Below are 54,936 nucleotides of genomic sequence, written 5' to 3' on the forward strand. Positions count from 1 at the left end.
CAGCCACTCGGCGATGTCCGTGGCGAGCGAGAACCCGGCAGGGGCCAGCTCCTCCATGCGCTCGCGGTGCACGGTGAGCGTCGCCATCATGCCGGTGAACGCGGGGAGCAGGACCTCCAGCTGGTCGCAGGCGTCGAAGACCGGCTCCTTGTCCTCCTGGAGGTCGCGGTTGTACGCGAGCGGGAGCGCCTTCAGCGTCGACATCAGGCCCGTCAGGTTGCCGATGAGGCGCCCCGACTTGCCGCGCGCCAGCTCGGCGATGTCCGGGTTCTTCTTCTGCGGCATGATCGACGAGCCGGTCGAGAAGGCGTCGTGGAGGGTGACGAAGGAGAACTCCTTCGTGTTCCAGATGATGATCTCCTCGGCGATCCGGGAGAGGTTCACGCCGATCATCGCGGTGATGAAGGCGAACTCCGCCGCGAAGTCCCGCGACGCCGTCCCGTCGATGGAGTTGGCCACCGAGCCGTGCTCGAAGCCGAGGTCGGCGGCGACGGCCTCCGGGTCGAGACCCAGGCTGCTGCCGGCGAGTGCGCCCGAGCCGTACGGCGAGACGGCCGTCCGCTCGTCCCACTGCCGCAGGCGCTCCGCGTCCCGGGCGAGGGGCTGGACGTGCGCGAGGACGTGGTGCGCGAACAGCACGGGCTGGGCGTGCTGGAGGTGCGTGCGCCCCGGCATCGCGACGTCCGGGTGCGCCTCGGCGAGGCCGACGAGCGCGCCCTGGAGGTCGGCGATCAGGCCGCCGATGATCCGGGCGTGGTCCCGCAGGTACATCCGGAAGAGCGTCGCCACCTGGTCGTTGCGCGAGCGGCCGGCGCGCAGCTTGCCACCGAGATCGGGGCCGACCCGCTCGAGGAGGCCGCGCTCCAGGGCGGTGTGCACGTCCTCGTCGGCGATGGTGCCGACGATCGCGCCCGACGCCACATCGGCTTCGAGCGTGTCGAGCCCGGCCAGCATGCGGGTCAGCTCGTCCTCGGTGAGCAGGCCCGCCTTGTGGAGCACGCGCGCGTGGGCGCGGGAACCGGCGATGTCGTACGGCGCGAGGCGCCAGTCGAAGTGGACCGATGCCGACAGCTTGGCCAGGGCCTCCGCCGGGCCGTCCGCGAACCGACCGCCCCAGAGCCGGACGTCACCGCCGTTGTTGCTGCTCACTTCACGTGCTCCTTAACCCTGCACCCTGCATTCGCCGTCATGCATGAGTATGCAGTGCTCCGTATGTTTCGTCAATCTAGCCGCAGTGCGAGATGCCACGTCAAGTCGTTAGACAGGCGAAGGATTTCTGACGATAATCCTTAGACATGGGAAAGACTTACGAACGCATCGACGGCAGACTCCGCTCGTTCATCGAGGCCCAGCCTCTCTTCTTCACCGCGACCGCGCCCCTCTCCGGCGACGGCACGGTCAATCTCTCCCCCAAAGGCCTCACCGGTTCGTTCGCCGTCGTCGACGAACACACGGTGGCCTATCTGGACTTCGCGGGCAGCACGTCGGAGACGGTCGCGCACCTGCGCGAGAACGGTCGCATCACTCTGATGTGGTGCGCCTTCCAGGGCCCGCCGAACATCGTCCGGGTGCACGGCCGCGGCGAACCCGTCTTCCGTGACGACCCACGCTGGGCCGAGCTGCTCGGGCACTTCCCCGGCATCGACCCGACCCCGCACGGCCTGCGCGCGATCATCGTCGTGACGGCCGAACTCGTCCGTGACAGCTGCGGATACGCGGTCCCCTTCATGTCGTACGACGAGGACCGCGACCTGCACGGCAGGCGCTTCGCGCGCGAGGACGACGCGTCGCTGAGCGAGTACTTCACCAAGAAGGAGTACATCGCGCAGAGCATCGACGGCCTGCCCGGGCTGCCGTTGCCCTTGCCTCCCAGTACGGTCTGAGCCATGCGCCCCCGTGCCGCCGCCCTCGCGTCCGCCGCCGCCCTCCTCCTCGCCGTCACCGGCACCCTCGGCGCGGCGCCCGCAGCGGACACCCCGCTGCCGGAGCGCATGGCCGACACGGGTGGCGGCACCCAGCTCATCACCGCGCGGGCCGCGCGCACCGGATCCACGACCGGCACGGTCACCTGGTGGGACCGGCGCGGGGCGCGGTGGGTGAAGTCCGGGTCCGTGGCGGCGCGGTTCGGCGCGAAGGGGCTGACAGAGGGCGGCTCCCGCAAGCAGGGGACGAACACGACGCCCACCGGGCTCTTCCGCCTCCCGTACGCCTTCGGCATCGCCGCCAAGCCGTCCGGTACGGACTACTCCTACCGCCGCGTCACGAAGGACTCCTGGTGGTGCCAGGACAACAAGTCCCGCACCTACAACCGCTGGACCCAGCCCCGCCCCGGCGACTGCCGCGCCGCGGAGTCCGAGCACCTCATCACGTACGACCCCCAGTACGCGCACGCCCTGGTGATCGGCTTCAACTACGACCGCCCGGTGCGGGGGCGCGGCGCCGGGATCTTCCTGCACGTCAACGGGAGCGGGGCGACGGCGGGCTGCGTTTCCGTGCCGCGCGAGGCGATGGGGGCGATCCTGCGGTGGGCCGAGCAGGGGCGGCGGCCGCACATGGCGATCGGGACGGAGTCGGGGGCCACGGCGATCACGCGGTACTGAGCCGCCCCGTCCGGAGAGACTCCGTCCGGAGAGGCTCCGTGTAGCGACCACATATCGAGACGGGGTTGCGTCCGCGCCGCACGGCGGCGTTGCATCGCCGGGTGCAAACCGAACAGACGACCCCCAGTTCAACCGAGAGCGGCGACAAGGCGGCCCGCCTCGCCGTCACGGTCTTCCCCGTCCTCGTGCTCGCCGCCGGTGCGCTCGGCCTGCTCGCGCCGGACGCCTTCAAGGACTGGGGCACGAACGTCCCGTACCTCCTGGGTCTCGTGATGTTCTGCATGGGGCTCACCATGACCCCGCTCGACTTCCAGGGTGTCGTCAAGCGGCCCTGGGCCGTCGCGCTCGGGCTTGTCGCGCACTACGTGATCATGCCGGGGCTCGGCTGGCTGATCGCCCACGCGCTCGGGCTCTCGCCCCAGCTCGCGGCCGGTGTGATCCTCGTCGGCTGCGCGCCGAGCGGGACCGCGTCCAACGTCGTGACCTATCTGGCGCGCGGCGACGTGGCCCTGTCCGTCTCGGTGGCCACCGTCTCCACCGTGCTCGCGCCGCTCATCACCCCGCCGCTCACGCTGCTCCTCGCGGGCGAGTACCTGCCCGTGGACGCGGGCTCGATGGTCACGGACATCCTCAAGACCGTGCTGCTCCCGGTCCTCGCGGGTCTCGTCGTACGCCTGCTGTTCGGGCGCTACATCAAGCGGATCCTCAGCGCCCTGCCGTGGCTGTCCGCCCTGACCATCGCCGTCATCGTGGCCGTCGTGGTCGCGGGCAGCGCGGCGGCCATCAAGTCGGCCGCCCTCCTGGTGTTCGTCGCCGTCGTGCTGCACAACGGCCTCGGCCTCGCGCTCGGCTACGGCGCGGGCAAGCTGGCCCGGCTCGGGCCTCCGGCCTCGCGCGCCATGGCCTTCGAGGTCGGCATGCAGAACTCGGGGCTCGCGGCGTCGCTCGCCACGGCCCACTTCAGCCCGCTCGCCGCGCTGCCCGCCGCCGTGTTCTCCGTGTGGCACAACGTCTCAGGGGCGCTGGTCGCCGCCTGGATGTCCCACCGGGCGCGGCGCGCCGAGAAGCAGGCCGTACAGGCCTGATTCCAGGGCTTGGGGGCACTCGCCGCAGCATCCACAACGCCCGCAAACGTTCACTGAGCAAATAATCTGCCGGAAACCGTAGACGGGACGGATCAGCTCCGCTTACCTTCTAGACATGCCTGGACAGGTTCATAAACATCATCGCGTCGCGCACGTACTGGCCGACGAGATCCGCGCCGGGGTCCACGCCGACGGCAGCCGCCTCCCCGGCGAGCACGCCCTGCGGGAGCGGTTCGGGGTCAGTCGCACCACCGTGCGTCAGGCGCTGAGTGTGCTCGGCGAGCAAGGCCTCATCGAGACGCACGCGGGCATCGGTTCGCTCGTCACCTTCGACGGCACCCCGCTCGACCAGAAGCTCGGCTGGACGCGGGCGCTCGCCGACCAGGGCACCGAGCTCTCCACGGACACCCTCCGCTTCGAGCGGATCGCCGACCCGGAGCTCGCCGCCGAACTCGGCCTGGCGGAACCGCACTTCATCGCCCTCGACCGCGTCAGGCGACTGCCCGACGGCGGCGGCGTCTCCCTGGAGCGCAGCCGCGTCCCCGCCGTGCCCGCCCTCGCAGACCTGCCCGAGCGCGGCCTCGAAGGCGGCTCCCTGAACCGGACCCTGCTCGCCGCGGGACACGTCGCCGCGTCGAGCGACGCCCACATCACGGTCTCCGGCCTCGGCGAGACGGACGCGGGACTGCTCCACCGTTCCTCGGGCGAGCCGTTCATCCGGCTCGCCCAGGTCTTCCGCGATGCCGATGGGGACGTCGTGGAGCAGGTCACCAGCCTGCTCGACCCGTCCCGGTTCCAACTGCACGTACGTACCGGCCGAGGAGGCCACTGATGACCACCGCACCCCCCGCCCTTCTCGACCGCGCGCTCGGCGCCTTCTACGGACTCGCGCTCGGCGACGCCCTGGGCATGCCGACCCAGATCATGTCCCGCGAGGACGTCGTACGGGTCTACGGCACCGTCACCGGATTCGAGGCCTCCAAGTCCGACAACCCCGTGAGCGCGGGCATGCCCGCCGGTGCCGTCACGGACGACACCGACCAGGCGGTCATCGTGGCGCGGCTGCTCGTCGAGGGCGGCGGGCACATCGCCCCGAAGCGGTTCGCCGACGCGCTCCTGTCCTGGGAGCGGGAGATGAAGGCCAAGGGCTCCTTCGACCTGCTCGGCCCCTCCACCAAGGCCGCCCTGGACTCCGTCGCGGGCGGCACCGACCCCAAGGAGGCGGGCAGGTACGGCACCACCAACGGCGCCGCGATGCGCGTCACCCCGGTCGGCATCGCCTTCGCCGCCGATCCCCTGCCGGACTTCCTCGACCGGGTCGTGGAGTCCTGCCAGGTCACCCATGACACGAACGTCGGCATCGCGGGCGCGGCGGCCGTCGCGGCGGCGGTGAGCACGGGCGTCGCGGGCGGCACGCTCGACGAGGTCTTCCGGGCCGCGATCACGGCGGCCGAGGCCGGAGCCCGGCGCGGCAACTGGATCGCCGGAGCCGACATCTCCGCCCGGATCGCCTGGGCCCGCGAGCTGGTGGACGGCCTGGACGAGGCCACGGCCCTCGACCGCATCGTCGCCCTCATCGGCACCAGCGTCGCCAGCCAGGAGTCGGTGCCCGCCGCGTTCGCCGTGCTCGCCCTGACCGGCGGGGACCCCTGGCGCAGCACCCTGCTCGCCGCGAACCTCGGCGGCGACAGCGACACGATCGGCACGATCGCGGGCGCGGTCGCAGGGTCGGTGCACGGCCTCTCGGGCCTGCCCGCCGACGCCGTACGCACTCTTCGTACGGTCAACAACCTCGAACTGGAGCCCCTTACGGCCCAGTTGCTCACCCACCGCTAGATCCCTCTCCCCCTCTCCCCCTGTCCCCGTTCCACGTATCGCGCAAGGAGGTCCCGTCATGGCCGCTTCGACGAAGAACGATCAGGTCGGCACCGTAGAGACCCGAGGGATCGAACCGGTCCCCGACAGTGAGCGTCATGGCCACGCGGGCCAGATGTTCTGGACCTGGTTCGCCGCCAACATCTCGATCCTGGGGCTGCCGCTCGGCGCGTCGCTCGTCGCCTTTCGCGGACTGAACATCTGGCAGGCCGCGCTGGTCGCGATCGTCGGTGCGTTCGGTTCGTTCGCGCTGGTGGGAGCGTTGAGCCTGGCGGGCAAGAGGGGCGGCGCGCCCGCCCTCACGCTCTCCCGCGCGGTGTTCGGCCAGCGCGGCAACGCGGGTCCGACGCTGGTCTCCTGGCTGAGCCGGGTCGGCTGGGAGACGATCACGACGACCACGGCGGCGTACGCGCTGCTCGCCCTCCTCGAGGTGGCCTTCGGCGTCGACCAGAACTCCTTCCTGACCGTCCTGTGTCTGCTGGTGTTCATCGCCTGCACCCTGCTGATCAGCGGCCTCGGGCACGCCACGATCATGTGGATCAACAAGTGGGCGACGGTCCTGTTCGGTGTCCTGAACCTGATCGTGATGGGCTTCCTGGTCGCGACCGTCGACTGGTCGAAGGTCCTCGAAACCCCGGCGGGCCCGAGCAGCGGTGTCATCGCGGGCATCGGCTTCATCGCCGCGGGCACGGGCATCGGCTGGGCCAACGCCGGTGCGGACTACGCCCGTTACCTCCCCCGCGCGATCCCGGGGCGCCGTCTGGTCACCGCGTCCGCCTTCGGCGCGGGCATCCCGCTCGTCCTGCTCATCTCGCTGGGTTCGCTGCTCACCGCGGGCGACCCCTCGCTCGCCACCTCCTCCGACCCGGTCTCCGCGATCAACGCGATGCTGCCGTCCTGGATGGCGATCCCGTATCTGATCGCGGCCTTCGGCGGCCTGCTGATGTCGAACCACCTGTCGACGTACTCCGCGGGCCTCACCATGATCACGCTGGGTCTGCGCGTTTCGCGGGCCTGGGCCGTGGTCATCGACATCGTGCTGATGTTCCTCGGCGGCATCTACTTCATGCTGATCGCCGACGACTTCTACGGCCCGTTCTCCACCTTCCTGACGCTGCTCGCCGTGCCGATCTCCGCCTGGATCGGCGTGATCGCGGTCGACATGATGCGGGGCCGCGACTACGACTCGGACGCCCTGATGAACACCTCACGGACCAGCGGCTACTGGTACAGCGGCGGCTTCCGGCTGCCCGCCGTGCTCGCCTGGGTGGCCGCGATCGTGTCGGGCCTCCTCTTCACGACCGCCGGGACCGGCGCGGACGACGTGTGGTTCTCCGGGCCGCTCGCCGACACCTGGCCGGGCGTCAACGGCCTGGGCTGGGCGGTCTCGATAGGGGTGGGCGCGGCGGTGTACGCCGTCTTCGGCCGACGCGGTCCGACGACAACCTCTGCTTCCTCTCCCGCACTTGAGGAGTCCGTCCGATGAGCACGACTGACTCCGGCCCCCGCCTCGTCCTCGCGGGGAACGTCATCGCCGACCTCGTCATCGAGGTACCCGCGCTGCCCGAGCGGGGCGGCGACGTGATCGGCTCCCGTACGGAGCTGTACGCGGGCGGCGGCTTCAACGCGCTGACGGCGGCGCGGCGCCTCGGGGCCGACGCGGTGTACGCCGGCCTTCACGGAACCGGGCCCTACGGGGATCTCGTCCGCCGTTCCCTCGCCGACGAGGGCATCGAGACCCTGCATCCGGTGCGTACGGACGGGGACACGGGGTTCTGTGTGGCCCTCGTCGATGCCGGGGGCGAGCGGACGTTCGTGACCAGCTTCGGCGTGGACGCGCGGATGACGGCGGCGGAGACCTCGGCGCTCGCGGGGGCGTTGCGGCCCGGCGACACGGTTCAGCTGTCCGGGTACGGCCTCGTCATGGAGGTCAACGGCCCGCTGCTCTCCGCCTTCGCGGCGGCGCTGCCCGCTGACATCCGCCTCTGCTTCGACCCGGGACCGCTGGTCGCCGACATCCCCGCGCCCGTCCTGGACCCGGTCCTCGCCCGGACGGACTGGCTCAGCTGCAATGCCCGCGAGGCCCGCCTGATGAGCGGTCACTCCGAGCCGCGGGATGCTGCTGCCGCCCTGCTCGGGCGCCTTGCGCCTGGGGCGGGGGTGCTTGTGCGGGCCGACAAGGACGGCTGCTGGCTGGCTGCGCCTGGCTCGGGCGGGGTGGTTCATGTGCCCGGCTTCGCTGTCGACGCGGTGGACAGCAATGGCGCGGGCGATGCCCATGTGGGGGCGTTCCTCGCCCTGTTGGGGCGAGGGCTTGATCCCCTGACTGCCGCGCGCGGCGCGAACGCGGCGGCGGCTTACGCGGTGACGCGACGGGGGCCGGCTACGGCGCCGGGGCTTGCGGAGTTGGTGGCGTTTCTTGGGGATGATCCGCTGGGTGGGGTGCTGGGGTAAGGGCGCGCCCTTACCCCGGGACCCCCGACAAGATGTCCTCAATCGCCGGACGGGCTGGATACTCCAGCCCGTCCGGCGATTGAGGACGAACTCGGCGAAGCCGGTGACGACGGCGAGCACAAGGCACATGGCCCCCGCGCCGAGCGGGTCTTCGGGAAGGGGCGGGGTCGGGGATAAATCAGTGCTCGTTCGACGCCAAGCGCAGCAAATGATCCGCCAACGCCTGACCCCCCATAGCCTCCCGGCTGATCAGCATCAGCGTGTCGTCCCCCGCGATCGTCCCCAGGATGTCCTGAAGCTCCGCCTGGTCGATCGCCGAGGCGAGGAACTGCGCGGCACCAGGCGGCGTCCGCAGGACGACCAGGTTGGCCGAGGCCTCCGCGGAGATGAGGAGCTCCGCGGAGAGGCGGCGCATCCGCTCCTCCTTGGCCGACTCCCCGAGCGGCGCCCGCGGAGTGCGGAAACCGCCCTCGCTGGGTACCGCGTAGATGAGATCGCCCTCGGCGTTGCGGATCTTCACGGCGTTCAGCTCGTCGAGGTCCCGCGAGAGCGTCGCCTGCGTGACCGTGAGGCCGTCGTCGGCGAGCAGCTTCGCCAGCTGGCTCTGGGAGCGCACGGGCTGCCGGTTGAGGATGTCCACGATCCGGCGGTGGCGTGCGGTGCGGGTCTGCGGCACGGCGGGCCCGGCGTGATCCGGGTGTTCCACGTGCTCGTTGCCTTGCGCCTGACTCATCGTCGTCTCATTCTCCGGATCGTCCGTCCCCGCCCGCCGCGGTGGCCCGGTCAAGCACGCCGGGCAGGGCCCGGAGGAACGCGTCCACCTCGTCGTCGCGCACGTTCAGCGGCGGCATCAGCCGTACGACATCGGGGGCGGGCGTGTTGACCAGGAAGCCGGCGTCCTGAGCCGCCTGCTGCGCCTGCGGCGCGAGCGGCTCCGTGAGCACGATACCCAGCAGCAGGCCCGCACCCCGGACATGGCCCACGAGGGGGTGTCCGAGTGACTCGATTCCGTCGCGCAGTTTCTCGCTCGCCCGCTTCACGTTCTCCAGGAGCCCGTCGGCCTCGATCGTGTCGAGCACCGCGAGTCCCGCGGCGCAGGCCACGGGGTTCCCGCCGAACGTCGTTCCGTGGTGACCGGGCTTGAGGAGCTCGGCCGCCGCGCCGAACGCGACCGTGGCGCCGAGCGGAAGGCCGCCGCCCAGGCCCTTCGCGAGCGTGACGACGTCGGGCTGCACTCCCTCGTGCGCGAGGTACTCGAACCAATGTCCGGTGCGGCCGACTCCGGTCTGCACCTCGTCGAGGACGAGGAGGGTTCCGGTGGCCGCCGTGATCTCCCGGGCCGCCTTCAGATAGCCCGCGGGCGGTACGACGACGCCGTTCTCGCCCTGGATGGGCTCGATGACGACGATGGCCGTCTCTTCGGTGACCGCCGCACGCAGGGACTCGACGTCGCCGTACGGAACGTGGGTGACGTCGCCCGGCAGCGGCAGGAACGGCTCCTGCTTTCCGGGCTGGCCGGTGAGCGCGAGCGCCCCCATGGTCCTGCCGTGGAAGCCGCCGTCCGTGGCGACCATGTGCGACCGCCCCGTCAGGCGGCCGATCTTGAAGGCGCCTTCGTTGGCCTCGGCGCCGGAGTTGCAGAAGTACACCCGGCCCGCGCGCCCGAAGAGCTGGAGCAGCCGTTCGGCGAGCGCGACCGGCGGCTCGGCGATGAAGAGGTTGGAGACATGGCCGAGAGACGCGATCTGGGTGCTGACCGCCTCGACGATCGCCGGGTGCGCGTGACCGAGCGCGTTGACCGCGATGCCGCCGACGAAGTCGACGTACTCCTTGCCGTCGGCGTCCCAGAGCTTGCTGCCCGCGCCGCGGACGAGGGGCAGCCTGGGGGTGCCGTAGTTGTCCATCAGCGCGTCCTGCCAGCGCTGGGTCAGCTCCTCGTTGCCGGTCATGCCGCCGCCCCCTCTGTCCGGATGTCGGGCGCGTCCGGCACGACCATCGTGCCGATGCCCTCGTCGGTGAAGATCTCCAGCAGGATCGAGTGCTGGACCCGTCCGTCGATCACGCGAGCCGTCTCCACTCCGTTGCGCACGGCGTGCAGACAGCCCTCCATCTTGGGGACCATGCCGCTGGCCAGCTCGGGAAGGAGCTTCTCCAGCTCCTTCGCGGTCAGCCGGCTGATCACCTCGTCGCTGTTCGGCCAGTCCTCATAGAGGCCCTCGACATCCGTGAGGACCATGAGGGTCTCGGCGTCCAGCGCAGCCGCAAGTGCCGCAGCCGCCGTATCAGCATTGACGTTGTAGACATGTCCGTCGTCCTGGGAGCGGGCGATCGAGGAGACGACCGGGATACGGCCGTCCGCGAGCAGGGCCTCGATGGCGCCGGTGTCGATCTCGGTGATCTCACCGACCCGGCCGATGTCGACCAACTCGCCCTCGATACGGGGCTGGTGCTTGGTGGCGGTGATGGTGTGCGCGTCCTCGCCGGTGAGGCCGACGGCGAGCGGGCCGTGCTGGTTGAGCAGGCCGACGAGCTCGCGCTGGACCTGACCGGCGAGCACCATGCGTACGACGTCCATGGCGTCCTCGGTCGTGACCCGCAGGCCCGCCTTGAACTCGCTGACGATGCCGTGCCGGTCGAGGGCCGCGCTGATCTGCGGGCCGCCGCCGTGCACGACGACGGGCTTGAGGCCCGCGTGGTGCAGGAAGACGACGTCCTGCGCGAAGGCGGCCTTCAGTTCCTCGTCGACCATGGCGTTGCCGCCGAACTTGATGACGACGGTCTTGCCGCGGTGCCGGGTCAGCCAGGGCAGCGCCTCGATGAGGATCTGCGCCTTGGGGAGCGCGGTGTGCTTGCGCGCTGTCGGATTGCCGCTCGCGTTGTCGCTCGCGTTGCCGCTCATGACGCGTACGCGCTGTTCTCGTGGACGTAGTCGGCGGTGAGGTCGTTCGCCCAGATCACGACGGGCTCCGCGGTACCGGCCGCCAGATCCGCGGTGATCTTGATTTCCCGGTACCGCATGTCGACGAGGTCGCGGTCCTCGCCCACGCTGCCGTTCTTGCAGACCCAGACGCCGTTGATGGCGACGTTCAGCTGGTCGGGCTCGAAGGCGGCCTTCGTCGTGCCGATGGCGGAGAGCACCCGGCCCCAGTTGGGGTCCTCGCCGTGGAGGGCGCACTTGAGGAGGTTGTTACGGGCGATGGAGCGGCCCACCTCCACGGCGTCGTCCTCGGAAGCAGCGCCCACGACCTCGATCCGGATGTCCTTGCTCGCGCCCTCGGCGTCACCGATGAGCTGGCGGGCGAGGTCGTCGCAGACGGTGCGGACGGCTTCGGCGAACTCGGCGTACTCCGGAGTGACTTGAGACGCGCCGGAGGCGAGGAGCAGCACCGTGTCGTTCGTCGACATGCAGCCGTCGGAGTCGACCCGGTCGAAGGTGACCTTCGTGGCGGCCCGCAGCGCCTTGTCCAGGACACCGGCTTCGAGGTCGGCGTCCGTGGTGAGGACGACGAGCATCGTGGCGAGCCCGGGGGCGAGCATGCCCGCGCCCTTCGCCATGCCGCCGACCGTCCAGCCGTCCTTGGTGACCACGGCCGTCTTGTGCACGCTGTCGGTGGTCTTGATGGCGATGGCGGCCTTCTCGCCGCCGTGCGCGGAGAGTTCACCGGCCGCGCTCTCGACACCCGGCAGGAGCTTGTCCATGGGGAGCGTGACGCCGATGAGCCCCGTCGACGCGACGGCGACCTCACCCGCGTTCAGGTCGAGGGTGTCGGCGACCTTCTCGGCGGTGGCGTGCGTGTCCTGGAAGCCCTGCGGTCCCGTACAGGCGTTGGCGCCACCGGAGTTGAGGACGACCGCCGAGACGAGACCGCCCTTGACCACCTGCTCCGACCAGAGGACGGGGGCGGCCTTGACGCGGTTGGAGGTGAAGACGCCCGCGGCGGCCAGGCGGGGCCCGGTGTTGACCACGAGGGCCAGGTCCGGGTTGCCGTTCTCCTTGATCCCGGCGGCGATGCCCGCCGCCGTGAATCCCTGCGCTGCCGTGACGCTCACGGTGCCACTCCGATCGTGGTGAGACCGAGCTCCTCAGGGAGCCCGAGTGCGATGTTCATGCTCTGCACCGCGCCGCCCGCGGTGCCCTTGGCGAGGTTGTCGATGGCGCTGATCACGATGACGCGCCCCGCCGCCTCGTCGTACGCGACCTGGATCTGCACGGCGTTCGAGCCGTACACCGCGGCGGTCGCGGGCCACTGCCCCTCGGGGAGCAGGTGCACGAACGGTTCGTCGGCGAAGGCCTTCTCGTAGACGGCCCGCACGGACTCCGCGGTGACGCCCGCCGTCGCCTTCGCGGTGCACGTGGCGAGGATGCCGCGCGGCATCGGGGCGAGGGTGGGTGTGAAGGAGACGGTGACGGGGGTGCCCGCGACGGCGGAGAGGTTCTGGATCATCTCCGGGGTGTGCCGGTGCACACCGCCGACGCCGTACGGCGACATGGAGCCCATGACCTCGGAGCCGAGCAGGTGCGGCTTGGCCGCCTTGCCCGCGCCCGAGGTCCCGGAAGCGGCGACGATGACCGCTTCGGCCTCGGCGAGCCCGGCGGCGTACGCGGGAAAGAGCGCGAGCGAGACGGCCGTCGGATAGCAGCCGGGCACCGCGATGCGCTTGGACCCTTCGAGGGCCGCGCGGGCGCCGGGCAGTTCGGGCAGGCCGTAGGGCCAGGTCCCGGCATGCTCGCTGCCGTAGAACTTCTGCCAGTCGGCCGCGTCCTTCAGCCGGAAGTCGGCGCCCATGTCGACGACGAGGACGTCCGGGCCGAGCTGCTCGGCGACGGCGGCGGACTGCCCGTGGGGCAGAGCGAGGAAGACGACATCGTGACCGGCGAGGACCTCGGCGGTGGTCGGCTCCAGGACCCGGTCGGCGAGCGGCATCAGGTGCGGCTGCAGCGCGCCCAGGCGCTGGCCCGCGTTCGAGTTGCCGGTCAGGGCGCCGATCTCCACCTCGGGGTGGACGAGCAGCAGACGCAACAATTCACCGCCCGCGTACCCACTCGCTCCTGCCACTGCTGCACGTACCGCCATGGAACCCTCCTCTTGGAGAGCATGACTATACGCATAGCCGCAGTTTTATGCAATGGCAGCCAGGGGCAGCAACGTGAGTCCGTGAGCCCGCCCCGAGCGACGCTCGCCTCTCCCGCTTGACCTGAGTAGACCTGTCTGTCTAATCTGATACGCGATTAGACAGACAGGTCTACTCATACTTCGGACGGGAATGGTCATGACGAATCTCTCGGTCGTCCCGGCGTCCAAACCGGCGCGCACCTCGAATGCGGCGCTCGCCGGATCCGCCTCCCGATCCGACTCCGCTGCCGTATCCGCGCGGGGCAGGCGGCTGCCGCCGAACGTGGCGCTGTACGTACTCGCCTCGATCACCGTCTCGTTCCTGGCGGCCTCCAGCGCGCCGACCCCGCTCTACGCGGTCTACCAAGCCGAATGGGGCTTCGACCCGATCACCACCACCGTGGTCTTCGGCGTGTACGCGGTGGCCGTGCTGCTCGGGCTGCTCACCATGGGCAAGCTCTCCGACCACGTCGGCAGGCGGCCGGTGCTGCTGGCCGCGCTGGCGGCGCAGGTCGCCTCGATGGTCGTGTTCGCCACCGCCGACGGCGTGCCGGGGCTGCTGGTCGCCCGGATAGTCCAGGGACTGTCGACCGGCGCCGCGCTCGGCGCGATCGGGGCGGGGATGATGGACATCGACCGGCCGCGCGGCACGCTCACCAACGCGGTCGTCCCGGGCATCGGCACGGCGACCGGCGCGCTGGTCTCCGGCCTCGTGGTCCAGTTCCTGCCCGCCCCCACGCATCTGGTCTACCTCGGGCTGCTGGCGGTCTTCGTCCTCCAGGCCGTCGCCGTCGCGCTGATGGCGGAGACGGTGACCCGCAAGCCGGGGGCGCTGGCCAGTCTGGCACCGGAGATCAAACTGCCGCGCGCAGTGCGCCGCCCGATGCTGGTGGCCGCGCCGGTGCTGTTCGCCGTCTGGGCGCTGGCCGGTCTTTACGGGTCGCTCGGCCCGTCCCTCGCACGGCAGTTGACCGGTTCCGGGTCCGAAGTCCTCGGCGGGCTGAGCCTGTTCGTGCTCGCCGGGGTGGCCGCCGTCTCGGTGGTGGTCCTGCGGAAGGCGGCGACCCGGACGGTGATGCTCACCGGCATCCTCGCGCTGATCGCCGGGGTGGCCCTCACCCTCGTCTCGATCCGCGACTCCTCCCCCACCGGCTTCTTCGTCGGCACCGCCATCGCGGGCGTCGGCTTCGGCAGCGGGTTCCAGGGCGGCATCCGTACGGTGATGCCGCTGGCCCGGCCGCACGAGAGTTCCGGGGTGCTGTCGCTGCTCTTCGTTGTCTCCTACCTGGGCATGGGGGTGCCCGCCGTGATCGCCGGGTTCCTCGTCGTCCACGCGGGCGGACTGACCGCCACCGCGCAGGAGTACGGCGTTGCCGTGATCGTCCTCGCGGCGTTCGCGCTGTTCGGGCTGCTGCGCGGCGGCCGGGGCGGGGCGGCGGTATTGCCGGGCGAGCGGGTCGGCGGCAACGCCTGAGGGGTGGCCTGCGGCCGGGGCACGGCCGGAGGGGCGCCGCCGGAGCATAATGTAGACAGGTCTGTCTGAAGGAGTGACCGTCATGGCGAGTGTCCAGAGCACCGCGAAACCGTCGGCGCGTGAGCGCCTGCTCGCCGCCGCGGACGAACTGTTCTACGCCGAGGGCGTGCAGAGCGTAGGGATCGACCGGATCATCGAGCACGCGGGCGTGGCCAAGGCGTCGCTGTACAACACCTTCGGCGGCAAGGAGCAGCTCGTCCGGGCATACCTCGACACCCGGCACGCGAGCACCGCCGACCGGATCACCCGGGCCATCGCGGAGCGCGACACGCCCCGCGAGCAGATGCTGGCGGTCTTCGAGTCCCAGGGGCGGCAGTTCGACCGGCCCGACTTCCGAGGCTGCGCCTTCATCCGCGCCGGTGCCGAGGCCAGCCCCGGCGGTCTTGTCCAGGAAGCGGCGGACGCCTTCCGCGGCTGGATGCGCGAACTCTTCACCCGCCTCGCCGCCGAGGCCGACGCCGCCGACCCCGACGCCCTGGGCCGCCAGCTCCAACTCCTCTACGACGGCGCCGGCATCTCCGCCCTGATGGACCACGACTCCACGGTGGCCGCGACCTCCCGCGCGGCGGCGACCGCCCTGATCGCGGCGGCGACGGGCGCACCCGCCGAGGCATGAGCGGCGCTCGGCACGCACGCGGACCGGGACCGCGAGCGTGAACCACGCGGTGACGCCAGGGCAACTGACGCGGCGTCGGTAGAGCGGCCCGGGCCAACGCACCGGGCCGCCGGCTCCGGTCGGGCCCGATCCGCGGACGGTGCGCCGCAGCCCGCTCGGCCGCGTCTGTCCGCTGATTTCCCGACGCAGCACCACCCTGGCCGCCGGCCGTGGGGATCGCCCCGCAGCTCACCGACGCCGAGGTGTCGTCGCCCGCGTCCTGCAGCGCGTCCTCGAGCTGACCGCCGCGATCTGGCACGACGACCGCACAGGACAGCCCGTCCTGCGCTCACTGACCGCCTATGACCATTGGCCCCTTGGAATCGATCATCCAGGCAGATCACTACCGCCCCCGACACTCACGCAAAGTGAGCGTCCATCATCATGATCCGCCGACTAACTCTCTCAAGCGCCAACTAAGAGTCTCGGTCACAGTCAGGATGACTCGCGCAGCCGCAGCAGGTACGTCGCGGTCAGCGCGACGGCACGGTCCTCGTCGTGCGTCAGCTCCACGAGCGCGCGTGATGTCCTCTCCCCCGGGACACCCGCGAGCGCCTGGGTCAGACGTCCGCGTGCGGGCGCGCCGGTGGCGTCGTGGGAGAGGCGCTCGACGAGCCGAGCCGCAATCTCATCCGCCGACGCGGTATCGCTCGCCAGCACGCTCAGTACATCGGCCGCATCGGTGTCGTTCCTTCCCTCCACGATCATGTCGACGAGCGTCGGGACCACATCGGCCGCACCACGTGCCCCGAGCGCCAGAGCCGCATACCCCCGGACCACGGCGTCGGAGTTCCCGAGGGCGTCCCGCAGCCGTGCGGCGGCCTCCTCGCCGGGCAGCTCGGCGAGGCACTGGACGGCACGTTCCCGCACTGCGGCCACCGGTGAGCCGAGGCCCCGCGCGAGCAGTGCCGCGCCGCCCTCGCCGCCCGACCGCGCAAGGGCCCAGCGAAGGGCCCCGGCGACGTTCGGCTCCGTCTCACCCAGTGCCGCCTCGACCAGGGCCTCCACCGGCACCGGAACCTCGTCGGCCGAGGAGAGGGCCGCGCGCTGGCGGGCGTCGGGACTCTTCGAGCCCAGAGCCTGGAGCAGCGCGACGACCTGGAGGACGTCCTCCCAGCCCGCGGGATCCGCGGCATCGATCCGGCGCAACCGCGTGAGCAGCTCGGTCTCGGCCGCGATGCGCTCGCGCGTCTGGAGGATGAGGTCGTCGACGAGCGCCGACGGCGTGAATCCGGGGTCGTCGAGCGCGCGCCCGATCTCACGCAGCGAGAGTCCCAGCGACCGCAGGCTCTCGACATGGAAGATCCGCCGGATGTCCTCCACGGCGTACTCCCGATAGCCGGAGCCCGTACGGCCGGAAGGCCGCACCAGGCCGAGCGACTCATAGTGCCGGAGCATGCGGGCACTGACCCCGGACCGTCGCGCCACCTCACCGATCAACACGTTCCGCCGTCCCTCCTCTCGTACTCCCCTCCTATCGTCCCTCCTGGCCTGATCCGCCGAGGGCCACCACGCGCTTCGCCTCATCGATCGCGAACTCGAATCCGGCGTCCGGGTCGCGCAGCAGCTGTTCCGTGGCGAGCGCGTGCGTGCGCACGCCCGGCTCAGGGGCCGTCGTCGCGGCGCGCAGGGCGGGCACGATCACCTCGCCCAGCGCGACCAGCGCCCGGCTGAGGCTCAGCTGCGTCTCCCGCTCACCGCGCCCGAGCTGCGTCGCGAGGACCGTGGCCAACGCGGACTCCTCCCCCTCCGGCACGAGCACGACCGCCGCCCGCCAGGCGCTCCGGGCCACCTCGTCGTCGGTGTCGGAAAGCAGCGTCCGGGTGATCGCCGGCCACGCCCTCCGGTCCCCGATCTTGGACAGCGTGTGCAGCGCCTGGCTCCGGGCCTGCGGCCGCTCCGAGCGGACCTCGCGGACCAGGCCGGGCAGCGTCATGGACGCCGGATGGCGGGTGAGCGCCCAGGTCAGCGTGTCGCGGACGAAGAACTCGGGCTCGATCGCGCATCGCTCGACAAGCTTGTCGACGAAGCGCGGGTCGGGCGCCGTGCCGACCGCCAGAGCAGCGCGCAGTCGTACCGACGAACGGCCGTCCTCCAGCGCCTCGAGCGCTCGCAGCACGTCCGTGTCGTGCGTCGTGGTCGTCATCGAGACCACCTCCTCGGCGAGCAGTGAAGACCTTGTCACCGTGTCAAGGTCAAACAGGGCCGACAGAGCCGGAACAAACGGCGCGGCGCGCGATGAGTTCGTGCGGGAGCGAGGGTCAGTACAGGTAGCAAGCAGACAGACACGCGCTCCGCCGACGACAGGAGAGAGTCATGCCCCGGATCACACCCACCCTCTGGTTCGACACGCAGGGCGAGGAAGCAGCCGAGTTCTACGTCTCGGTCTTCCCGAACTCGAAGATCACGAACGTCTCCCGCTACGGCGACGCCGGGCCCCGACCGGCCGGGACCGTGATGACCGTCGCGTTCGAGCTCGACGGCCGCCCGTACCTGGCGCTCAACGGCGGCCCCCAGTTCACCTTCAGCGAGGCGATCTCCTTCACGATCGACTGCGCCGACCAGCAAGAGGTCGACCACTACTGGACGAAGCTCTCCGAGGGCGGCGAGGAAGGCCCGTGCGGCTGGCTCAAGGACAGGTTCGGGCTCTCCTGGCAGGTCGTCCCCGCCGCCATGGGCGAGCTCATGTCCGACCCCGACCAAGGGCGGGCACAGCGCGCCATGGCGGCCATGCTCGGCATGAAGAAGCTCGACGTGGCGGCGCTGTACGCGGCGGCGGACGGGAAGTGACCGCCTCAACGCCCTGCTCAACGCCCGGTAAAATGGCTTGACTTGGAGTCGACTCCAACTTCTAGGGTCGAAGCCGTCCGCCCCGAACAGGGCACACGGCTCCACCTGGAGGTACCGCCATGACCGGCATTCCCACCCGCCGTCTCGGAGGGCTGACCGTTTCCGCGCAGGGGCTCGGCTGCATGGGGATGAGCCACGCGTACGGCGCCGCGGACGACGCCCAGTCGATCGCGACGATCCACCGCGCCCTCGACCTCGGCGTCACCCTGCTCGACACCTCCGACTTCTACGGCGCTGGGCACAACGAAGAGCTGATCGGCCGCGCCCTTGCCGGACGGCGCGAGCAGGCAGTCGTCGCCACGAAGTTCGGCTTCGCCAACCGGCTCGGTGAACCGCCGAGGATCAGGGGCGACGCCGTCTACGTACGACAGGCGTGCGAGGCGTCGCTGCGGCGCCTCGGGATCGACCACATCGACCTGTACTACCTGCACCGGGTCGATCAGAACGTGCCGATCGAGGAGACCGTCGGCGCGATGGCCGAGCTCGTCGAGGCCGGGAAGATCCGCCACATCGGGCTCTCCGAGGCGAGCGTGCGGACGATCCGGCGGGCGCACGCGGTGCATCCGATCGCCGCGCTGCAGAGCGAGTGGTCGCTGTGGACGCGCGACCTCGAGGCGGAGATCGCGCCGGTCTGCCGGGAGCTCGGCATCGGCGTCGTGCCGTTCTCGCCGCTCGGGCGCGGCTTCCTGACCGGGCGGTACACCTCCGTCGACAGCCTCCAGGAAGGCGACATGCGGCGCGAGCAGCCGCGGTTCGCCGACGGGAACCTCGAACGGAACCTGTCCATCGTCGCCGCCCTGGACGCGCTCGCCGCCGAGAAGGGCGTCACCGCGGGGCAGCTCGCCCTGGCCTGGGTACAGCACCGCGGCGACAACGTGGTGCCGATTCCGGGCACGCGCCGCGAGAAGTACCTCACGGAGAACCTGGGGGCGCTCGCCGTCGAGCTCTCCGCGGACGAGCTCGCGGCGATCGACGCGGTGGCCCCCGCCGGTACGGTCGCGGGGACGCGCTACGACGAGAACAGCCTCGGCCTCGTCGACAAATAGCCGCCAAGTAGCAGCCAAGTAGTCGCCGAGCAGCCGCCGAGTAAAGTACGGACCCATGAGCGACGACGCGCACTACGCGGTGCCGGACGTCCTCGCGTACCTGGCCGGTGAGTGGACGGTCGAGCGGACCGCACAGGATCTGGCCGGGAACGCGGAGGGGCACTTCACGGGCACGACGGTGTTCACGCGCCTCGACGACGGCGGTGGCGGCCTCCTGCACCACGAGTCCGGCACCTTCGTCTGGCGCGGCACCGCCCGCCCCGCCGAACGCACGCTGCGCTTCCTGCCGGGCGACGCCCCGGCCACCGCACACGTCCACTTCGCCGACGGCCGCCCCTTCCACGACCTGGACCTGCGCACGGGCAGGCACACCGCCGACCACCCGTGCGCGCTCGACCTCTACCGTGGCGAGTTCGAGGTGTACGACGAGGGGCACTGGCGGACACGGTGGCGGGTCGCCGGACCCGCCAAGGACCTGATCCTCACGACCGCGTACACGCGGCGATCCGCAGACTCCAGCGACCGCCGTGACCGGTCAGAGTGACCGTCGACAGGGGGTGGACGTCGACGTTCCAGTACGTCGACGGGGGCGCCTTCAGGGCGTAGACGAGGGCCGCGCGGACCACCGCGGGCTCGGCCACCGCGAGGATCCGTGAACCGTCGTCGACGGGTCGCGTGTCCAGCCAGCCGCCTATCCGCGAGATGAACGCGAGGAGCGACTCTCCGCCGTGCGGCGCCGCGTACGGATCCCGCAGCCAGGCGTCGACGGCGGCCGGTTCGCTCGCCGTCACCTCACCCAGGGTCAGACCGCGCCAGCGCCCCATGTCGCAGTCGCGCAGGGCCGGTTGGACCAGCGGCGCGAAGCCGAGGGCGTCGCCGGTCGCGCGACTGCGCGGGGTGGGCGAGCAGTAGCGCAGCTCGGCCACGCCGAGGGGCAGCAGCGCGGGCGCGGCGAGCTGGACCTCGTGCCATCCGCTCTGGTCCAACGGCCGGTCGTCGTCGAAACGCTCGGCGAGCAGCGAGCCGCTTCGCGCGGCGGCGATGAGCGATACACGAACGTGCATGCGGCGATCGTGGGGCGCGCGGCTGTGCGGGTCAAGGCTTCGTCGCGAGTACGTACGCGGTCCTCGCGCTCGGGGATCCGCTCACTGCCTGCCAAGCGCCATCCACTTCGCCGGGTCTTCGAGCACACCGAATCCGACCTTCTCGTACACCCCGTGCGCATCGGCCGTAGCCAGCAGAATCCGCCGCAGACCGTACGGCTCCAGATGGCCCCTGACGGCGGCCACGAGCGCGCTCACGAAGCCCTTGCCGGGCGGCGCGCGGGGGCGGGCCTCAGCCGGACGTGCCCCACACCTCGTCACACGCCGCCCGGAGCCTGCGCACCCCCTCGCCGATCTCCCCCACGCCCGCGACCGCCGCGAAGCTCAACCGCAGGTGGGCCGCCGGGGGTTCGGCCGCGAAGTACGCGCGTCCTGGGGCCACCGCGACGCCCGCGCGCAGGGCCGCGCCCACCAGGTCCGTCTCGTTCGTGCCGTCGGGCAGGCGCAGCCACAGGAGGTAGCCGCCCGCGGGGATGTGCGGCAGGGCGAGTTCGGGCAGGTTCAGGCGCAGGGCCGCCGCCATCGCGTCCCTGCGCTCCTTCAACTCGCCCGCCACGTTGCGGAGATGGCGCGGCCAGGCCGGGGAGCCGACCAGTTCGAGTGCCGCCTCCTGGAGCGGTCTCGGCACGAAGAAGTGGTCGACGATCTGGATCGCGCGCAGCCGCTCCAGGACCGGTCCGCGTGCGATGAGCGCGCTCACCCGGAAGCTCGGCGACGTGGCCTTGGTGAGCGAGCAGACGTGCACGACGACCCCGTCGGGGTCGTCGGACTGCAGCGGCCTCGGCAGCGGACCCGCGTCCTCGTGGACGAGCCGCCGTACGAAGTCGTCCTCGATGACGAAGGCCCCGGCCTCGCGCGCGATGCGAAGGACCTCGGGGCGGCGCTCCGCCGAGAGCACGGCCCCCGTCGGATTCTGGAAGAGCGGCTGGCAGACGAACACCCGCGCACCCGTGGCCTTGAACGCCGCGTCGAGCAGGTCGGGACGTACGCCGTCCATGTCCACCGGCACCGGCACGGGCCGCAGCCCCGCCGCGCGGGCGATCGCCAGCATGCCGGGGTACGTCGGCGACTCGACGAGGACCGGCGTCCCGGGCGGGGCAAGGGCGCGCAGCGCGGTGGTGAGCGCGCTCTGGCCGCCCGCGGTGATCAGCACCTCGGCGGCCGTGATCGCGCCGCCGACGCCCCGCGCGAACCACTCCCGCAGCTCGGGAAGCCCGTCGAGCGGCGGCCTCCCCCACGCGCCGGGCCGCCGTCCGGCACGGGCGAGGGCCGAAGCCATCGCGCGCTCGGGCTGCAGCGAAGGGTGCAGATAGCCGCCGTTGAACTCGATGACGCCGGGCGACGGCGCCGCGAGCGTCACGACGACCCCGGAGGCGTCGACCGCGCGCGGCACAAGCTCCGTCGCCACGTCCGCGCTCAGCGACACCTCCTGCCACGAGGTGTCCCCGGCGGGCGCGGCGGCGTCCTGCGGCTCGGCGCGGAAGACACCGGCGCCCGGCCGCGTGACGACCAGGCCCTCGGCGGCCAGCTGCCCCAGGGCCCGCGACACGGTCACCGGGCTCACCCGGAACCGGTCGACAATGGCTCGACTCGACGGCAGCTTTCCACCAGGTGAATAGCGGTCGAGCTCGTCCCGCAACTGCTTTGCCAGCTCAGCGACGCTGCTACTCTCGTACATGACAGCACAGGATAGCGCTACTCGCCCGAGCCGGATAGCAGTTACGACCACCGCCGCCCCGGTAGGCGCCACCCCGGCAGGCGCGGGCGCGGGCAACGACTCCCGCCGCAGCGGCACCGTCATGGCCGCACTCGGCGTCATCGCCTTCTCGCTCACCTTCCCCTCCACCGCCTGGGGCCTCGAGGGCATCGGCCCCTGGTCGTTCGTGGCCCTGCGCGGCGTCCTGAGCGCGGTCATAGCGGGCGGCGCCCTGCTCGCCCTGCGCGTCCCGCTGCCCGCCCGCCGCCACTGGGCCGGGCTCGCGGTCGTCGGCGCCGGAGTCGTCATCGGCTTCCCGCTGCTCACCACGCTCGCCCTGCAGACCTCCACCACCGCCCACGCCGCCGTGGTCGTCGGCCTGCTTCCGCTGACGACTGCCGTGTTCTCGGCGCTGCGCACAGGGGCACGGCCCTCGCGGATGTTCTGGGTGGCGGCCCTCGCGGGCGCCGCCGCGGTGATCGCGTTCACCGTGCAGCAGAGCGGCGGCGCTCTGACGACCGCGGACCTCTACCTCTTCGGCGCGCTCCTCATCTGCGCGGCCGGTTACACCGAGGGCGGCCGTCTGGCCCGCGAGATGCCGGGCTGGCAGGTCATCGGCTGGGCGCTGGTCCTGTGCCTGCCGCTCGCCCTGATCGGCGCGGTACTCGCCCTCCAGCACGAGACCTTCCAGCTCACCGGGCACAGCACTGCCGGGCTCCTCTACTCCGCCATCGGCTCGCAGTTCCTCGGCCTGGTCGTCTGGTACCGGGGCATGGCGGCGATCGGCGTACCCAAGGCCAGCCAGCTCCAGCTCGCGCAGCCGCTGCTCACCCTGGTCTGGTCGGTGTTCCTGCTCGGCGAGCACCTCACGCCCGCCGCACCGCTCACCGCGGCCGCCGTCCTCGTGTGCATCGCGGTCACCCAACGGGCGCGCGGCTAGCCGCCTACAGCCAGGCCTCAGCTCCGGCCACCGGCCGTAGACTTGCGGCCACGGAAAGCAACCGCAGGGTGGGACGAGGAGGTCGCTCCAGATGCGTGCAACCGTAGGCGACGAGCTGGTGCTGCACGGCAGGACCGTCGGGCAGCACGACCGGATCGGGGAGGTCGTCGAGGTGCTCGGCGCGGACGGCGGCCCGCCGTACCGCGTCCGCTTCGAGGACGGTCACGAAACACTGATGTCACCGGGCCCCGACACCGTCGTACGACACCAGGACCCGGCTCAATAACCGATCAGCACAAGCAGATCAGCGGGGCGGCTTGACCGGCTTCCGGTAGTGGTCGGCGACCACGCGCGCCATCGCGCCGTTCTTGTCCACGCCCACTTCCTTCGCCGAGAAGTACACGTGCCCGCGCGCCTGCGGGAACCCCTTGGCGTACGTGAGGTGGCGGGACAGCTCCGCCGGGTCCTGCCAGGGCGCGGGCTGCGCCGGATCGCCCGCCTTGTAGAGGGCCTCCCCCACGTAGAGCCGCACGCCCGTGCCGCTGACGACGTCGGCCCACCAGGGCAGCAGCTTGCCGTAGTCCGCGACGGCGAAGCCGATGTTCCAGTAGAGCTGCGGGCAGATGTAGTCGAGCCAGCCCTTCTTGACCCAGCCGCGCGTGTCGGCGTGCAGGTTGTCATACGTCTGCACGCCCGCCTGGGTGTCCGAACCGAGCGGGTCGGTCGAGGCGTTGCGCCAGACCCCGAACGGGCTGATCCCGAACTGCACGTGCTTACGCACCTTCTTGATCCGCGTCGCCATCTCGCGCACCAGGCCGTCGATGTTGTCGCGGCGCCAGGCGGCCCGGTCGGGGAAGCCGCCGCCGTAGCGCGCGAAGGCGTCGTCGTCGTCGAAGACCTGCCCGGCGACGGGATACGGGTAGAAGTAGTCGTCCCAGTGCACGGCGTCGATGGCGTAGTGGCGCACGGCGTCGAGCATCGCGTCCTGCACGAAGCGCCGTACCTCGGGCAGCCCCGGGTTGTAGTACAGCTTCCCGCCGTAGGGCACGACCCAGTCGGGGTGCAGCCGCGCGGGATGTGTCGGGACGAGACGTGAGGGGTCCGTGTGGTTGGCGATGCGGAAGGGGTTGAACCAGGCGTGCAGTTCAAGACCCCTGCGGTGCGCCTCGGTCACGGCGGTGCCCAGCGGGTCCCAGCCGGGGTGCTTGCCCTGCACGCCGGTGAGGCACTCCGCCCACGGCTCGTACGGCGAGGGCCACAACGCGTCGGCGGTGGGGCGCACTTGGAAGACCACGGCGTTCAGTCTGCGCCGGACGGCCGTGTCGAGATGGCCGATCAGCTCGGCGCGCTGCTGGGCCGCCGTGAGGCCGGGCTTCGACGGCCAGTCGCGGTTGGCGACGGTCGCCAGCCACATGCCCCGCAGCTCACGGCGGGACGGCGCCCGCTCGGGGCCGGCCGCGGCGTCCCCTGCCGCTGTGAGCCCCGCCACCATCGTGGCCGCCGCAATCGTGAACCCTCGGCGTGACATACGCCTCATCCGCTCGCCCCCTGGGCTGGTATATCCGCCGGAACCGCAGTCTGTAGGGGACAGCATGCCCGACCCGGCACATCACGCACCGGAGGTTCCGGAGTAACCTTCGCCGCTGGGGCAGACGCCGCAACCGTACGGGGGGCTGCCCGCCCGTTGATCAGCGAAAGGCACGAGGTGACCGACTCTATGCCCGACATTGAACGCGTCGGAGTAGTGGGCTGTGGCCAGATGGGCGCCGGGATCGCGGAGGTCTGCGCCCGCTCCGGACTCGATGTGAAGGTCGCCGAGACCACCGGCGAGGCCCTGGAGATCGGCCGCACCCGGCTCTACAACTCGCTCTCCAAGGCCGCCGAGCGCGGCAAGATCTCGGACGAGGAGCGCGACGAGACGCTCGCCCGTCTCAGCTTCACGACCGACCTCGGGGAGTTCTCCGACCGCGACCTCGTGATCGAGGCGGTCGTCGAGAACGAGGCGGTCAAGACCCAGATCTTCCAGGTGCTCGACCAGGTGGTGACGCGGCAGGACGCGATCCTCGCCTCCAACACCTCGTCCATCCCGCTGGTGAAGCTGGCCGTCGCGACGTCCCGCCCCGACGCGGTCATCGGCATCCACTTCTTCAACCCGGCCCCGGTGCAGCAGCTCGTGGAGCTGATCCCCGCGCTCACGACGTCCGAGGGGACGATCAGCCGCGCGCAGTCCATGGTCGAGAAGGTGCTCGGCAAGCACGCGATCCGCGCCCAGGACCGCTCGGGCTTCGTGGTCAACGCGCTGCTCATCCCGTATCTGCTCTCCGCGATCCGGATGTTCGAGTCGGGCATCGCGAGCCGCGAGGACATCGACAACGGCATGGAGCTCGGCTGCGCCCACCCGATGGGCCCGCTCAAGCTCGCCGACCTGATCGGCCTCGACACCGTCGCCTCGGTCGCGGACAGCATGTACGCCGAGTACAAGGAGGCGCTGTACGCCGCGCCCCCGCTGCTCCAGCGGATGGTGGACGCCGGCCGTCTCGGCCGCAAGTCCGGCTCGGGCTTCTATCCGTACGCCTGATACGTAGGACCGCTCCGTACGGCAGATACGTACGCCCGGTACGACTCACACCGGCACCCGGCATTTCGCACCGCAAGCGGGCCCGGCACTCGATCGAGTGCCGGGCCCGCGCCGTTCACACACCGTGTGCGCTCTGGGCTCGCATATGCCCTTCGCACACTCTGTCGCCCTGGCCACCAGGCGAGTTGACTTTCTGTGCGCATCAGGGGGATAAACAGCTACAGAATGGAGCGGACTTGTGACCGCCGACCCCGAGCCTCGCGTGGTCCCCGAAGAACTCGCCGAGTTACGTCGCAGCTTGGACGTGGGCCTCGCCCGCGTCGACGGACAGCTGGCGTTGCTCACCCAACATGACGAACAGAGCGTCAAGAACCAGGACGACCTGACCGTACGTATCGCCGCGCTGGAACACACACGCTGGCCGCTGCCCGCCCTTCTCGCCCTGACGGCGGTCGGTGCCCTCGCCGTGGCGGTCTGGCAGGCCGTCGGCCGTTAGTGCGCGTCCTGGCCCAGTCGCAGGTGGTGCAGGAGCAGGAGCGCCGCCGCCATGTTGGCGGCCGGTACTTCACCCCGGGCCACCATGTCAGGGACGAGTTTGAGTGGGACCCACTCACGGCGGTCGGACTCGAAGTCGTCCTCGGGATGACCGATGTAGGTGCACTCATCGGACCAGTAGATGTGGTGCTTGGCGTCGGTGAGCCCATTGGACGGCTCGACACTCATCAGGTGTCGTAACGGGCCCGGCCGCCAGCCGGTCTCCTCCTCCATTTCCCGGGCGGCCGCGTACGCGATGTCCTCGCCGTCCTCGACGACACCCGCGGCGAGTTCCCAGCCCCAGCTGTCGGTGATGAAACGGTGCCGCCACAGCAGAAGCACTTCGTTGGCCTCGTTGACGACGGTGGCCACGGCGACGGGCCGCAGCTTGATCAGGAAGTGGTCGAGGTGCCGGCCGTCGGGCAATTCCACATCTGCCAGATTGACCGTGAACCATCGGTTTCCATACACAGTTTGTTCGCTTTGTTTCGTCCACTGCACGGTTCTGCCACCTTCCGCTGAATGAGATGGCAATATCGCAGCAGGAGGTTGGTCAGAGCAGCGTGCGAACGGTCCGGGGGGTCAGCGCTGGCCGAGGGTCGTCACCGGCGTACGCGGGGTGCGCATCACAAGGGCACGCGCAGCGCTCCGTCGATGAGTTCGGCCGCCTCGGACGTGCCCGCGCAGTCGCTGCGCACCAGATGTTCCCGCACGGCCCGGAGCCGGTCACGCAGTCGTTGGGACTCCATCCCGCGCGCCTGCTCCGCCATTTCCACGGCCGTGGCCACCGCCTCGTCGGTGTTCCCCTGGCGCAGTTCGATCTGGCTGAGCATGGCGAGCCGATGGACCCGGCCCCGGTCATGCGCCGGTGTGTCCACCGCCGCCGCCGCGTGTTCGTACGCCCCCGTGAGGTCGCCGAGACTGAGCAGAGCCTCCGCCACTTGTACGTTGACGAGTCCGGGCTGGACATAGCCGGTCTCGTCCGGCTCGCGTCCGCGCCGGATGCGTTCCGCGGCGACCTCCGCACGCCGGATGCAGGACAGCGCGCTCCTGCCGTCGCCCAGATGTGCGTACGACTTCGCCTGCATGGCGTAGAGGTCGGAGGCGAGGGCCGGGGTGAGATCGCGCCCCGCGGCGCGCAGCGCGGCCTCCGCGAAGGCGACCGCCTGGCGGTACTCGCGCATGTACAGCGACTGGTTGACCAGGAGCGCGATGACATAGGCGCCAAGCCCCCTGTCCCCGCTCGCCTTCGCGAGCCGCAGGGCCTGGTGGAAGTAGCGCTGGGCAAGGCCGTGCGCGTCCGAGTCGTAGGCGCAGATGCCCGCGATGGCCACCAACCCGCCGGTGGATCTGTGCAGTTGGCGCCCCGTCTCGTCCGTGTAGCTGCCGCGCAGCAGGGGCGCCGCCTCGGCGTTGAGGAAGCCGACGATGCGGGTGCGGGTCGCGATGCCGCCGGTCTTGCGGTACATCTGCTCGTAGTGGGCGCGGGCCGCACGCATCATGTCGATGTCGGCCGTGCTCACCGGGTGCCTGCCGCCGCGCGAGACGTCCACGTCCTCGGGAGGGTTCTCCCACTCCCAGACGGGCATCACCGCGGGTGTTCCCGTGACGGCGGGTGCGCCGAGCAGGTGCGGTCGTTGCTGTTCGTCGGAGCGCCACAGCGCGGTGGCCCGCTCCACGAAGCCGGACAGCGTCGAGGCCATCGAGTTGAACGCCGCGGCAGGCAGGCCGGGCACTCCGAGGCCGATGTCGTCCAGGGTCACGGTGCGCTGGAGTCGCCCCGCGAGGACTTCACAGATCAGGTCGGGCACCTGGCCGCGCGGGCGCTGTCCCTTCAACCACCTTGAGACGGCGGTATGTTCGTAACGCAGGGCGAGGCCTCGCCTCTTCCCTGCCTGATTGACGTGGGCAGCCAGGCCCGCGTGGGAGATTCCCGCTTCGTCGAGGATCGCGTCGAGCAGGGTATTGGGCTGCATGGGAGGCCCTCCGGTGACTCGGTACGGCCAGCGTAGTAGAGGTGACTTCACACGGGGTGTGAACGGAGTGCCCGAATCCGGGGGGTGTGCGCTCTGCCCTCACCCCTCCTGTCACGCTTGACTGAGATTCCTCACAAGGAGGCCGGCCGGGCCGCCGGCTCCCCCTCAAAAAGTGCGGCGGCCCTCACCGGCGTCGTCCGCCCCGCTGTCTGCCCGACATTTCCAAGGCGGGGACGGACGGCGCACGGCCGGCGGAAGTCGGCGGTGCGTCATGTCATGGTGCTTTCCCGGCGCACCGCCTCGCCCTGCTGCAGGGGCACCCGTCGGCGGTCGTTGCGCAGCACGAGCAGCGCGGCGTCGTCGGCGGGCAACCGGCGCGTGTGGCGCAGGAGTTGGGCGTACACCGCGCGGATCACGGTCTGGGGCACGACCGGCGGGACCCGCGCCGCTTCGGTGAGCGCCGCCTGGAGCGGGAAGAACCGTCCGGCCGCGTCCCGGGCGTCCTCCATGCCGTCCGTGTGCAGCACGAGCGCCTCCCCCGCGAGGAGCGATCCGCAGTGCAGAACGGGCAGTTCGGCGGGGAGCGGGAAGGGGCCGAGCGGCGGCAGCGGCTCCCCGCCCACGACCGGCTCTGCACGCCCGCTCAGGCGGTAGGGCCAGGGGTGACCGCAGTTGAGCGCGGTCATCTCGCCATCGGGGCCGATCTCCATCAGGAGTACGGTGACGAACTCCTCGACCACCGGACTTTCCGGAGCCGCGACCCCGCTCGCCGGATGCTCGGCTCTCGACCGCTCCCGCAGGTGACGGCCCAGAGAGCGCTCCAGCTTTCTCAGGACGTGAGGCAGTTCGGGCTCCTCATGTGCCGCGTCCCGGAAGCTGCCGAGCACGGCGGCGGCCGTACCGATGGCGGTCAGGCCGTGCCCGCGCACGTCGCCCATGACGACGCGGACGCCGTGGTCGGTGGCCACCACCTCGTACAGATCGCCGCCGACGGAGGCGCCGCGCGACGCGGAGAGCTGCCCGGCCGCGACCGTGAGGCCCTCGACGCGTGGTGGCAGCGGGCGCAGCAGGACCTTCTGCGCGGCGCCCGCGACCTCACGGAGCTGGCGCAACTCCCGCAGCAGCATGCCGCGGACGTGAAGGAGCAGACCGGCGCCGACCGTGAGGAACACCGCGCTGCTGACGATCCGCCCTTCGAGGCTCTCCTCACGGGCGAGCGGGCAGACGAGTCTGTAGGTGACGACGGCCGCGCCCCACACCACCGGAAGGTCGACGTTGAGCACGCGCCGTATCCTCGGCGGGTCCACCCGGGGCACCTTCGTCCCGGCACTCGCCCCGGCTCTCGCCCGGAGCCTGGTCCGGCTCCTCGCCCGGCTCCTCGCCCGGAGCAGTGCCCGGCGGGACGTTCCAGCCCTGATACCGATCATGCCGACGGCCCCCCTAAGGCCCTGTTCAGCGTGCGGACCGCGCACCGCGCGGATCACTGCCCGGCGGCCGGACCGATTCTGTCGACCGCCCGAGCCGCTCGGGACAGAGAGGGCTTTCTTGCCACTCAAACGAGTGAAGGGCGTACCCGGAGATCCGGATACGCCCTTCTTTGTGCCTCTTGTGCGCCTCTCGTGCGCCTGGTGGCGACTACTGGCGGTGACTACGCTCCGCGCAGCACCGCGCCCGTCCGCTCCGTCGCCAGGGCGACGGCCGCGTCACGTGCCGCGGAGGCCTCGTCGACGGTCAGCGTGCGGTCGGTGGCGCGGAAGCGCAGCGCGTACGCGAGCGACTTCTTGCCCGCGCCGATCTGCTCGCCGGTGAAGACGTCGAACAGGCGGATGGACTCGAGGAGTTCACCCGCGCCCTCGCGCAGCACCTTCTCGACGTCGGCGGAGGGGACGCCCCCGTCGACGACGAGCGCGACATCCTGTGTGGCGACCGGGAACGTGGAGATCTTCGGCCCCTGCGGGACACCGGCGCTCGCGTCCTCGAGACGGTCCAGGTCGAGCTCCATCGCGCAGGTGCGCGCGGGAAGACCGAGCGTCTTGACGACGCGCGGGTGCAGCTCGCCCGCGTACCCGATGACGTGCTCCGCGCCGTCGATCACGACGGCGAGCTCGGCGCACCGGCCCGGGTGCCACGGGCCGTACTGCCCCTGGCGCACGAGCAGTTCGGTGCCCGACTCGGCGGCCAGGGCGCGCGCGGCCTGGACGGCGTCGGACCACTCGGCCGGACGGCCCTTGCCCCACCAGCCGGCCTGCTCGCGGGCGCCCGCGAGAACGACGGCGGCGTGCCGCGGCTGCACGGGGAGCGCCTCGGTCAGGGAGGCGATCTCCTCGGCGGTGGGACGCCGGTCGACGGGCAGACGCACCGCGACGCGGGCCTCCGCGCGGGGCTGGAAGACCAGGCCCGTCTCGAAGAGCGCCAGGTCGTGGCTGCCGCGGCCTTCGTTGCGGCGCAGCGCGCCGAGCAGCCCCGGCAGCAGTGTCGTACGAAGAGCGGGCTCCTCGTCGGAGAGCGGGTTGACCAGCTTCACGACCCGGCGCTTGGGGTCGCCGGGCTCGAGGCCCAGCTGGTCGAAGACCTGCTCGCCGATGAAGGGGTAGGTCGGCGCCTCGACGAATCCGCTCCCGGCAAGCGCACGGCCGATGCGGCGGTGCAGGCGCTGCCGGTCGGTCAGACCGCGGCCCGCGGGGGGCTTGGGCAGCGTCGAGGGGAGGTTCTCGTACCCCTCGAGCCTGATGACCTCTTCGGCGAGGTCGTTCGGCTCGGCGAGGTCGGGACGCCAGGAGGGCACGGTGACGGTCAGGGCGTCCTGGCCGTAGACGTCGCAGCCGACCTCTTGAAGGCGGCGTACGACGGTCTCGCGGCCGTAGACCACACCGGCGACCTTGTCCGGGTGATCGGCGGGCATGCTGATCGTGTGGGGCGCGGAGGGCGCGATGACCTCGGTGACCCCGGACTCGGCGGTGCCGGACGCGAGCGCGACGAGCAGATCCACCGTGCGCTGCGCGGCGGCGGAAGCGGCCTGCGGGTCGACGCCGCGCTCGAAGCGCTTGGCCGCCTCGGAGGGCAGCTTGTGGCGCCGGGCCGTGCGGGCGATGGAGATCGCGTCGAAGTGCGCGGCCTCGATGACGACGTCGGTGGTGCCCGCGGCCTCCGCGTGATCCGCGATCTCGGTGTTCGCGCCGCCCATGACGCCCGCGAGGCCGATCGGGCCGCGGTCGTCGGTGATGACCAGGTCCTCGGCGTCCAGGACGCGCTTGGTGCCGTCGAGCGTCGTGAACTTCTCGCCCTGCTCGGCACGGCGGACGCCGATGGCGCCCTCGATGCGGGAGCGGTCGTAGGCGTGCAGGGGCTGGCCGAGCTCCAGCATCACGTAGTTCGTGATGTCGACGGCGAGCGAGATCGGGCGCATGCCCGCCTTCTGGAGGCGGCGCTGGAGCCAGATCGGCGAGCGGGCCTCGGGGCGGAGCCCGGTGACCGTGCGCGCGGTGAAGCGGTCGCAGCCCATCGGGTCGGAGATCTTCACCGGGTAGCCGTGCGCGTTCGGCGCGGGCACGTCGAGGAGCGCCGGGTCGCGCAGCGGCAGGCCGTACGCGATCGCGGTCTCGCGGGCGACGCCGCGCATCGACAGGGCGTAGCCGCGGTCGGGCGTGACGGCGATGTCCAGGACCTCGTCGACCAGTTCGAGCAGCTTGATGGCGTCGGTGCCGACCTCGTGCTCGGGCGGAAGGACGATGATGCCGCCGCTTCCGTCGTCGCCCATGCCCAGCTCGTCGCCGGAGCAGATCATGCCGTGCGAGGTCTTGCCGTACGTCTTGCGGGCGGCGATCTTGAAGTCGCCGGGCAGGACGGCGCCGGGAAGCACGACGACGACCTTGTCGCCGACGGCGAAGTTCCGTGCGCCGCAGACGATCTCCTGCGGCTCACCGGTGCCATTGGCGGAGCCGACGTCGACGGTGCAGAAGCGGATGGGCTTCTTGAACTCCGTCAGTTCCTCGATGGTGAGGACCTTGCCGACGACGAGCGGCCCGGTGAGGCCGGCGCCGACCTGCTCGACGGTCTCGACCTCGAGGCCGACGTCGACGAGCTTGGCCTGTACGTCACGGCCGGTCTCGGTGGCGGGGAGATCGACGTACTCCCGCAGCCAGGAAAGCGGGACCCGCATCAGATCTCCATCCCGAAGGGCCGGGTGAACCGGACGTCACCCTCGACCATGTCTCGCATGTCTTCGACGTTGTGGCGGAACATCAGCATCCGTTCGATGCCGAACCCGAAGGCGAATCCGCTGTACTTCTTGGGGTCGACGCCGCAGGCGGTGAGCACCTTCGGGTTGACCATGCCGCAGCCGCCGAGCTCGATCCAGCCCTCGCTGCCGCAGGTGCGGCAGGGGCGGTCGGGGTTGCCCACGGACTCGCCACGGCAGACGTAGCAGACCATGTCCATCTCGGCGGACGGCTCGGTGAAGGGGAAGTAGTTCGGACGCAGGCGCGTCTTCATGTCGGCGCCGAAGAGCGACTGGACCATGTGGTCGAGGGTGCCCTTGAGGTCGGCCATGGTCAGGCCCTCGTCCACGGCGAGCAGCTCGATCTGGTGGAAGACCGGGGTGTGCGTCGCGTCGAGCTCGTCCGTGCGGTACACACGGCCGGGGCAGACGATGTAGACGGGCGGCTCACGGTCGAGCATCGCGCGGGCCTGCACGGGCGAGGTGTGCGTGCGCAGCACGACACCGGACTCGTCACCGGCCGTGTCCTTGGCGCCCTTGGGGCCCTGGACGAAGAACGTGTCCTGCATCTGCCGGGCCGGGTGGTCCGGGGTGAAGTTCAGGGCGTCGAAGTTGAACCACTCCGCCTCGACCTCGGGGCCCTCCGCGATCTCGTAGCCCATGGCGACGAAGACGTCCGCCACACGTTCCATGAACGTGGTCAGCGGGTGCCTGGCACCGGCCGGTACGCGGTCGTAGGGCAGCGTGACGTCCACTGCCTCCTCGACGAGCACTCGGGTATCGCGCTCGGCCTCGAGCTCGCTCTGCCGGGCGGCGAGCGCCTTGCTGACCGCACCGCGCGCCATGCCGACGCGCTTGCCCGCCTCGGCCTTGGCCTGCGGGGGCAGCGCGCCGATCTCGCGGTTCGCGAGGGACAGCGGCGAGGTGCCGCCGGTGTGCGCGACCTTGGCCTCCTGGAGCTGTTCGAGGTCGCCCGCGGCGGCGAAGGCGGCGAGCGCCTCGTCCCGCATGCGCTCGATCTCTTCAGGTTTCAGTGCCTCGACCTCAACAGGGTCGTACGACTTGTTCGGTGCCGACATCTCTTCCCGTGCTTCCGGTTGGCTGGTGATGGTCCCCGTCTACGACTCGGAGACGAATCGTCCACATAGGGGGACGCAAACGTGCCAAGGATCGAGTCTAACGGGGGTGGCGCAGGTGAATGAGCCCGCGGGCGTTGCTCGGGCGGATCAGAAGTGATCAGTGCTGATCAGAGGTGACCAGGGAAGATCAGAGAAGATACGCCGGAGTGCTCACGGGCAACGTAAATCGGAACTGGGCGCCGCCACCGGGCGCGCGGCCGACGGTGATCGTCCCGCCGTGCGCCTCCACGATGCCCTTCACGATGTACAAGCCGAGTCCCGTCCCGCCGCGTTTGCTGCCCCGCCAGAAGCGGGTGAAGACACGGCCCATCGATTCCTCCGGAATACCGGCCCCCTCGTCGCTCACGGTCACAGCCGTTTCGACCCCGCCCCGCTCACGCGAGGACGCCGAGGGTGCCACATCGATGGTGACGGTTCCTTCGCCGTGACGCACGGCATTTTCCAGCAGGTTGCTGAGCACCTGGTCGATCTTGTCGGGATCGGCCCAGAGGTCGGGCATCGGCTGCTCGACCCGGACCAGGAAGCGGTCCGCGTCCTGGCCCGAGGCGACATGGGCCTGGATGTGGCGGCCGACGGCGGCACCGATGTCGACGGGCTGACGGCGCAGTTCGAGCCGTCCGGAATCGATGCGCGAGATGTCGAGGAGCTCGGCGATGAGCCGGGTGACGCGGTCGGCGTCGGCGTCCACCGTCTCCAGCATCAGCTTCTTCTGGTCGTCGGTGAAGCGCTCCCACTTGGCCAGCAGCGTCGCCGTGAAGCCCTTCACGGAGGTGAGGGGCGAGCGGAGCTCGTGGGCGACGGTGGCGATCAGCTCCGCATGGCTGCGCTCGGTGCGGCGGCGGGCCTCGGTGTCGCGGAGGGAGACGACGACGCGGCGGACGGGGCCGGTGGGCGCGGTGCGCACATAGCGCGCGGAGACGAGGACCTCACGCCCGCCGGGGAGCAGCAGATTGCGCTCGGGCTGGGCGAAGCGGGTGGCGAGGCCGCCGTACGGATCGGTCAGCTGCCACCAGCGGCGGCCTTCGAGGTCTTCTAAAGGAAGGGCGCGCTCAAGGGGCGCGCCCAGGGCGTCGGAGGCGTGCACCGCGGTGATGCGGGCGGCGGCGGCGTTGAAGCAGATGACGTGCCCCGACTCGTCCGCGACGACGAGGCCGTCGGGCAGGTCGTCCGGGTCGAGGCCGAGCCCGCCGAGGTCACCGAGGGCGCCATGGTCCGCGCGAGTACGCGGGACGTCCCGTACTCCCGGTGATCCGCTCGTGCCGATGCTCATTCCCCGTACCCCACCTCTCGGACCGGCGCAGGAGGCCTCCGAGCCCGTCACCCTACTAGCTGCCGGTGACGGAACGGCACCCTCCAGCCGCGCGCTGTGCACGGGCGGACGCATAGAGGCACACGGCCGCGGCTGTGGCGAGGTTGAGGCTTTCGGCTCTGCCGTGGATCGGAACGCGCACCACGGCGTCGGCGAGTGCGCGGGTCTCCTCCGGGAGCCCCCAGGCCTCGTTGCCGAAGACCCAGGCGGACGGGGTGCCCATGGTGCCCTTGTCGAGCTCGTCGTCGAGGTCGTCCTGGCCCGCCCCGTCGGCCGCGAGGATGCGTACGCCCGCGTCCTTGAGCCCCTGGACGGCCCGCTCGACGGGTACGCCGACGGCGACGGGCAGATGGAACAGCGAGCCGACAGAGGCGCGCACGCACTTGGGGTTGTAGAGGTCCACGGAGGCGTCCGTCAGGACGACCGCGTCGGCCCCCGCCGCGTCGGCGCACCGCAGCACGGTGCCGGCGTTGCCGGGGTCACGCACGTGCGCGAGGACGGCGACCAGCTTGGGCCTCGCAGCGAGGATGCTGTCGAAGGGGGTGTCGATGAACCGGCAGACACCGACGAGCCCCTGTGGCGTCACGGTCGTCGAGATGTCGGCGATGACGTCCTCGTCCGCCAGGTGCAGACGGGCACCTGCGGTACGGGCCTCGCCGACGATGTCGGCGTAGCGCTCGGCGGCATCGACGGTGGCGAACAGCTCGACGAGCGTGTCCGCATACGCGGCGGCCTCCCGCACGGCCTGCGGCCCTTCGGCGAGAAACAGCCGCTCCTTCCCCCGGAAGTTCCGCTTGCCGAGCCGCCGGGCGGCACTGACACGGGACGACTTGGGAGAGATCAACTCGGGGCCGGCAACCATGAAACTCACCTTGCAGAGAGAGCCCCTTCAGGGGCGCGGGGAACTGCGCGACCAGCCACATACAGCCCGCGGACGGCAGAGAACAGTTGACGGCTGACGCGAGGCCGAACGCACGCGGACCCGCAGGCCAATGGGCCTGCGGGTCCGCGAGTAACGCTCAGGTGCAGCGGAGCGTCAGGCAGCCTTGGGGGCGTTGACGTCCGACGGCAGAGCCTTCTGCGCAACCTCGACGAGCGCGGCGAACGCGTTCGCGTCGTTGACGGCGAGCTCCGCGAGGATCTTGCGGTCCACCTCGATGTTGGCGGCGTTCAGACCCTGGATGAGGCGGTTGTACGTCATGCCGTTCTCGCGGGCAGCGGCGTTGATGCGCTGGATCCACAGCCGACGGAAGTCGCCCTTGCGCTTCTTGCGGTCGTTGTAGTTGTAGACCAGGGAGTGGGTGACCTGCTCCTTGGCCTTGCGGTACAGGCGCGAGCGCTGGCCGCGGTAACCCTTGGCAGCCTCGAGGATCGCCCGACGCTTCTTGTGGGCATTGACTGCCCGCTTGACGCGTGCCACTTGTTAACTCCTTGTAGCGGGGCCGTGGTTGGACTCACACGACCCGGTATCGATTGGGTCCCGGTCGGAGTTCAGGCGCGGTGTGCGCCCGAACTCACTTGCCGAGAAGCTTCTTGATCTTCTTGGCGTCGCCCGGGGCCATCTCGGCGTTGCCACTGAGGCGACGCGTCAGACGGGACGACTTGTGCTCGAGCAGGTGGCGCTTGCCGGCGCGCTCACGGAGCACCTTGCCGGAGCCGGTGATCTTGAAGCGCTTGCTGGCACCGCTGTGCGTCTTGTTCTTCGGCATAGCGCCGTTCTCTCCTCGTCATTGGCACTCCCTGCCGTTCCCGGTTCCTGCGAACCGCGGGCAGGGAGCGTCAGATGTATCGGTTGTCATCCAAGGCGCGCTTGGGAGGCGCGTCCCGGATCAGGCCTGGGCGGGCTCCTCGGCAGGCGCCTCGGCAGGCGTCTCAACAGGCGTCTCGACCTCGGCAACGGCCTCGTCGGGCGTCACCTCGTCGGCGGAGTCGTCGTCCGTGCGGCCCTGTCGCTCGGCCTTGCGGGCGGCCTGGGCCTCACGAGCCTCGGCCATGGCTTCGGTCTTCTTCTTGTGCGGACCGAGGACCATGATCATGTTTCGGCCGTCCTGCTTCGGGTTCGACTCGATGAACCCGAGGTCTTCGACGTCGTTCGCGAGACGCTGCAGCAGTCGGAAGCCGAGTTCCGGCCTGGACTGCTCGCGACCACGGAACATGATCGTGATCTTGACCTTGTCGCCCTGCTTGAGGAACCGGACGACGTGACCCTTCTTGGTGTCATAGTCGTGCGGGTCGATCTTCGGCCGGAGCTTCATCTCCTTGATGACCGTGTGCGCCTGGTTCTTGCGCGCCTCACGGGCCTTCATGGCCGACTCGTACTTGAACTTCCCGTAGTCCATGAGCTTGCACACGGGCGGACGGGCGGTCGCCGCCACCTCGACCAGGTCGAGGTCGTACTCCTGTGCGAGCTCCAGGGCCTTGGCAAGCGGAACGATCCCGACCTGCTCGCCGCTGGGCCCGACGAGTCGCACCTCGGGGACGCGAATCCGGTCGTTGATGCGGGGCTCGGCGCTGATGGATCCTCCTCGGTAGCACCACGCGGCGGTCTGGCGGACAGCCGCGTTACGTCTGTTATCTCGACCAACCGAGTGAGTACATAAAAAATGCCCCAACCGATCACAGGAAGGGGCTCCATTACTACCGGAGCACCTCCGCGATGATCGCGGGGCGCATCTCGGGCCTGCCGTAGTCTCGGGGACTGCGGCTGCCTGACCGGTGACCCGCCGCTCTGGGAGCGACTAGGTGGGAAGCGGAGCCTCCACTTGTGGGCCGGGTCTCTGCGTGGCACGCGAGTGTCCGGCCGGTCGTTACACAAGGTTAGCAGCTCCACGGGGGTGGGGCTAACCAGCGGGCCCACGCACTCCCGCGAGTCACCCCGGGCGATGCTCCGCTTATCGTGTGGGACATGAGCGACGCGACCCCCACCCCCGAGTCCGCCACCGGTGACTCCCCCGATTTCGACACCCTGACCCGTGACATCGCGGACGTCCCCGCGGTCGAGGTGATCACCACGGTCGCCGTCCACCTGATGAGCGCCGCGGCCGTGAACCTTGGCCTCGCCGAAGGCGGCGAGAACCACAAGGACCTGGACGAGGCCCGCAAGCTGATCCACTCGCTCGCCGGTCTGATGGACGCGAGCGCCACGGAGATCTCCTCGTTCCACGCGGCTCCCCTGCGCGACGGTCTGAAGTCGCTGCAGCTGGCCTTCCGCGAGGCGTCCGCGGTGCCGGACGAGCCGGGTCAGGGTCCGGGCGAGAAGTACACGGGCCCGATCTTCGGCTGATCTCCCGGCTTTCTCAGGATCTCTCAGCCTTCTCGTACGTAAAGGGGCTCGCCCGGTGGCGTCGCCTCGGCCGGAAGCAGTGCCAGGTCGAGGCCGTTCACCAGGCGGGCCCTCAGTGTTTCGTCGGACGCGATGTGCCGGGCGACGCGCTGGGCGGCTTCGGACGGGTCCGCCGACGCGTCGATGACGAGCGCGAGGGTGCCGTCCGCGGTGCCCGCGCCGAGGTAGGCGCGCTGGACGGCAGGATCGGCGGCGACGGCCGCGCGCACGGCGGCCGTGACGGCGGGGTCCAGGAGCGGGTCCCGGGTGTGGCGGCCTTCGGAGAGGGCGATCAGGGCGGTCCTGTTGATCTCGTAGGGGACGGGTCCCGCGAGGTCCAGCACGATCGTGTCGGCCTGCTCGTGCGCCGCGGCCTGGAGCGCCTGGTGCAGCGGGACCGCGACGGGCCGGGCCTGCGGGTCCCACAGGGCGAGGGCCTTGGTCGAGGTGAACGCGGGCAGTGCCTTGCGGTCGCCCGCCTTGAGGGTGGGGACCGCCATGTCACTGGACTTCTCGCGGCGAAGGCCGTTCTCGTCCTCCTCCACCTCGCCGAGCACGGCGACCACGGGGACGAGCAGCCGGGCGCCGGTGAGCGCCTCAAGGACGGGGCCGTGGGCCGTGCGGTCTGCGGCCCACGCCGTCAGTGCCGCGGTGAGCCGGGGGTCTGCGGACCCGTCGTCGTCGGAGAAGCCGGGGTCCGGGATGTTCTTGTTCGCCACGGTCCTGACCCTATCGACCGCGCCCCTTGGCCTATCGGGTGGTGCCGGGACGGGCTCCCCGGCGGCCGCGCCAGAGGTAGACCGCCGCCCCCAGGAGCGCCATGCCGATGCCGCCCGCGACCGGGCCCACCCATCCTGCGGGTCCGCCGTCGCTCCGGGGCGCGTCCGGGCCCGAACCGAAGTACTTCTTCCCGTACGCCGCTGAGCTCAGCCCCTCCGGCTTCTTCTTGCCGCCCTCGGCGATCGCGGCCGCCGGGTCGATGAAGCCGAAGCCGCGTGAGTCGTCGCGGCCCCCGCTGGGAACATCGCGGGCGGTGTCCTCCAGGAGCTGCTTGATCTGGGCGGGGGTCAGACCGGGGTGGGCGGCGCGGATGAGGGCGACGGCACCGGAGACGAACGCCGATGCGGCGCTGGTGCCCCAGCCCTCGTAGTACTCACGGTCGGGGTCGGCGATGACGATCTTCTTGCCGGGGGCGCTGACGGTGGCGTACCAGCGGCGGGTGGAGAAGGAGGCGCGGTTGCCCGCCGGGTCGACGGCGGTGGCGGCGATGACTCCGGGGTAGGCCGCCGGGTACGAGATGTGGTCGCCGCGCTCTCCGCCGTTGCCCGCCGACGCGACGACGACGGCACCCTTCTTCAGGGCGTACTGGACGGCTGCGTCCTCGGCGGGTTCGGGGTGGGCGGACTTGGAGTCGTCGCCGAGGGAGAGGTTGATGACGTCGGCGCCGTGGTCGGTGGCCCAGCGGATGCCGTCGGCAAGGGCGTTGCCCCGGGTGTTGCGGGCCTTCGACCGGTGCGGGTCACCGTCCTCCAGGATCACGCGGATCGGCAGGATCTTCGCCTGCGGCGCGATGCCGATCACGCCGTCGCCGCCGCCCGCGCCGTGTCCGTGGCCCGCGATGATGCCGGCCATGGCGGTGCCGTGCCGGGCCCAGGGGCGGTCGCCCTTCTTCGCTCCGAAGCCGACCATGTCCTTGCCCGCGAGGACGCTGCCCGCCAGGTCGGGGTGGTCGCGGTCTATGCCGGTGTCCAGGACGGCGACGGTGATGCCCTTGCCCTTGGTGGTCTGCCAGGCCTGACTCGTGTGCATGGCGTCGAGGGCCCACTGCTGGGCGCGTATGCCGTCGTCCGCGTGGGCGGTGGCGGGCAGGAGGGCGATCGACGCGGCGAGGGCGGCGACGCCGAACCGGCGGATTCCGAACCGGCGGATTCTCATGAGGACTTCTCCGTCGCCGCGATGGTCTTGCGCAGCCGCCGCTCGACGCGGTCGGCGATGCCCTTCGCCTCGTTGCCGAGGCCCGCCTGGGCGGGGTCGGTGGCTGCGGAGGTCTTCACGGCCTCGTCGGCGGGCTCGGGTTCGGTGACCGTACGGCCGTCGGCGAAGCCGGAGACCGAGAAGGCGACGACCGGGGCGTCAGGGAGCACGGACACGGTCCAGGAGGCTCGCTGGGCGTCGCCGAAGTCCGCGGCCGGGGTGCCCTTGGCCGCGTACGGCCGTGGCATCAGGTCGGTGCGCCGGTCGAGGCCCTCCTCCGTGAAGCGGGTGCGCAGGGAGCGCATCGCGTCGGCGTCGGCCTTGGTGAACAGCAGGCCCACGGTGGTGACATGGCTGCGGGTCGCGTCCGTGTACGTGGCGCGCAGCAGCCTGAGGCAGCCGGCCGAGGCGAGTGCCTTGCGCAGGAGCGGGTCGAAGGCGTTCTCGCAGTTGCTGTCGGGGGCGACGGCGACCCGGGTCCAGGTGCGGTCGGCTCCGCCGGGGCCCGCGCCCTCTCCCCTGAGGGTGACGGGGAAGAGCTTGTCGACGGGCACGCTGTGCCAGAGCTGGCCGGCGACGGCGTACGTGTTCCGCGTGGCGCCCGTCCCTTCGGAGCCCCCGGTCAGCCAACTCCCGGTGGCCGCGCCCCCGATGAGCCCGAGCCCGAGCACGGCGCAGGCGGCGGCCGCGGTGACGCGGGGCTGAATCCAGGAGCGGACGGGCCGCAGCCGCGTGGTGCTGTCGTCGTACAGCGGGGGCCGCGCGAACGACACGAAGGGCCGCCCTGCCCCGGGTCCCGGCGTCAGGTCGACGGCGCCGACCGCACGGCGGGCGGCGGTTGTTCGCGGGGAGCGGGTCGGGGTGGGGGCAGGTGCGGGGGTGGATATGGGCTTGGGCGTGTGGGCGTGCGCGTGGGCGTGGGTGGGCGGTGCCTCGGGGGCGGGCTTGCGGGCCTCGGCGGACGCGGGCCGGGGCGCGGCGGCAGGCGCCGGAACGGACGCGGATATGTCCGTCGGCGCTGGATCCGACGGCGGCATCGGGGGCATCGGGGGGCGCAGTGGATAGTCCGCGGCGGCGCCTGGCTCACTCTCCCCGTCCGCTACGCCGTGGTTCGGCGGGGATGGAGGGCGCGGCGGGGGCGGAACGGGAGCCGGGGCGGTCTCGGGGTTCGGTGCGTGCGTCCGGGGCATCGCTGACGGCGGCGGTGTGTCAGGGAAACGGGCCGACGCGGGCGGCGGACCCGACACGGGGTCGGAACCCGACGCGGAATCAGAGCTCGGCGCCTGCGTCCGCGTCGTCGCCGAGGACGGCGGTGCGTCGGGGAAACGGGCCGAGGCAGGTGGCGCATCCGACTCGGGATCAGGGGTCGGCGCTTGCGTCCGGGGCATCGCTGACGGGGGCGGTGTATCGGGGAAGCGCGCCGACGCGGGCGGTGGGGGCGGCGACTGCTGTGCGTCGGTGGCAGGGGCACCCGGGTCATCTGCGTTGTCTGCGTTGTCCGTGTCGTCCTGCGCTGCCGTGGGCCTCGGCATCCGTACCCGGTCGAAGGGCGCGAGGAGGTCCCCGAGGAGGGAGTCCTGGTCGCCGTCGGCGGGCGCGGGGTCGGTCACCGACGGCGGCGGCTGCTGCTCGGCGCCCCGGTCGTCTTCAGGGGTTCGAGCAGATGCCGTAGATGCCCTCGGCGGCGGCACGGAACCCTGGCCGTCCGAGGACTCCGGGGCCGGGTCCGGGTCCGGTTCCGGGTCGGCCGTCGGCGGACGCAGATCCGGAAAGCGCGGGGACGGAGCGGGAGGCGACGGGGCCGCAGACGCGGGCGGGCCCGACGGCGGAGGCGGCGTCGTGGGACGTGGCGGTACGGGAGCCCGTCGCGCTTCCGTGCTCATGCACCCCCCGTTTCCTCGCTCTTCTGCGCGTAACTCTAAGGGCAGAATCCGGCCGTGAGGGAACCAGTCCGCGGCCCCGGGCGATCTGCCCGGATCATCCCCCTACCCTCGAGTAATCGCGTCTGGCAGGCTTCGGCCATGACCCCCCGTGCAGCAGACCGGGCCCGCTACGACCGGGCCACCGCACACCTCGACGCCCCCCTCGCGCTCGTCGATCTGGAGGCATTCGACGCCAATGCCGACGATCTGGTGCGCCGGGCCGGCGGGAAGCCGATCCGGGTCGCGAGCAAGTCAGTGCGCTGCCGTGCGCTCCTCGAACGCGTCCTGGCCCGCGAAGGCTTCGCCGGGATCATGTCCTACACGCTCGCCGAGTCCCTGTGGCTCGCGCGGTCCGGCTTCGACGACATCCTGCTCGCCTATCCCTCGGCGGACCGCGCCGCCTTCGCCGAGCTGACCGCCGACCCGAAGCTCGCGTCATCGGTGACCGTGATGGTCGACGACCCGGCGCAGCTGCGGCTCATCGACGAGGCCAGGGACGGCGGGCGCGAAGAGGTCCGGGTCTGCCTGGAGCTGGACACCGCCTTCAAGGTGCTCGGGGGGCGGGTGCGGATCGGTGCGCTGCGCTCGCCCCTGCACTCCCCCGCCCAAGTCGCCGCGCTCGCCCGCGCCGTGACCCGGCGGCCGGGCTTCCGGCTCGTGGGCGTGATGGCGTACGAAGGGCATGTGGCAGGGGTGGGTGACGCGATCGCCGGGCGTCCCGCGCGCTCGCGGGCCATCCGCCTCATGCAGGCCGCCGCCCGCAAGGAGCTCGCGGTGCGCCGGGCCGAGACCATCCGCGCGGTGCGGGCGGTCGCGCCGGACCTGGAGTTCGTGAACGGCGGCGGCACCGGCAGCGTGCAGCACACGGCGGCCGAGCGGGCGGTGACCGAGATCGCCGCCGGGTCCGGCCTGTACGTACCGCGCCTCTTCGACAACTACACGTCGTTCAGCGGACGTCCGGCCGCGCTCTTCGCCCAGCCCGTCGTGCGCCGCCCCGGCGTGGGCACCGTGACCGTGCTCGGCGGCGGCTACCCCGCTTCGGGTGCCGCGGGCCCCGACCGCTCCCCGGTGCCGTACCTCCCGGAGGGGCTGCGCTACGACCCGCAGGAGGGCGCGGGCGAGGTGCAGACCCCGCTGCTCGGAGCCCCCGCCGACGATCTCCTCATCGGCGACAAGGTGTGGTTCCGGCACGCCAAGGCCGGGGAGCTGTGCGAGCGGTTCGACGCGCTCCACCTCGTCGAGGGCGATCGCGTGACGGCCACCGTGCCGACGTACCGAGGTGAAGGCCACACGTTCCTCTAGCCTCCGACAGGCCGTCAGGGCGAGGCGCCCACGCTGCTTCCCACGCCGCCGCCCGTGTCGCTGTCACCGACGGCGCGGATCCCCTTGGTGATCTTGTCCATGTCGGAGAGCGGCGGCGCCTCGCCCCCGGCGTCGATGGCGAAGCGGACGATGATCAGCGCCTCGGACCCGCGGCTCGAGGGGAAGGCGAGCGACTGGACGTATCCGCCGGGGCCCTTCTCCGTGTGGACGCGCCAGCGCACGAAGTAGCCGGAGCGGCCACCGACCGCGACGTTCCCCTCCTTGACCTTCTCGTGCCGGGCGATCCCGCCGAACGGCTCCATGCCGACCTTGTCCTCGTCGTACGCACGGTCCGCCGCGTCCTTGATGTCGCCCCGGGCCAGCGCCTCGGGCGAGCGTTCGTCGGTCCCCGTCGACGTGCGGGAGTAGACCGTGCCGTGGCGGCAGAGGCTTCCCTCGCCCGGACAGTCGTACGTCTTCGGGGTACGGACGGTGGGGTCGCCGCCGACCGTGTTGTCGGCCTTCTCCCAGCCGTCGGGGACGGGGATCGTGATGCCGTTGAGCTGGTCCACGAGGGTGGAGGGGTCGGGGTCGGGCGCCGACGTGGTGGGCGTCGGCGAGGTCTTCGTGGCCGTTTCCACCGGCTGCGATATGGCCGGTTCGGGAAGACCGCCCTGCGGCTCGCCGTCGTCCTCACTCAGGAGCACCGTGCCCGTGACGATCGACGCGACCAGGACGACCCCTGCGGTGGTCAGCGCCACCACCCTGGCCCGGCCTCCTCTGGACGCCCCCGGCAGCGGCTGGACCTGGGTCTGCGCCTGCATCTGCGCCTGTGCCTGCGTCGGGCCGAACCCCGGCTGCGCCAGGCCCGTTTGAGGGACTTCGGGCGCACGCCGGTGCTCGGTCCACGCGGACCCGTCCCACCAGCGCTCTACGTGCTGCGCCGGTGGGGCCGACGGGTCCGTGTACCAGCCGGGAGGTGGCGTCATGCTCATCCCGGCACTCTAGGACGTGCCGTGAAGATCAGAACAGTCAGAACACAGTGTCCGCCTGATCAGGCACCACCGAGCCGTCGTCGCGCCGGACCGGGCCCTTGCTGCCGTCCGGTTCGTTGTACGCGGCCGTCGAGCACGGGTAGAGGTCGGGCTTCTGCTTCATGGGCTCGATGAACATGGGGTTCACGACCCAGCGGCCGTCGGCGTTGTCGTACGCACGGCACATGACCTCGTTCTTGTTCCGGTTCAGGACGAGGTGGGCGCCCGTGGCGTCGCCGACGAACGTCACGTCCGTGTCGGCGTCACCGCCGCCGAGGGCGATGCGGTGGGAGGGGTCCTGCTTCTCCCAGGCCGCCTTGCCCTTGACGCCGTAGATCTCCTGGTTGATCCAGCAGCGCTTGCCGTCGATGTAGGGGATGGCTTCGCCCTTGTTCACGGGTACGTCGCCACAGCCCTGGTTGTAGGTGGTGATCCGTCCCTTGCGGTCAAGGACGGAGCGGATGGCGATGGTGTGCTTGCGGTCGATGCCGATGCCCTTGGACCAGACCTCCGTCACCGGCTCGGAGCCCGCCGAGACGATGTAGACGTCGAACCCGGCCTTCTTGAGCGTGCGGATCAGGTCGCGCTGCTGGTCGTAGTAGCGGGCGTAGCCGGGGATCTCGTGCGTGCCGACGGTCTGGGTGGCGCCGACGGGGGCGGCCAGGACCTGCTTGCGGGCCTTCGCCGCGTAGGACTCCAGTTCGGGCACGGTGTGGCCGGCGAAGAGCTGGGGCACCCAGGCGTACTGCGGGACGGTGTGGCGGTGGTCCCACTTGCCCGCGAAGGCGGCGGCGCCGCTCATCGTCTTGCCGTCCTCGCGGACCTCGAAGATCTCGTCCGCGCAGTCGGTGTCGGTGGAGGTGGGAAGCGGCTTGCCGACCGGCACCTTCGTGCCGCAGGCCTTGGTGAGCGCCTTGTCGGCCGCGTCCGTCATCCACTTGCTGGTGGACTTCCAGCTGGCGGGGCGCAGGATCTTGTCGTGGTGGAGGGACCAGGCGATCGTCGCGTCGGTGATGTCGTTCTTGACGACGGTGTTGTCCCAGTCGAAGGCGGCGACGGGACGCTTCTGGTCGTGACCCCGGTGGGAGCCGCAGCGTCCGCGCTCGTCGATCATCTGCTGAAGTTTGGCCCGGTTGTCGCCGTACCAGGTCAGCTTCTTTGACAGCTGCGGGCAATGGGCCTTCGCAGCGGTGGTGTTCGCGGGCGTGCTGGCGGCCGCGGGAAGCGACGCGGGCACGGCCGCCAGCGCGGCGGCCGAAGCCAGCGTCAACGCCAAGGCATGTCTGTTACGCATGCGCATGGACCGTACATGAATCCAACTGGTCCGGTCAGGGTCCGTGCACCGTGTCCTTCTGGTCGGGAATGACCGACCCGTCGGTGCGGCGCACGGGGCCTTCCTTGCCGTCGCGTTCGGTGTAGCCGGCGGTGGCGCACGGGTACGGCTTGGCGAGCTTGCCCTTGGGCTCGATGAACATGGGGTTCACCAGCCAGCGGCGGTCGCCGTTGTCGTAGGCGCGGCACATCAGCTCGTTCTTGTTGCGGTTCAGGACGAGGCGCAGGCCCGTGGCGTCGCGCAGGAAGGAGATGTCGGTGTCGGAGTCACCGGCCGAGAACACCTGTCGCTTGTTGGCCGGTTGCACCTTCTCGGCTGCCGCGCCCCGGACTCCGTAGATCTCCTGGTTGATCCAGCAGCGCTTGCCGTCGATGTACGTGATCATCGAGTCGTCGCCGTCCTCGACGGTTCCGCAGCCCCGCAGATGGGCCGTCAGCTTCCCGTGTGCGGCGACGTTGCGGATGCCGATGGTGTGCCGGGCGTCGACGCCGACGCTCTTCGCCCACACCTCGGCGACCGGCTCGGGCGACGCGGAGACCACATAGACGTCGAATCCGGCCTTCTTGAGCGTACGGATCAGGTCGCGCTGCTGGTCGTAGTAGCGGACCCAGCCGGTGACCTTGCCGGTGCCCACCCGCTGTTCGGTGCCGACGGGCGCGGCGAGGTTCTCCTTGCGGGCGGCAGCCGCGAACTCCTTGACCTGCCGGGTGGACCAGCCGCGGGTGAGCTGGGCGAGCCAGGCGTACTGGGGTTCCATGCGGCGGTGGTCGAAGCCCGCGAAGGCCGCGTCCCCGCCTGTCGTGGTGCCCTCGCTGTAGACGGAGAGGATCTCGTCGGCGCAGTCCGTGTCGCGGCGCGTGGGGAGCGTGGTGCCGGTGGTGGGGCAGGCCTTGGCGAGGGCCTTGGCCGCCGGGTCGGTGAGATAGCGGCTCGTGGTGTGCCAGTCGCCGTTCTTCGGCGTACGTATCTTGCTGTTGCGCAGGAGCCAGAACATGGTGGCGTCGCCGACGTCGTTCTTGATGACCGTGTTGTCCCAGTCGAAGGCGGCGACGGGCTTGGCGGAGCCCGTGTGCCCGGCGTCGCCGCAGCGGCCGTACGTGTCGATCATCTTCTGGAGTCGGGCCTTGTTCTCGCCGTACCAGCCCTTGGAGACGGTGAGCGAGGGGCAGTCCTTGGTCTTGGACCGCACGGGCTGGGTGGCTTCCGCGGTGGCCTGGACGGTGACGAGACCGGCTCCGGCGACGGCGATCACTGCTGCTGCCGCGGCGGCGCGGCGCTTGAAGTTCACGAACACACTCCCCTGTCTACGCAGGTCAGCCGGGCGTCGTGCGACGCCCGGCTGACGGGGTGGTTGCCGGAGGATGAACTACATGGGCGTGACGTACGCCCCCGAGATGCCGCCGTCGACCAGGAAGTCGGTGGCGTTCACGAACGAGGAGTCGTCGCTGGCGAGGAACGCCACGGCGGCGGCGAGCTCGTCGGCCTCGGCGAAGCGGCCCACGGGGATGTGGACGAGGCGGCGCGCGGCCCGCTCGGGGTCCTTGGCGAAGAGCTCCTGGAGGAGCGGGGTGTTGACCGGGCCGGGGCAGAGCGCGTTCACGCGGATGCCCTCGCGGGCGAACTGCACGCCGAGCTCGCGGGACATGGCGAGGACTCCACCCTTGGACGCGGTGTACGAGATCTGGGACGTCGCCGCGCCCATCCTCGCCACGAACGACGCGGTGTTAATGATCGAGCCCTTGCCCTGGCGCCGCATGTAGGGGATGGCGGCCTTGCAGCACAGGTAGACGGAGGTGAGGTTGACCTCCTGGACCCGCTTCCAGGCCTCAAGGCCCGTGTCCAGGATGGAGTCGTCGTCGGGCGGCGAGATGCCCGCGTTGTTGAAAGCGATGTCGACCGAGCCATAGGTGTCGTACGCCGTCTTGAAGAGCGCGTCGACCTGCTCGGCGTCGGTGACGTCGACCTTGACGAAGAGCCCGCCGACCGCCTCCGCCGCGGCCTTGCCCGCGCTCTCGTCGATGTCGCCGCAGACGACGTGTGCGCCCTCGGAAGCGAGGCGCCGCGCGGTGGCGAGTCCGATGCCGCTGCCCGCGCCGGTGATGACGGCGGTGCGGCCTACCAGGCGGCGGCAGATGTTCTCTGACATAGGGCTCAGGCCTCCGGGCTTTCCGTGCTGATGAAGACGTTCTTGGTTTCCGTGAAGGCGGCGAGCGCGTCCGGGCCGAGTTCACGGCCGAGTCCGGACTGCTTGTAACCCCCGAACGGGGTCCAATAGCGCACGCTGGAATGCGAGTTGACGGAGAGGTTCCCGGCCTGGACGGCCTGGGAGACCCGCAGCGCCCTGCTGACGTCCCGCGTCCAGATCGACCCCGACAGGCCGTACTCGGTCGCGTTGGCCAGGCGGATCGCGTCGGCCTCGTCGTCGAAGGGGATGACGACGGCGACCGGGCCGAATACCTCCTCCGTCGCCACCGGAGACTCGGGGTCGACGTCGGTGAGGAGCGTCGGCGGGAACCAGAAGCCGGGGCCCTCGGGGGCGGTGCCGTGGATTCCGGCGCCGGCCGGAACGTACGAACGCACCTTTTCCAGCTGCGACTTGGAGATCAGCGGACCCATCTGGGTCTTCTCGTCCGCCGGGTCGCCGACGACGATCGACTCGACGGCGGGCCGCACGATCTCCAGGAAGCGGTCGTACACCGAGCGCTGGACGAGGACACGGGTGCGCGCGCAGCAGTCCTGGCCGGAGTTGTCGAGGTACGACATGGGGGTGGCGAGGGCGGCTGCCTCCACGTCCGCGTCGGCGAAGACGATGTTCGGGCTCTTGCCGCCGAGTTCGAGCGTCACGCGCTTCACGCGGTCGGCGCACTTGGCCATGATCTGCTTGCCGACGCGCGTGGATCCCGTGAACACGATCTTGGCGACGCCGGGGTGCTCGACCAGGGCGTTACCCGCGATGTCGCCGACGCCGGGCAGGACCTGGAAGAGGCCTTCGGGGAGGCCCGCTTCCAGGGCGAGTTCGGCGAGGCGCAGCGCGGTGAGCGGGGTCGTCTCGGCGGGCTTCAGGATGACCGCGTTGCCTGCCGCGAGCGCCGGGGCGCTGCCCCAGGCCGCGATCGGCATCGGGAAGTTCCAGGGGGCGATGACGCCGACGACCCCGAGGGGTTCGAGGATCGTCACGTTCAGGCCGCCGGGCACGGGGATCTGACGGCCGCTGAGGCGTTCCACTCCCCCGGCGGCGAAGTCGAGGAGATCGCGGACGTTGCCGGCCTCCCAGCGGGCGTTGCCGATGACGTGACCGGCTTCGCGCACCTCCAACTGGGCCAGTTCTTCGAGGTGTTCGTCCACCACTGCCGCGAAACGGCGCAGCAGCCGCGCCCGGTCGGCCGGAGCCGCGGCGGCCCACTTCGCCTGCGCCGCGGCCGCGCGCACGACGGCGGCGTCGACGTCCTGCGCGGTGGCGGCGGGGACGGTCGCGACGACTTCTTCGGTCGCCGGATTCAATACCTTGAGCAAGGGTGCCTCACAGACGTTCGAAGGAGCGGCGGAGCTCCCAGTCGGTCACCGCGGAGTCGAAGGCGTCCAGCTCGACCCGGGCCATGTTGCTGTAGTGCGCGACCACCTCGTCGCCGAAGGCGGCCTTGGCGATGGCGCTGTTCTCCCAGAGCTCGGCGGCCTCGCGCAGGGTGGTGGGGACGTGCGCGTAGTCACCGGTGTAGGCGTTGCCCGTGCACTCCTCGGGCAGTTCGAGCTTCTGCTCTATGCCGTGCAGACCGGCGGCCACGAGTCCGGCGACCGCGAGGTGGGGGTTCACGTCGCCGCCCGGCAGGCGGTTCTCGAAGCGCAGGGAGCGGCCGTGACCGACGACGCGCAGGGCGCAGGTGCGGTTGTCGTAGCCCCAGGCGGCGGCGGTCGGCGCGAACGAGCCGGGCCTGAACCGCTTGTACGAGTTGATGTTGGGCGCGTAGAGGAGCGAGAACTCCCTCAGCGCCGCGAGCTGCCCGGCCAGGAAGTGCCGCATGACGGCCGACATGCCGCCAGGACCGTCACCGGCCATGGCGTTGGTGCCGTCCGCGTCCGCGAGCGAGAGGTGGATGTGACAGGAGTTGCCCTCGCGCTCGTTGTACTTGGCCATGAAGGTGAGCGAGACACCCTCCTGGGACGCGATCTCCTTGGCGCCGGTCTTGTAGATGGCGTGCTGGTCGCAGGTGACGAGGGCGTCGTCGTAACGGAAGACGATCTCGTGCTGGCCCGGATTGCACTCGCCCTTGGCCGACTCGACGACGAGTCCGGCGGCGGCCATCTCGTTGCGGATGCGGCGCAGGAGCGGCTCGATGCGTCCCGTGCCGAGCACGGAGTAGTCGATGTTGTACTGGTTCGCCGGGGTCAGGGCCTTGTAGCCCGCGTCCCAGGCCTGCTCGTAGGTGTCCTTGAAGACGATGAACTCGAGCTCCGTGCCGACGTTGGCGGTGAAGCCGAGCTCGGCGAGCCGGTCGAGCTGGCGGCGCAGGATCTGGCGGGGCGCGGCCACGACGGGCGACGCGTCGTTCCAGGCGAGGTCGGCGATGAGCATCGCGGTGCCGTCGTTCCAGGGGACGCGGCGCAGGGTGCTCAGGTCGGGGCGCATGGCGAAGTCGCCGTAGCCGCGGTCCCAGGAGGACATGGCGTAGCCCTCGACGGTGTTCATCTCCGGGTCGACGGCGAGGAGGTAGTTGCAGCCCTCCGTGCCGTTCTCCAGGACGTCGTCGAGGAAGAAGGGGGCGGCGAACCGCTTGCCCTGGAGCCGCCCTTGCATATCGGGGAAGGCCAGGACGACAGTGTCGATCTCGCCGCTCGTGACGAGAGCACGCAGCTCCTCGATCCCGAGCGGGGGTGTGCGGTCTGCCACGGGAAAATCCTCCTTGGGTCAGCCGAGAGCCATAAGGTATTGCCGAGAACCATTGATTGGGAAGGGGGTACGGCCAGATGTCGCACACGGACGCCGACGCGACGGCTTCTCCCGGCGACGACGGGCTCACGCCGGTCCTTCGCCCCGTACGGGCGGGCAACGGCTTCGAGGAAGCCCTGGAACAGATCCTCCAGGTCGTACGCCTCGGCCTGGTGCCCGGCGGTGAACGCCTGCCGTCGGAGAGGGAGTTGGCCGACCGTCTCGGCATCAGCCGGGTGACGCTGCGCGAGGTCCTGAAGGTGCTCCAGGACCAGGGTCTCGTCGAGTCGCGGCGGGGCAGGTACGGCGGCACGTTCGTGCGCCCGCGCCCCGAGGCTGCCGGTGAGGACGAGCTGCGGCGGCGCGTGGCGGGCGTCGACGTCGAGGACGCGCTGCGTTTCCGCGAGGTTCTGGAGGTCGGCGCGGCCGGGCTCTGCGCGGCGCACGGCCTGACAGAGGAGCAGCGGGAGAGGCTGCGCACGGCGCTCGCGCGCACCCACGAGGCACCCCTCTCGGAGTACCGCCGCCTGGACACCCTCCTGCACCTGACCCTTGCGGAGCTGTGCGGCTCCCCCTCGCTCACCGCGCAGTACGCGGCGGTGCGCGCGAGCGTCAACGACCTCCTGGACTGCATCCCGCTCCTGGTGCGGAACTTGGAGCATTCGCAGCGCCAGCACACCGCGCTCGTCGAGGCGGTGCTCGACGGGGACGCGGACGGGGCGCGGGAGATGATGCGCGAGCACTGCGCCGGTACGGCCGCGTTGCTGCGGGGCTTCCTGACGTAAGGGCCTCCCGACATGACGGGTTCCTGACATAAGGGGCGGGGTGCGCGGGGATTTACGGCGGCGTTACGCAGGGGTCTTGATTTCTCGCACTCGGGACGACAAAGGTATGGATCCGTTCCATTGAGTCACTCGCCCAGGAGCCGTGCTGCCATGACCGTGGAGTCCCCCAAGACAAGCACCGCCGAACCGGCGGACGACTACCTGGAGCGCAGAACACTGCGCCGGGGCAGCGCGGGCTGGCTGCTGCTCACGGGCCTCGGCGTCGCGTACGTCGTCTCCGGCGACTACTCGGGCTGGAACTTCGGCCTGGCGGAGGGCGGGTTCGGCGGCCTCGCGATCGCCATGGGGCTCATGGGCGTGATGTACGCGTGCATGGTGTTCTCGCTGGCCGAACTCTCGTCGGTGCTGCCCACGGCGGGCGGCGGCTACGGCTTCGCACGCAGGGCGCTCGGCCCGTGGGGCGGCTTCCTCACCGGCACGGCGATCCTCATCGAGTACATCCTTGCGCCGGCCGCGATCTCCATCTTCATCGGCGACTACGTGGAGTCGCTCGGCCTCTTCGGCCTCACCTCCGGCTGGCCGGTGTACCTGGCCTGCTTCGTCGTCTTCATCGGCATCCACCTGTGGGGCGTGGGCGAGGCACTGCGCTTCAGCTTCGTCGTCACGGGCATCGCGGTGGCGGCGCTGCTCGTCTTCGCGGTCGGCGCGTTCATGGACTTCGACGCGTCGAAGCTGAACGACATCGCGGTGGACGGTGACGCCTTCGGTGCCAACTCCTGGCTGCCGATGGGCCTGTTGGGCATCTGGGCGGCGTTCCCGTTCGGCATGTGGTTCTTCCTGGGCGTGGAGGGCGTACCGCTCGCCGCCGAGGAGACCAAGGACCCGGCCCGTACGCTGCCGCGCGCGATCCGCTGGTCGATGGCCATCCTCATCGTGCTCGCGCTGATGACGTTCTTCGCGTCGGCAGGCGCGCGCGGCGCGGACGCGATCCAGGGTGCGGGCAACCCGCTGGTGGAGGCGTTGCAGCCGGGCGGCGAGCCGACGGCGCTCAGCCGCATCGTCAACTACGCGGGTCTTGCGGGCCTCGTGGCCTCGTTCTTCTCCCTGATCTACGCGGGCTCGCGCCAGCTCTTCGCCCTGTCGAGGGCGGGCTACCTCCCCCGCTTCCTCTCGCTCACGAGCAGCCGCAAGGCCCCCTACCTGGGCCTTCTGGTCCCCGGTGCGATCGGCTTCGGCCTGGCGGCGGCGACCGGGGACGGCGCGCGGATGCTGAACGTGGCGGTGTTCGGCGCGACCATCTCGTACGCCCTGATGTCGCTCTCGCACATCGTGCTGCGCCGCAGGGAGCCGGACCTGGAGCGGCCCTACCGCACACCGGGCGGCACGCTGACCTCGTCGGTGGCGCTGGTCCTGGCCTGCGCGGCATTGGTGGCCACCTTCCTGGTGGACGTGACAGCGGCGTTGATCGCGCTCGCGGTATACGTGGTGGCGGTCGCGTACTTCGGCTTCTACAGCCGCAAGCATCTTGTGGCGCGGGCGCCTGAGGAGGAGTTCGCGGCGCTGGCCGCCGCGGAGGCGGAACTGGAACGCGACTGACCGAGTGTGACTGAGCGAGAGGGAGACAAGGGTGAGCGAGACCACCGGCCGACGACCGCTGATCGGTGTCAGCACGTACCTGGAGTCGAAGGCGAGCTGGGGCGTGTGGGAGCTGCCGGCGGCGCTGCTCCCCGTCGGCTACCCGCGCCTGGTGCAGGCGGCGGGCGGCCTCGCCGCGATGCTTCCGCCGGACGATCCTTCGTACGCCGATGAGGTCGTCGCCCGTCTCGACGGCGTGGTCATCGCGGGTGGCCCTGACGTCGAGCCCGTCCGCTACGGCGCGGAGCGCGAAGAACGCACGGGCCCACCGGCGCGGGAGCGGGACGCGTGGGAACTCGCCCTGATCGAGGCGGCGTTGTCGTCCGGCACGCCGCTCCTCGGCATCTGCCGCGGGATGCAGCTCCTGAACGTGGCCCTCGGCGGGACGCTGGTGCAGCACATGGAGGGGCATGTGGAGGCGGTGGGCGTCTTCGGAACGCACGAGGTGAAGCCGGTCCCGGGCACGCTGTACGAGTCCATCGCTCCGGACGCTTCGACGGCCGTCCCGACGTACCACCACCAGGCGGTGGACCGCCTGGGCCGGGACCTGATCGTGTCGGCACACGCGGCGGACGGCACGGCGGAGGCGGTGGAACTGCCCTCCGGGGGTTGGGTCCTTGGCGTGCAGTGGCACCCGGAGGTGGGTGAGGACCTCCGGGTCATGTCGGCGCTGGTCCGGGCGGCAGAAGGTCGGGGCTAGGGCCCTTCTCCGGACGCCCTCCGGTCGTCACCGAACCGGCCGAGCAGACGGACCCGGATCAAGGCAAGGCCTTCTGCCGTCAAGTACTCATAAGGCAGCGCATTTTGAGCCATCCGGCCGTATCGTTTCTCCGGCGCGACGGAGTACCGGAAGCGCGGCGTTCTCTTGGACCCTGGAAGGGCTGGACATGCTGAACCGGTTGCTCTATCGGGGCCCCTCGCTGGAGGTACTGCACGAGGAGCACGCGAAGAAGGGGCGCCTGGACGAACAGGCACCGCTCCGATCGGCGTACGAGATCCGCATCGAAGCACCTGTCGAACGGGTTTGGGCGCTGCTGAGCGAGCCCGCGCAGTGGGAGAAGATCGATGCCGCCATCCACGATGTCACCGTCGATTCCCCCACCGGCGGCGCAGAGGTGGACGCCCGGTTCACCTGGACCAACGGCAGGAGTCGGATCAAGTCCCGCTTCGCGGTGATCGACCCCGGCCGGGAGATCGTCTGGACCGGGCTCGCGGCGGGAGCCAAAGCCGTCCACCGGCATGTGCTGGAGGCGAGCGGCGACGGCGCGACGCTGGTCCGCACGGAGGAGTCCATGGGCGGACCTCTGCTCGTTCTGTTTTTCTCCGAAGCCAAACTGCACGCCGTCCTGGAGAGGTGGCTGAAGGGCCTCAAGAAGGCAGCCGAGGCATGAGAATCGCCAAGCCCGGGCGCGTACAGGACCGGAAGTGGAACCCGCTCACCATCGCCAACGCGGGGCTGGGCCTCGCCCTGGAGGGCGGAATGCTGGTGGCGCTGTTCTTCTGGGGCCTGGACACCGGCACCAACACCTTGTCCGGCATCGCCATCGGGGTCGGCAGCGCCGTCCTGGCAGGGGTGGTGTGGGGGCTGTTCCTTGCCGCGGGCGGGCCGAAGTTCCCGCTGCCGGTCGGGCCTGAGGTCGCCGTCAAGCTGGCCGTCCTCGGCGTGGCCGCACTCGCCCTGACCGGCTCAGGACACCCCACCCTGGGATGGGTCTTCGCGGGGCTCACGGTCCTGAGCGTCGCCGTGGAGTACGTGACGTGGGAGCCGGCGCCCAAGGGCATCGATCCGACGCACCCCACGGAGCTCTAGACGCCCTGCCGCGGCACAAGATGCCCCACCCCTCAGGGCGAACCCGCCCGCGTCAGCGACAGCAGATCCCGCGCAGGTCCCGTGGGACGGTGCCCCGTAGGCCACACCGCCCGTAGGTCCCGGCGCAGCCGAACCCCCGCCAGGGGGATCTCCACCAGGCGCCGAGCCGACAGCTCCTCGCCCACCGCGAG

The 54,936-nt window shown here is 70.9% G+C and carries 55 protein-coding genes and 2 pseudogenes (2 of these 57 only partly in view); 24 read left to right on the forward strand and 33 right to left on the reverse strand.

Going from position 1 to position 54,936, the window contains the following annotated elements; all coding sequences use genetic code 11:
• Positions 1-1,149: the 5' portion of an argininosuccinate lyase gene (gene argH / locus ACWFRJ_RS16465; protein ID WP_453530230.1), read on the reverse strand. It extends 282 nt beyond the left edge of the window; only the first 1,149 of its 1,431 coding nucleotides appear in the window; the start codon lies at positions 1,147-1,149; the stop codon falls past the left edge of the window.
• 146 nt (positions 1,150-1,295) lie between these two features.
• On the opposite strand from argH, the gene ACWFRJ_RS16470 reads away from it, so the two are divergent.
• From ACWFRJ_RS16470 to ACWFRJ_RS16500, 7 genes are all read left to right on the forward strand, one after another.
• Complete coding sequence (locus ACWFRJ_RS16470) at positions 1,296-1,883, forward strand: pyridoxamine 5'-phosphate oxidase family protein (protein ID WP_453530233.1); 588 nt, start codon at positions 1,296-1,298, stop codon at positions 1,881-1,883.
• Positions 1,884-1,886: 3 nt separating this feature from the next.
• Positions 1,887-2,600, forward strand: coding sequence for a L,D-transpeptidase family protein (locus ACWFRJ_RS16475; RefSeq protein WP_453530236.1), 714 nt, complete (start codon positions 1,887-1,889; stop codon positions 2,598-2,600).
• A gap of 101 nt (positions 2,601-2,701) precedes the next feature.
• Positions 2,702-3,685, forward strand: coding sequence for a bile acid:sodium symporter family protein (locus ACWFRJ_RS16480; RefSeq protein WP_389911999.1), 984 nt, complete (start codon positions 2,702-2,704; stop codon positions 3,683-3,685).
• 115 nt (positions 3,686-3,800) lie between these two features.
• Positions 3,801-4,517: a GntR family transcriptional regulator gene (locus ACWFRJ_RS16485; protein ID WP_453530240.1), complete on the forward strand. Its 717-nt coding sequence runs from the start codon at positions 3,801-3,803 to the stop codon at positions 4,515-4,517.
• Complete coding sequence (locus ACWFRJ_RS16490) at positions 4,517-5,521, forward strand: ADP-ribosylglycohydrolase family protein (RefSeq protein WP_453530243.1); 1,005 nt, start codon at positions 4,517-4,519, stop codon at positions 5,519-5,521. Before ACWFRJ_RS16485 ends, ACWFRJ_RS16490 begins: the two co-directional genes overlap by 1 nt.
• A gap of 58 nt (positions 5,522-5,579) precedes the next feature.
• Positions 5,580-7,046, forward strand: a complete 1,467-nt coding sequence (locus tag ACWFRJ_RS16495) for a purine-cytosine permease family protein (RefSeq protein WP_453530246.1) — start codon at positions 5,580-5,582, stop codon at positions 7,044-7,046.
• Positions 7,043-8,014 carry a PfkB family carbohydrate kinase gene (locus ACWFRJ_RS16500; RefSeq protein ID WP_453530248.1) on the forward strand — a complete coding sequence of 324 codons (972 nt, stop codon included), beginning with the start codon at positions 7,043-7,045 and terminating at the stop codon, positions 8,012-8,014. The genes ACWFRJ_RS16495 and ACWFRJ_RS16500 overlap by 4 nt, the downstream gene beginning before the upstream one ends.
• 178 nt (positions 8,015-8,192) lie before the next feature.
• Here the strand turns inward: ACWFRJ_RS16500 and ACWFRJ_RS16505 are convergent, their stop codons facing one another.
• The 5 genes from ACWFRJ_RS16505 to argC are packed head-to-tail and all read right to left on the reverse strand — an operon-like array spanning position 8,193 to position 13,089.
• Positions 8,193-8,747: an arginine repressor gene (locus ACWFRJ_RS16505; RefSeq protein WP_453530251.1), complete on the reverse strand. Its 555-nt coding sequence runs from the start codon at positions 8,745-8,747 to the stop codon at positions 8,193-8,195.
• A gap of 7 nt (positions 8,748-8,754) precedes the next feature.
• Positions 8,755-9,963 carry an acetylornithine transaminase gene (locus ACWFRJ_RS16510; protein WP_453530254.1) on the reverse strand — a complete coding sequence of 403 codons (1,209 nt, stop codon included), beginning with the start codon at positions 9,961-9,963 and terminating at the stop codon, positions 8,755-8,757.
• A complete protein-coding gene (argB, locus tag ACWFRJ_RS16515; protein WP_453530256.1) occupies positions 9,960-10,913 on the reverse strand; it encodes an acetylglutamate kinase in 954 nt (317 codons plus the stop codon). The genes ACWFRJ_RS16510 and argB overlap by 4 nt, the downstream gene beginning before the upstream one ends.
• Complete coding sequence (gene argJ, locus ACWFRJ_RS16520; RefSeq protein ID WP_453530259.1) at positions 10,910-12,064, reverse strand: bifunctional glutamate N-acetyltransferase/amino-acid acetyltransferase ArgJ; 1,155 nt, start codon at positions 12,062-12,064, stop codon at positions 10,910-10,912. Before argJ ends, argB begins: the two co-directional genes overlap by 4 nt.
• A complete protein-coding gene (argC, locus tag ACWFRJ_RS16525) occupies positions 12,061-13,089 on the reverse strand; it encodes an N-acetyl-gamma-glutamyl-phosphate reductase (protein WP_453530262.1) in 1,029 nt (342 codons plus the stop codon). Before argC ends, argJ begins: the two co-directional genes overlap by 4 nt.
• 196 nt (positions 13,090-13,285) lie before the next feature.
• On the opposite strand from argC, the gene ACWFRJ_RS16530 reads away from it, so the two are divergent.
• The 3 genes and pseudogenes from ACWFRJ_RS16530 to ACWFRJ_RS16540 all read left to right on the forward strand — a co-directional run.
• The gene (locus tag ACWFRJ_RS16530; RefSeq protein WP_453530265.1) at positions 13,286-14,602 is read left to right on the forward strand and encodes an MFS transporter; all 1,317 of its coding nucleotides are present in this window, start codon (positions 13,286-13,288) and stop codon (positions 14,600-14,602) included.
• An 82-nt stretch (positions 14,603-14,684) separates the two neighbouring features.
• Positions 14,685-15,278: a TetR/AcrR family transcriptional regulator gene (locus tag ACWFRJ_RS16535; protein ID WP_453530268.1), complete on the forward strand. Its 594-nt coding sequence runs from the start codon at positions 14,685-14,687 to the stop codon at positions 15,276-15,278.
• Positions 15,279-15,519: 241 nt separating this feature from the next.
• Positions 15,520-15,627: pseudogene (locus tag ACWFRJ_RS16540) on the forward strand (IS982 family transposase); the annotation flags it as partial.
• Positions 15,628-15,752: 125 nt separating this feature from the next.
• On the opposite strand, the gene ACWFRJ_RS16545 reads toward ACWFRJ_RS16540, so the two are convergent.
• Together ACWFRJ_RS16545 and ACWFRJ_RS16550 are read right to left on the reverse strand one after the other, a co-directional pair.
• Positions 15,753-16,760 carry a MerR family transcriptional regulator gene (locus ACWFRJ_RS16545; RefSeq protein ID WP_453530271.1) on the reverse strand — a complete coding sequence of 336 codons (1,008 nt, stop codon included), beginning with the start codon at positions 16,758-16,760 and terminating at the stop codon, positions 15,753-15,755.
• Positions 16,761-16,791: 31 nt separating this feature from the next.
• Complete coding sequence (locus ACWFRJ_RS16550; protein ID WP_453531165.1) at positions 16,792-17,463, reverse strand: HEAT repeat domain-containing protein; 672 nt, start codon at positions 17,461-17,463, stop codon at positions 16,792-16,794.
• A gap of 170 nt (positions 17,464-17,633) precedes the next feature.
• On the opposite strand from ACWFRJ_RS16550, the gene ACWFRJ_RS16555 reads away from it, so the two are divergent.
• The 3 genes from ACWFRJ_RS16555 to ACWFRJ_RS16565 all read left to right on the forward strand — a co-directional run bounded on the left by ACWFRJ_RS16555 (position 17,634) and on the right by ACWFRJ_RS16565 (position 19,757).
• Positions 17,634-18,107: a VOC family protein gene (locus ACWFRJ_RS16555; RefSeq protein ID WP_453530274.1), complete on the forward strand. Its 474-nt coding sequence runs from the start codon at positions 17,634-17,636 to the stop codon at positions 18,105-18,107.
• 119 nt (positions 18,108-18,226) lie between these two features.
• Positions 18,227-19,213: an aldo/keto reductase gene (locus ACWFRJ_RS16560; RefSeq protein ID WP_453530277.1), complete on the forward strand. Its 987-nt coding sequence runs from the start codon at positions 18,227-18,229 to the stop codon at positions 19,211-19,213.
• A 55-nt stretch (positions 19,214-19,268) separates the two neighbouring features.
• The gene (locus ACWFRJ_RS16565) at positions 19,269-19,757 is read left to right on the forward strand and encodes a DUF6314 family protein (protein WP_453530280.1); all 489 of its coding nucleotides are present in this window, start codon (positions 19,269-19,271) and stop codon (positions 19,755-19,757) included.
• On the opposite strand, the gene ACWFRJ_RS16570 is transcribed toward ACWFRJ_RS16565, so the two are convergent.
• The 3 genes and pseudogenes from ACWFRJ_RS16570 to ACWFRJ_RS16580 form a co-directional block, all read right to left on the reverse strand.
• A complete protein-coding gene (locus ACWFRJ_RS16570; protein ID WP_453530283.1) occupies positions 19,696-20,277 on the reverse strand; it encodes a histidine phosphatase family protein in 582 nt (193 codons plus the stop codon). The two genes, ACWFRJ_RS16565 and ACWFRJ_RS16570, sit on opposite strands and share 62 nt — an antisense overlap.
• Before the next feature lie 81 nt (positions 20,278-20,358).
• Positions 20,359-20,526 (reverse strand): annotated as a pseudogene (locus tag ACWFRJ_RS16575) (GNAT family N-acetyltransferase); the annotation flags it as partial.
• 22 nt (positions 20,527-20,548) lie between these two features.
• The gene (locus tag ACWFRJ_RS16580) at positions 20,549-21,994 is read right to left on the reverse strand and encodes an aminotransferase-like domain-containing protein (protein WP_453530286.1); all 1,446 of its coding nucleotides are present in this window, start codon (positions 21,992-21,994) and stop codon (positions 20,549-20,551) included.
• Here ACWFRJ_RS16580 and ACWFRJ_RS16585 point away from each other — a divergent pair.
• Positions 21,993-22,952, forward strand: coding sequence for a DMT family transporter (locus tag ACWFRJ_RS16585; protein WP_453530289.1), 960 nt, complete (start codon positions 21,993-21,995; stop codon positions 22,950-22,952). The two genes, ACWFRJ_RS16580 and ACWFRJ_RS16585, sit on opposite strands and share 2 nt — an antisense overlap.
• A 91-nt stretch (positions 22,953-23,043) precedes the next feature.
• A complete protein-coding gene (locus ACWFRJ_RS16590) occupies positions 23,044-23,238 on the forward strand; it encodes a DUF1918 domain-containing protein (RefSeq protein ID WP_383271618.1) in 195 nt (64 codons plus the stop codon).
• 18 nt (positions 23,239-23,256) lie between these two features.
• Here ACWFRJ_RS16590 and ACWFRJ_RS16595 read toward each other — a convergent pair whose 3' ends face one another.
• The gene (locus ACWFRJ_RS16595) at positions 23,257-24,489 is read right to left on the reverse strand and encodes a glycoside hydrolase family 10 protein (protein WP_453530293.1); all 1,233 of its coding nucleotides are present in this window, start codon (positions 24,487-24,489) and stop codon (positions 23,257-23,259) included.
• A 180-nt stretch (positions 24,490-24,669) separates the two neighbouring features.
• Here ACWFRJ_RS16595 and ACWFRJ_RS16600 point away from each other — a divergent pair, with 180 nt between their 5' ends.
• Both ACWFRJ_RS16600 and ACWFRJ_RS16605 read left to right on the forward strand, forming a co-directional pair.
• A complete protein-coding gene (locus ACWFRJ_RS16600) occupies positions 24,670-25,530 on the forward strand; it encodes a 3-hydroxybutyryl-CoA dehydrogenase (protein WP_453530296.1) in 861 nt (286 codons plus the stop codon).
• A 238-nt stretch (positions 25,531-25,768) separates the two neighbouring features.
• Entirely contained in the window at positions 25,769-26,026 is a 258-nt protein-coding gene (locus ACWFRJ_RS16605; protein WP_453530299.1) for a hypothetical protein, read from the forward strand.
• Here ACWFRJ_RS16605 and ACWFRJ_RS16610 read toward each other — a convergent pair.
• The 10 genes from ACWFRJ_RS16610 to infC all read right to left on the reverse strand — a co-directional run bounded on the left by ACWFRJ_RS16610 (position 26,023) and on the right by infC (position 37,220).
• On the reverse strand, positions 26,023-26,565 hold the full coding sequence (locus ACWFRJ_RS16610) for an NUDIX hydrolase (RefSeq protein WP_453530302.1): 543 nt from the start codon (positions 26,563-26,565) through the stop codon (positions 26,023-26,025). The two genes, ACWFRJ_RS16605 and ACWFRJ_RS16610, sit on opposite strands and share 4 nt — an antisense overlap.
• A gap of 125 nt (positions 26,566-26,690) precedes the next feature.
• The gene (locus tag ACWFRJ_RS16615; protein ID WP_453530305.1) at positions 26,691-28,040 is read right to left on the reverse strand and encodes a transcriptional regulator; all 1,350 of its coding nucleotides are present in this window, start codon (positions 28,038-28,040) and stop codon (positions 26,691-26,693) included.
• A gap of 269 nt (positions 28,041-28,309) precedes the next feature.
• Positions 28,310-29,332 carry a PP2C family protein-serine/threonine phosphatase gene (locus tag ACWFRJ_RS16620; protein WP_453531168.1) on the reverse strand — a complete coding sequence of 341 codons (1,023 nt, stop codon included), beginning with the start codon at positions 29,330-29,332 and terminating at the stop codon, positions 28,310-28,312.
• 356 nt (positions 29,333-29,688) lie between these two features.
• Entirely contained in the window at positions 29,689-32,199 is a 2,511-nt protein-coding gene (pheT, locus tag ACWFRJ_RS16625; protein WP_453530308.1) for a phenylalanine--tRNA ligase subunit beta, read from the reverse strand.
• Positions 32,199-33,335 carry a phenylalanine--tRNA ligase subunit alpha gene (pheS, locus tag ACWFRJ_RS16630; RefSeq protein WP_453530311.1) on the reverse strand — a complete coding sequence of 379 codons (1,137 nt, stop codon included), beginning with the start codon at positions 33,333-33,335 and terminating at the stop codon, positions 32,199-32,201. Before pheS ends, pheT begins: the two co-directional genes overlap by 1 nt.
• Before the next feature lie 187 nt (positions 33,336-33,522).
• On the reverse strand, positions 33,523-34,665 hold the full coding sequence (locus tag ACWFRJ_RS16635; RefSeq protein WP_453530314.1) for an ATP-binding protein: 1,143 nt from the start codon (positions 34,663-34,665) through the stop codon (positions 33,523-33,525).
• 55 nt (positions 34,666-34,720) lie between these two features.
• A complete protein-coding gene (locus tag ACWFRJ_RS16640; RefSeq protein WP_453530317.1) occupies positions 34,721-35,566 on the reverse strand; it encodes a TrmH family RNA methyltransferase in 846 nt (281 codons plus the stop codon).
• A 174-nt stretch (positions 35,567-35,740) separates the two neighbouring features.
• Positions 35,741-36,124, reverse strand: coding sequence for a 50S ribosomal protein L20 (gene rplT, locus ACWFRJ_RS16645; RefSeq protein ID WP_453530320.1), 384 nt, complete (start codon positions 36,122-36,124; stop codon positions 35,741-35,743).
• Positions 36,125-36,218: 94 nt separating this feature from the next.
• The gene (gene rpmI, locus ACWFRJ_RS16650; protein WP_135330421.1) at positions 36,219-36,413 is read right to left on the reverse strand and encodes a 50S ribosomal protein L35; all 195 of its coding nucleotides are present in this window, start codon (positions 36,411-36,413) and stop codon (positions 36,219-36,221) included.
• A gap of 120 nt (positions 36,414-36,533) precedes the next feature.
• Complete coding sequence (gene infC / locus ACWFRJ_RS16655) at positions 36,534-37,220, reverse strand: translation initiation factor IF-3 (RefSeq protein ID WP_453531171.1); 687 nt, start codon at positions 37,218-37,220, stop codon at positions 36,534-36,536.
• A gap of 389 nt (positions 37,221-37,609) precedes the next feature.
• Between infC and ACWFRJ_RS16660 the strand changes: the two genes are divergently transcribed.
• Complete coding sequence (locus ACWFRJ_RS16660; protein WP_453530323.1) at positions 37,610-37,987, forward strand: DUF1844 domain-containing protein; 378 nt, start codon at positions 37,610-37,612, stop codon at positions 37,985-37,987.
• A 23-nt stretch (positions 37,988-38,010) separates the two neighbouring features.
• On the opposite strand, the gene ACWFRJ_RS16665 is transcribed toward ACWFRJ_RS16660, so the two are convergent.
• From ACWFRJ_RS16665 to ACWFRJ_RS16680, 4 genes are all read right to left on the reverse strand, one after another.
• A complete protein-coding gene (locus ACWFRJ_RS16665) occupies positions 38,011-38,745 on the reverse strand; it encodes an SseB family protein (protein WP_453530326.1) in 735 nt (244 codons plus the stop codon).
• Between the two features lie 31 nt (positions 38,746-38,776).
• The gene (mycP, locus tag ACWFRJ_RS16670) at positions 38,777-39,961 is read right to left on the reverse strand and encodes a type VII secretion-associated serine protease mycosin (RefSeq protein ID WP_453530329.1); all 1,185 of its coding nucleotides are present in this window, start codon (positions 39,959-39,961) and stop codon (positions 38,777-38,779) included.
• A complete protein-coding gene (locus ACWFRJ_RS16675) occupies positions 39,958-41,037 on the reverse strand; it encodes a hypothetical protein (RefSeq protein WP_453530332.1) in 1,080 nt (359 codons plus the stop codon). Before ACWFRJ_RS16675 ends, mycP begins: the two co-directional genes overlap by 4 nt.
• A 610-nt stretch (positions 41,038-41,647) precedes the next feature.
• Positions 41,648-41,887, reverse strand: a complete 240-nt coding sequence (locus ACWFRJ_RS16680; RefSeq protein WP_453530335.1) for a hypothetical protein — start codon at positions 41,885-41,887, stop codon at positions 41,648-41,650.
• Between the two features lie 134 nt (positions 41,888-42,021).
• On the opposite strand from ACWFRJ_RS16680, the gene ACWFRJ_RS16685 reads away from it, so the two are divergent.
• Complete coding sequence (locus ACWFRJ_RS16685; protein ID WP_453530338.1) at positions 42,022-43,224, forward strand: amino acid deaminase/aldolase; 1,203 nt, start codon at positions 42,022-42,024, stop codon at positions 43,222-43,224.
• 14 nt (positions 43,225-43,238) lie between these two features.
• Here ACWFRJ_RS16685 and ACWFRJ_RS16690 read toward each other — a convergent pair whose 3' ends face one another.
• The 6 genes from ACWFRJ_RS16690 to ACWFRJ_RS16715 all read right to left on the reverse strand — a co-directional run bounded on the left by ACWFRJ_RS16690 (position 43,239) and on the right by ACWFRJ_RS16715 (position 50,476).
• Positions 43,239-44,219 (reverse strand): DUF2510 domain-containing protein, encoded by a 981-nt coding sequence (locus ACWFRJ_RS16690; protein WP_453530341.1) that lies wholly within the window; start codon positions 44,217-44,219, stop codon positions 43,239-43,241.
• Positions 44,220-44,256: 37 nt separating this feature from the next.
• Complete coding sequence (locus tag ACWFRJ_RS16695) at positions 44,257-45,552, reverse strand: haloacid dehalogenase-like hydrolase (RefSeq protein ID WP_453530344.1); 1,296 nt, start codon at positions 45,550-45,552, stop codon at positions 44,257-44,259.
• Positions 45,553-45,586: 34 nt separating this feature from the next.
• Complete coding sequence (locus ACWFRJ_RS16700) at positions 45,587-46,879, reverse strand: haloacid dehalogenase-like hydrolase (RefSeq protein WP_453530347.1); 1,293 nt, start codon at positions 46,877-46,879, stop codon at positions 45,587-45,589.
• A 78-nt stretch (positions 46,880-46,957) separates the two neighbouring features.
• Positions 46,958-47,737 (reverse strand): 3-oxoacyl-ACP reductase, encoded by a 780-nt coding sequence (locus tag ACWFRJ_RS16705; RefSeq protein WP_453530350.1) that lies wholly within the window; start codon positions 47,735-47,737, stop codon positions 46,958-46,960.
• A 5-nt stretch (positions 47,738-47,742) separates the two neighbouring features.
• Positions 47,743-49,104: an aldehyde dehydrogenase family protein gene (locus ACWFRJ_RS16710; protein WP_453530353.1), complete on the reverse strand. Its 1,362-nt coding sequence runs from the start codon at positions 49,102-49,104 to the stop codon at positions 47,743-47,745.
• 7 nt (positions 49,105-49,111) lie between these two features.
• Positions 49,112-50,476 carry a glutamine synthetase family protein gene (locus ACWFRJ_RS16715; RefSeq protein ID WP_453530356.1) on the reverse strand — a complete coding sequence of 455 codons (1,365 nt, stop codon included), beginning with the start codon at positions 50,474-50,476 and terminating at the stop codon, positions 49,112-49,114.
• 77 nt (positions 50,477-50,553) lie between these two features.
• Here ACWFRJ_RS16715 and ACWFRJ_RS16720 point away from each other — a divergent pair, with 77 nt between their 5' ends.
• The 5 genes from ACWFRJ_RS16720 (at position 50,554) to ACWFRJ_RS16740 (ending at position 54,745) form a co-directional block, all read left to right on the forward strand.
• Entirely contained in the window at positions 50,554-51,300 is a 747-nt protein-coding gene (locus ACWFRJ_RS16720; protein WP_453530359.1) for a FadR/GntR family transcriptional regulator, read from the forward strand.
• Between the two features lie 150 nt (positions 51,301-51,450).
• Positions 51,451-52,896 carry an ethanolamine permease gene (eat, locus tag ACWFRJ_RS16725; RefSeq protein WP_453530362.1) on the forward strand — a complete coding sequence of 482 codons (1,446 nt, stop codon included), beginning with the start codon at positions 51,451-51,453 and terminating at the stop codon, positions 52,894-52,896.
• Positions 52,897-52,927: 31 nt separating this feature from the next.
• Complete coding sequence (locus tag ACWFRJ_RS16730) at positions 52,928-53,635, forward strand: gamma-glutamyl-gamma-aminobutyrate hydrolase family protein (protein WP_453530365.1); 708 nt, start codon at positions 52,928-52,930, stop codon at positions 53,633-53,635.
• A 187-nt stretch (positions 53,636-53,822) separates the two neighbouring features.
• The gene (locus tag ACWFRJ_RS16735; RefSeq protein WP_453530368.1) at positions 53,823-54,326 is read left to right on the forward strand and encodes an SRPBCC family protein; all 504 of its coding nucleotides are present in this window, start codon (positions 53,823-53,825) and stop codon (positions 54,324-54,326) included.
• Positions 54,323-54,745, forward strand: a complete 423-nt coding sequence (locus ACWFRJ_RS16740) for a YrdB family protein (RefSeq protein ID WP_453530371.1) — start codon at positions 54,323-54,325, stop codon at positions 54,743-54,745. Before ACWFRJ_RS16735 ends, ACWFRJ_RS16740 begins: the two co-directional genes overlap by 4 nt.
• 32 nt (positions 54,746-54,777) lie before the next feature.
• Here ACWFRJ_RS16740 and ACWFRJ_RS16745 read toward each other — a convergent pair whose 3' ends face one another.
• Positions 54,778-54,936, reverse strand: partial view of a LysR family transcriptional regulator gene (locus ACWFRJ_RS16745; protein WP_453530374.1) — the final stretch only. It continues 792 nt past the right edge of the window; the window shows 159 of its 951 coding nt (coding positions 793-951); the start codon falls outside the window, past its right edge; it ends in the stop codon at positions 54,778-54,780.

The organism is Streptomyces sp. NPDC055239 (assembly GCF_053606205.1).

What these genes read in the sequence shown, in the direction of transcription:
- ACWFRJ_RS16470 (WP_453530233.1), top strand. Translation starts at nt 1,296, where the DNA reads ATGGGAAAGACTTACGAACGCATCGACGGCAGACTCCGCTCGTTCATC.
- ACWFRJ_RS16475 (WP_453530236.1), top strand. Translation starts at nt 1,887, where the DNA reads ATGCGCCCCCGTGCCGCCGCCCTCGCGTCCGCCGCCGCCCTCCTCCTC.
- ACWFRJ_RS16485 (WP_453530240.1), top strand. Translation starts at nt 3,801, where the DNA reads ATGCCTGGACAGGTTCATAAACATCATCGCGTCGCGCACGTACTGGCC.
- ACWFRJ_RS16490 (WP_453530243.1), top strand. Translation starts at nt 4,517, where the DNA reads ATGACCACCGCACCCCCCGCCCTTCTCGACCGCGCGCTCGGCGCCTTC.
- ACWFRJ_RS16495 (WP_453530246.1), top strand. Translation starts at nt 5,580, where the DNA reads ATGGCCGCTTCGACGAAGAACGATCAGGTCGGCACCGTAGAGACCCGA.
- ACWFRJ_RS16500 (WP_453530248.1), top strand. Translation starts at nt 7,043, where the DNA reads ATGAGCACGACTGACTCCGGCCCCCGCCTCGTCCTCGCGGGGAACGTC.
- ACWFRJ_RS16505 (WP_453530251.1), bottom strand. Translation starts at nt 8,747, where the DNA reads ATGAGTCAGGCGCAAGGCAACGAGCACGTGGAACACCCGGATCACGCC.
- ACWFRJ_RS16510 (WP_453530254.1), bottom strand. Translation starts at nt 9,963, where the DNA reads ATGACCGGCAACGAGGAGCTGACCCAGCGCTGGCAGGACGCGCTGATG.
- argB (WP_453530256.1), bottom strand. Translation starts at nt 10,913, where the DNA reads ATGAGCGGCAACGCGAGCGACAACGCGAGCGGCAATCCGACAGCGCGC.
- argC (WP_453530262.1), bottom strand. Translation starts at nt 13,089, where the DNA reads ATGGCGGTACGTGCAGCAGTGGCAGGAGCGAGTGGGTACGCGGGCGGT.
- ACWFRJ_RS16530 (WP_453530265.1), top strand. Translation starts at nt 13,286, where the DNA reads ATGACGAATCTCTCGGTCGTCCCGGCGTCCAAACCGGCGCGCACCTCG.
- ACWFRJ_RS16535 (WP_453530268.1), top strand. Translation starts at nt 14,685, where the DNA reads ATGGCGAGTGTCCAGAGCACCGCGAAACCGTCGGCGCGTGAGCGCCTG.
- ACWFRJ_RS16550 (WP_453531165.1), bottom strand. Translation starts at nt 17,463, where the DNA reads ATGACGACCACGACGCACGACACGGACGTGCTGCGAGCGCTCGAGGCG.
- ACWFRJ_RS16555 (WP_453530274.1), top strand. Translation starts at nt 17,634, where the DNA reads ATGCCCCGGATCACACCCACCCTCTGGTTCGACACGCAGGGCGAGGAA.
- ACWFRJ_RS16560 (WP_453530277.1), top strand. Translation starts at nt 18,227, where the DNA reads ATGACCGGCATTCCCACCCGCCGTCTCGGAGGGCTGACCGTTTCCGCG.
- ACWFRJ_RS16565 (WP_453530280.1), top strand. Translation starts at nt 19,269, where the DNA reads ATGAGCGACGACGCGCACTACGCGGTGCCGGACGTCCTCGCGTACCTG.
- ACWFRJ_RS16570 (WP_453530283.1), bottom strand. Translation starts at nt 20,277, where the DNA reads ATGCACGTTCGTGTATCGCTCATCGCCGCCGCGCGAAGCGGCTCGCTG.
- ACWFRJ_RS16585 (WP_453530289.1), top strand. Translation starts at nt 21,993, where the DNA reads ATGACAGCACAGGATAGCGCTACTCGCCCGAGCCGGATAGCAGTTACG.
- ACWFRJ_RS16580 (WP_453530286.1), bottom strand. Translation starts at nt 21,994, where the DNA reads ATGTACGAGAGTAGCAGCGTCGCTGAGCTGGCAAAGCAGTTGCGGGAC.
- ACWFRJ_RS16590 (WP_383271618.1), top strand. Translation starts at nt 23,044, where the DNA reads ATGCGTGCAACCGTAGGCGACGAGCTGGTGCTGCACGGCAGGACCGTC.
- ACWFRJ_RS16595 (WP_453530293.1), bottom strand. Translation starts at nt 24,489, where the DNA reads ATGAGGCGTATGTCACGCCGAGGGTTCACGATTGCGGCGGCCACGATG.
- ACWFRJ_RS16600 (WP_453530296.1), top strand. Translation starts at nt 24,670, where the DNA reads ATGCCCGACATTGAACGCGTCGGAGTAGTGGGCTGTGGCCAGATGGGC.
- ACWFRJ_RS16615 (WP_453530305.1), bottom strand. Translation starts at nt 28,040, where the DNA reads ATGCAGCCCAATACCCTGCTCGACGCGATCCTCGACGAAGCGGGAATC.
- pheT (WP_453530308.1), bottom strand. Translation starts at nt 32,199, where the DNA reads ATGCGGGTCCCGCTTTCCTGGCTGCGGGAGTACGTCGATCTCCCCGCC.
- pheS (WP_453530311.1), bottom strand. Translation starts at nt 33,335, where the DNA reads ATGTCGGCACCGAACAAGTCGTACGACCCTGTTGAGGTCGAGGCACTG.
- ACWFRJ_RS16635 (WP_453530314.1), bottom strand. Translation starts at nt 34,665, where the DNA reads ATGAGCATCGGCACGAGCGGATCACCGGGAGTACGGGACGTCCCGCGT.
- ACWFRJ_RS16640 (WP_453530317.1), bottom strand. Translation starts at nt 35,566, where the DNA reads ATGGTTGCCGGCCCCGAGTTGATCTCTCCCAAGTCGTCCCGTGTCAGT.
- rpmI (WP_135330421.1), bottom strand. Translation starts at nt 36,413, where the DNA reads ATGCCGAAGAACAAGACGCACAGCGGTGCCAGCAAGCGCTTCAAGATC.
- ACWFRJ_RS16660 (WP_453530323.1), top strand. Translation starts at nt 37,610, where the DNA reads ATGAGCGACGCGACCCCCACCCCCGAGTCCGCCACCGGTGACTCCCCC.
- mycP (WP_453530329.1), bottom strand. Translation starts at nt 39,961, where the DNA reads ATGAGAATCCGCCGGTTCGGAATCCGCCGGTTCGGCGTCGCCGCCCTC.
- ACWFRJ_RS16675 (WP_453530332.1), bottom strand. Translation starts at nt 41,037, where the DNA reads ATGCCGCCGTCGGATCCAGCGCCGACGGACATATCCGCGTCCGTTCCG.
- ACWFRJ_RS16685 (WP_453530338.1), top strand. Translation starts at nt 42,022, where the DNA reads ATGACCCCCCGTGCAGCAGACCGGGCCCGCTACGACCGGGCCACCGCA.
- ACWFRJ_RS16690 (WP_453530341.1), bottom strand. Translation starts at nt 44,219, where the DNA reads ATGAGCATGACGCCACCTCCCGGCTGGTACACGGACCCGTCGGCCCCA.
- ACWFRJ_RS16695 (WP_453530344.1), bottom strand. Translation starts at nt 45,552, where the DNA reads ATGCGTAACAGACATGCCTTGGCGTTGACGCTGGCTTCGGCCGCCGCG.
- ACWFRJ_RS16705 (WP_453530350.1), bottom strand. Translation starts at nt 47,737, where the DNA reads ATGTCAGAGAACATCTGCCGCCGCCTGGTAGGCCGCACCGCCGTCATC.
- ACWFRJ_RS16720 (WP_453530359.1), top strand. Translation starts at nt 50,554, where the DNA reads ATGTCGCACACGGACGCCGACGCGACGGCTTCTCCCGGCGACGACGGG.
- eat (WP_453530362.1), top strand. Translation starts at nt 51,451, where the DNA reads ATGACCGTGGAGTCCCCCAAGACAAGCACCGCCGAACCGGCGGACGAC.
- ACWFRJ_RS16735 (WP_453530368.1), top strand. Translation starts at nt 53,823, where the DNA reads ATGCTGAACCGGTTGCTCTATCGGGGCCCCTCGCTGGAGGTACTGCAC.
- ACWFRJ_RS16740 (WP_453530371.1), top strand. Translation starts at nt 54,323, where the DNA reads ATGAGAATCGCCAAGCCCGGGCGCGTACAGGACCGGAAGTGGAACCCG.